Origin of the sequence: Antarcticirhabdus aurantiaca (genome assembly GCF_009765365.1) — a bacterium.
GTDB lineage: Bacteria > Pseudomonadota > Alphaproteobacteria > Rhizobiales > Rhizobiaceae > Antarcticirhabdus > Antarcticirhabdus aurantiaca.
Genome location: NZ_VTOM01000015.1, coordinates 109384 through 158051, shown reverse-complemented (window position 1 = coordinate 158051; position 48668 = coordinate 109384). Strand labels below are relative to the sequence as shown.

The window sequence follows — 48668 nt, the reverse complement described above, 5'->3', positions numbered from 1 at the left end:
CCCGCAGGGCCATCATCGGGTCGGTCATCGGTGGTCTCTCGGTTCGGGGTTGGCTGTCGCAACCCGATCCTAACCGGCAACCGCCGATGACCGCCTCTCAGCTACACCACCACCTGGGACACGACCCGTCCCTGTTGAAACGAGCCCTCCGCGCGGCCGGGCTTCATCACGTCGTGGCAGGCGCTCCATGCACCTTCGTGGTCGGCGGCATCCCCGACGGTGCCCTCAGCGTCTTCACGGACGCCATCGAGAACCTGTTCCGCAGGTCTGGGATCGACCCGAACTGCATCAGGAGCAAGGTCCTGCCGACGCGTGATCCGGACCGACGAACGGCAGGACGCCGATCCCAGACGATGCCGGCGGCGCCTTGCCGTTCGGTTGCGCCCTCCGGAACAATCCCGGCCATCCCCGGAAAGCGGGGCGAACGTCGGGCCGGTACAGTCTCGGATCCCCGCCCGACGGCTGCCGGATCCTTCCAGGCGCCGACCGAAAGGCGCCGCATCCCGTCCGGCCGCCGCCACGCCCGCCGGAGATGCGCGCGGCCCGCGGGGACCAGCCTGCGCCCGCCACCGGGACGGCCGGGACCCGTGGCGCCCCGACGCCGGGCCGACCGCGCATTCGCCGCGCCCGTCACGCGCCTCGCCGACGGGAGGGGCAGGTGCGTTCGTTCCCGGCCGTCCCGTCCCCCGATCCACCCGGAAGCCTCCGGGTGCTCGTCGATGCCGGTCACGCCCGGCTGGCGGGCGAGGGGGCGCATGGAAGCCGTCGCCTCGACCGCGAGCCGGACGGGCGGGGCGAGCCGAGGGGGCGGCGCGCGAGGGACGGCGTCTTCCGGAACGCCTGCGGGCCGGGGATCGGCGGGGATGCCGGGCATCCCATGCTCCCCTGCGTCGCGTGGCGGGACGAGCGGATGCGACGTCGGCGGGGCCGCAGGGTGCGCAGGAAAGGATTGGTGGGGGAGGGCCGAAGGATTGGCGCGGGATGGCCCGGGCGCGAGCGCCGGGTCGACGCCCCGTCGGCCCTGATGCACTATGGCGCCGCCCGATGCGGCGCGGGCGGTGCGCGTGCCGGCAGGCTTGGGCCGCGGCGCCGCGGGCAAACGGGACGCACGGATCGATGAATCCTGAGACGCACGACCGTTCGTCGCGCGCCGGGAGGGGGCGGGGGGCCGCCACCCGGCGTCGTTCCTGCGGGCATCGGGAGCGGTCGGATGAGGGAATCCAGGATCTTGCCGTCGCTTGAGCCGGGCAGCATCCCCCCGGACATCTTGCCTCGGGAGGAGAACTCGCGGGACGGCCGTCCGCTGCGCCCCGCAGGACGCATCGACGGCGCCGCCTGCCGCGGCGCCCGAGCGATGCTCGGCATCTCGCAGACCGATCTGTGCCGCCTCGCCAGGTGCGGCAGGAACCTCCTGAACGATTTCGAGCGCGGCGGCCACGTCCCGCGGGCGTCGAGCGTCGCGCGCATCCGGGCTGCCCTCGAGGGCGCGGGGGCGGTCTTCGTCGACGCCGGCGACGGGACCGTCCTCGTCGGCGTTTCGGGACGGTCGCGACCGGGCACGACGGCAGGGCCATCGGAGGGACGCTGACGGGGTCGACCGGGATCGGGCCGGGCCGCCTGCGGCCCGGCGTCGTGCGCTCAGCCGGGAAGGGGGTCGACGGCGCCGTCATCCAGCGCGTAGATGGTCGCGAGCCGCTTCGTGCAGCCGCGGCACTGCCCGCAGGCGTACGGCCCCGAGTGGCAGGAGAACGTCAGGCAGAGCAGTTCGCGCGGCAGGGACGACCGGCGCAGGAGCTCGACCGGATCCGCGTCGCGCGCGGGCGCCGACACGCGGACGCAGCCCTCCTGAACGGCGAGGGCGCGGTCGATCGCCTCGAGGAACGGCGCCTTCCCGTCGGCGTGGGTGTCGGTCCCGACGGCGCCGATGACGATCTCCGACAGGCCGGAGGTCACGTACCGCATGGCGGCCAGCGTGATCAGCATCTGGTTCCGGTAAGGCCACCACTCCGGGCCGCTGGCGAGTCCCGAGGCGTCGCTCCCGGCCATGTCGCCGGATCCGAGCGCCGACAGGTCGACGCGCAGGGTCTCGTGCCGCAGGTCCAGCGCAGCGGCGATGGCTGCCGACGACCGGATCTCTCCCGCCGCCGGGCGCTGGCCGTAGTCGACCGTCAGGCAGAGGTCGGGACGCAGATCGGCGGCGAGGGCGGAGGAGTCGAGGCCGCCCGAGAACAGGAGTAGGCGCATCGGGTCATCTCCGGCAGGGCTCAGGCGGCGCAGGACTCGACGCCTCGACAACCGGCAGCGCTGGCTTGCGGTGGCGAGCTGCCGAGCGCCGACCGAAAACCCTTTGTGGAAGGCGAATGCGGGTCGCTCACTTTCCATAAAGAGGAAGTGGACAGGCCTGAGGTGCCCACGATGCGTTACGCGGATCCATGTCTCTACGTGGTTGGCGATATCGACGACTTCGAGCCGTTGATGGTCTTGGACCGTGCGATGTCCCCCGCCGATACGAAGCGTCATCTGGAGAGTTTCGTCGAACACGAGCGCGAGGCGAGGTTGCGGTTCGACCGATGCATGGCCTCCGGTTCCCGGCAGCAGTTCTCGACGGCAGCCGTTCCCGGCATCTCCATTTTCCTTGGGTGTCCTTTCAAGGGCACCGGCAGCCTCGTGTATCGCTCGGAACTAGGGGGAGAACTCGACGGGGTAGCCGAGACCGTATCCGCCCTGATCATTGAAACCCTAGCTCGTCGCGAACCCTCGTCACCATGAAGTCGACGGTGATCGGCGCTGGCCGCTCGAGGAAGTGGGCGTCGAAGACGAACGTATCGACATCGTAGTCGTCCACCGGGGGAAGAGCCGTTGGATCGTTGGGTAGGCGGAACCCGCCCCTCACTATGTAATCGATGGGAGGAACTCTGATCCAAAGGTCCGAAAGGGTCTGGCGCCGTTCGGGTACCCAGAACCGTTCCCAACGCGTGAGCGGCCTGAACCGTCCGTATATGCGGTTCGGCCGATAGGCTGTGTCGGGGGTGAAGTCCGCAAGCAGGACGAGAACGTAAGGCAGGAGCTTCTCCGGCAGGTCGACGTATTCCCATACGCGCCTCTCGTCGGCGCGCTTAACCAAGGCGATGAACTCCTCGATCGAGAAGGCGGTCACGAGGTCTTTCATAATCCCCAAGTGCGAACGCCAGTTGAGGGCGAACGCCACACGCAGGAGTCTGCCCGCCTGCGGGTCGCAGCGACCCGGCTCCAGTTCATCGAAGGGGATGCGAGCGAAATCGATCGTGTCGCAAGCCGCCCCCCTTGGATGGGTGAAGTGAGGCGCGCGCAGAATGGATTGCACGGCAACCGCGTCCAGACGAGCGAAGCAACGTGGGCAACGTGCCTTCGGTCTTGAGGGGGCGGTAGACGTCAACGGGCGCTCCCCGAAGTCGCGCCGCCACGCCTCGACGGTGATCGGCCCTCTGCGCAGGGGATGAAGGGCGACCCTCATCGTGCGACCCCATCGACGCAACGGTGCCGCGAGCCAGAAATCGTGGCCCAAACCGCCCTGTACGCAGCCGTCGCCACATCCCCGACGACCTCGCAACCCGTCCCCGCGAACATCGTGAGGTCGCCCTCCATCACGTTCTCCGCCAGCATGACGACGGGGATGCCGTTCGCCCGCGCATGCCCGACCTCGAAGAGCGTCCCCGGGTCCCGGCCGTCCATGACCGCAAGCACCGCGTCACATGACTCGAGTCCAGCCAAGTCCTCGGTGGCGATGCCGGTCGACATGCCGCCCATGCCGACCTCGTGGAACGGCGAGAACGGCGTCGCCCCGAGGGCGGCGACGGACTGGACGAGCTGCTCGACCAGCCAGAGCTGGGCGGTCGTGAAGAACGGTGCCGCGATGTAGACGCGGCCCGGCCTCCTGTCCGTCGGCAGGGCGGCCCGGTGCGCGAGATCGCTCCGCGACCCCGGCGGGATGCCGCGAGTCTCGACGTAGACCGACACGGCGCGCGAGGCGAGGTCGGCCGCCTCGACCGGATCGGCGCCCTCGCGCATCCACAGGTGCGAGAAGACCCCGGTGAACACGTCGCCGGACCCGATCTTCATCACCCGCTCGGATCGGTAGGGCGGGACGCGCACGGACGCGCCCCCGCGGCGGGCGACCAGCGCGCCGGCGGTCCCGCCCTTCACCACGACCGCCTCGGCGACCGCCAACAGCTCCGCGGCCGCCTCCTCGGCCGAATCCTTGCCGGACAGGCTGCGGGCCTCGGCCTCGTTGAGCACGAACGCGAGGCTGTCGGCGGAGGATCCGTTCGCCCCGAACGGCACCGTCGCGCCGGCGCCCTGCGGGTCGTGGACGGCCCGGCGCGCCCGCACCAGTGCCTCGCACTCGAGCATGCCGAACCGCACGACGGCGTCCCCGTCGACGACGAGCTCCGGCCGTGCCGCCGGCATGCCGTTCAGGAGGACCGGCGTCGCCATCGGGTGGGCGTAGACAAACGCGATCTCGTCGGGGATCGGCGCGATCTCGCAGTCCACGCCCATCGAGGAGAAGGTGGCGCGCGCGTCCTCGATCCACCCCTCGTGGGCATGGCAGACGAGCCGGACGCCGTCTCCCCACCGGGCGGCCGCGCAGGCCGCACGGCCGCCGGAGCCGTACACCCGGTCCCAGCGCGCGGAGTCGCAGATCTCGCGGTAGGCGCCGCCTGCTACGATCATGGTGCCGCCGCCCGGGTGACGAGGACGTGGCATGTGTTGGCCGTCCTCGCCGTCACGGCCGCGACGTAGACGTTTCCGTCGCGGATGCACCGCAACAGGGTCGCGAGGCCGCGGAAGCCCGAGAGCGAGCCGACGATCCCACCCGCTGGCGCGACCACCACGGCCACGTCGTAGCCGCCCTGGCGGTGCAGCGTCACGGCGCAGTCCGTCCCGACCGGAACGACCGCCAGGACCGCGGGGTCGACGCTCTCGAGGTCGACGTCGAAGCGCAGGGCGCAGTCGTCCGCGCCGGACCCGCCGCCCGTCCCGCCGGGCCGGGGCAGCCCGCCCGACCGCGATCCCAGTCCCCCGCCGCCGCTTCCGCCCATGCCGCCCTCCAGCGATTCGTGCCTTCTCTCGTGAAGGCCTAGCACGCGTTTGGACCGCCGGGCCATGCGGCCGCCCGCCGGGCGGTCGTGCCCTCCGCCTAGCGGCGCATCTCCCGCCAGATGACGGCGTCGAGGAGGGAGGGGCGCACGCCGATCGCGGCGGCGAACGCGAGGAAGCGGTCCTCGAGCGCCGGGTAGTCGCCGGGCAGCCTGGATCCGGCCGGAAAGAGGTTCATCGCGACGCCCGCCCGCAGCACGTGGACGTCGAGGATCGCGACGTCGTCCGCGCCCAGCCAGTTGCGCGCGATCCAGGAGGCGGTCTTCGGCCCGATCCCGGGGATGGCGAGCAGCGCGGCGCGGAAGCCGCGGGCCGTCGCCGTCGGGGGCGGCGAGTCCTCGATCGCGCGGAGCGCGTCGGACAGCCGGCGCGACCTCTGCCGCGGGAAGCGATACCTGACCGGGCGCCCCCCGACGTCGAGCGGCATCGAGAGTGCGTCCTCGATCTCCCCCGCGGAAGGACGGCGGCCGGGATCGAGGATGCCCCGTCCGAGGCATGCAGCGTAGGCGGCTTCGTTGACCTCCATGCGAATGCCGAAGCCGCCGAGCAGGCAGAAGGCCACCTCGTGGTGGAGCGGGCAGCCGTCCCTGCGGACGTAGTCGTCACGCGGGTCCTCCGTCGCCGCCAGCATCGCCCAATAGGCCGGGCTCCCGACCCAGCCGCTGCGCCCCCAGGCGACGCCGGGAACGACCTCCTCGTCCGGCGCGCGGTCGACCGGCGCGATCGGCGACCGCGCGTGCGTTCCCGCCGGGCCGCAGCCGGCACCTACCAATTCCTCGAGCATCGACGTCCCCTCCGGCCCGGCCCAGGAAGCCAGCATCTACCGGGAGTGGGCCTTGCGTCCGGGCGATGGCCGCGCGCCGACGTGCCACGTGGCGATACCCGATGCGCGACGGGCGCACGGTCGGACTTACGTTCCGGCGGCGGGATCGTAAGCTCCCGTGTCGAAACGGCGCGAATCGGTGGCATGACCAGGATCCGGAAATCGGAGATCGAGAACTTCCGTGGGATCCGTTCCCTTGAATGGCACCCGTCGGGAGGATTCAACTGCCCGGTCGGACCCGGGGACGGCGGGAGGTCGACCAGCCTCGAGGCGATCGACCTCGGCGCGGGCGCCCGGCGGAGACCGCAGTTCGCGGGCGCCGACTTCCACCGGCTGGACTGCGACCGGCACGTCGCGATCCGCGTGACGATGGGAGACCGCCCGTCCGAGTTCCTTTCGCTCGAGGCGCACGGTCACCGTCTCAGGGGGGGCGGCCCGTGCCCGGAAACCGTCGAGGACGAGCCCGGCCACGGTCTCGAGACCGTGCTGACGGTCGAACTCCGCGTCGACGACGATCTCGAGCCGCGCCGGTCCCTCGTCTCCGGTCGTGCCGCGCGCGCGGCCCTGGAGCGGTCGCTGGCGTGGCGGGACAGGGGCAGGCTCTCCCATATCCGGCTCTCGGGCACCGGGGGACACCGTCTCGGCTGGTCGCGGGCGTCGATCCTGAACAGGCTGTCCGACGGGCGGGCGGACGTGTCATGGGCGATGTCGCGCGCCGCGCGCCAGGCGAGGTCCCCGGTGAAAACCGCTGCGGTAGACGAGCTCGCCGATGCGCTGGCTTCGGTCAACGCCCTGTCGGTGTTGCTGAAGGGGCTCGAGGCCGACGTGACGGTGGTCCCCGACGCCGACGACCTGTCGGCCGGGAACCCCCACGTCGCGTTGTCCCGGAGGGCCCGACGTCCCGTCGCATGTTCCCGGCGTCCGGACCCCTATGCGCGCCCGGTGGCCCCATGACGCGCAACAAGCGGACGCTCCGGACCGCGGTGGACCTGCGCGACATGCGCCCGGTGACGAGCGACGACCTCCTAGCGATGCCGGAGCCGGAGTACTACGCGCTGCGCCACGAGGTTACCCGAGCCCACTTGAGGGGCGAGGTCACCTTCGCCTGCGCGCATTGCGGCCATTCGGTCTACGCCCCGCTGGTGCCCGCGACGCGGAAACCCTGTTGGCGGCATCGCGCAGGTGCCCCGGCCGATTGCCCCTGGTGGACCGGGAACCCGTTGAGCGTCAACCGCGTCAGCGCGCTCCAGTTCCGCGGCGCGCAGGAGAGCCCCCTGCATGCCCGGGTGAAGGAGGCCGTCGCGGAGATGCTCGAGCGGGATCCGGCGACCGAACGCGGCTCAGTCGTCGTCGACCGCTACCTCGCGGGCGCGGACGGAAGGCGGCGTCCAGATGTCCGAGCGATGGTCTCGGGGCGTCCGCTGGCGTTCGAGATACAGCTCGCAACGACCCAGGTCCCCATCATCGTGGCGAGGGAGGAGTTCTACGCCCGAGAGGGCCGATCGCTTCTCTGGCTGACCTGGTCGTTCAATCCCGCCCGCTTCATCCCGGCCTCGTTCAAGGACATCATCCACTCCCACGATGGAACCCTGTTCTCGTTGGACGAGGAGGTCCTCTCGGCGGCGGAGCGCAGCGGCCGCTTCACCGTCAGGGCGTTCCGCCGCTCCGCGGATGGGGCGTGGACGTCGGAACTCTGCGGCCTCGATGACCTCGACTGGCCCGCGAGGGGCCTCGCCCACTTGCCGGACCGGGCGGCGGCCTGGCACCTCGGCTTCCGGAGACGCTGGGCGGAGAGCCGGAGGGAAGACCGGTCCGAACCTCCGGAGGAGGCCGAGATGGTCGCCGAACTCCTGGCGCGTGCCCCGTCCCCGGCAGGCTCGCCGCCGTCGCGACGCGACCTGGCGAGCGTCCTGGATTTCCTCGCGTCGGTTCACGAGGGAAGACCGATCGCCAGCGCGCAAGACAACCTGCGGGCGCTGCTGCACACCTTCCTCGAACCGGGCCGCCGGCACCGCTACGCTCGGTTGGCGCGGTTCGCCCTCGCATCCTGTGGCAGGACCGACGTGCTGGAGGATCCCAAGGTCGCCAGGAAGCTGAAGGCGAGGTCGCGCGGTGAGGGGCAGGAGACCCGTGACGGCCCCGTGGGAGGGGTCGCGGCGCTGCTCTATCCCGAATGGTTCCAAGAATCCCCGCCCAGCCGATGATGCCAGCGTCCCCGGGCGTCGAGTTCGCCAGCGTCGGACGACGGGGCCGCCGGATGGACGCGCGACCTGTCGCGGGGACGGTCCTCGCTGCCATGGACGCGCTCGTGCTCTTCGCCGTCGTGGTGCAGGGGCTGGTGACAGGGGCCGTCGCCCGGCGCTCCGGAAACCGTCGGATCAGCGGGGGGCGTGCGCCGTCGCGAACGTGACGAGGTTCACCAACGTCACGTCGAAGTCGAAGTCCTCGCCCAGGAAGGCCTCGAGCTCGAACGGGCATCCATCGGGCAGTCCCTGCGGCAGTTCCCGGCCATGTTCGCGAAGCGCGCTGGCGGCGTTGCGCTTCGCGAGTCTCCAGGTCCGGTCCATCTCGACCTTGCGCGCCATCGAGGGCGAGTACTTCACCAGCAGCTCCGACTGGAAACCGTCCGTTTCCGTCCTCCAGTGGTCGAGGGAACGAGAGCCCGGATCCGCCGCGGCCTTCAGCAAATGGACAAGGATGTTCCTCAGTTGGCTGTGCACCGCATCGAGATGGGATTTGCCCAAGTCCGCAATCTCCTCCGCGATGTTGTCGAGGTCGATGTCCGTCGGAAGCCGCGGGCAGAACAGGCGGATCTTGCGGATCAAGCTCGCCTGCTGCTGTGTCCAGGCGAAGAAGTCCGCCTCGTAAGCTGCGCTCATGTCGTCCCTCTCCGTCCCGGCAGCCGGGGTGCCGAAGCATCATAGGAGACGCCGGCGCCGGAGCAAAGGGAGGGCCGCATATCGCACTCGTCGCCCCGGGTTCCGCCACATTGGGCGTCTTGGGGATCGGCGCTCCTCGGTCGGCTCGTCGCACCTCGGCGCGGCGTCGAGAGGGGAGGGGCTCACCGGACATGCCGGTGCCATCCCGTCGAGCCTTCCGCCGACAGATCGATCACGTCGGGCCGCTGCCTCCTCCGTCGGGCGAAAGGGTGCGGAGCCACGATCGCCGCCGCCTTGGATTCCCTTGTGGTGACCGGCGATGCGCGGCGACCGATCCGAGGCAAATCCGCCCGACAGGTCACCGCGCCAATCGGCATCGAAGCTGCGCACCGATGCACGGCCGAGGAAGCTCTTCGTAGACTCCGCTGAGCGCGATCGGACCTCATACCGTCGTCCGCAAGACGACGTTGATTGTGCCGTCGCTCTCCAGGACCATGGCCTCGACTTGCGACGGGTCCTGCCCGCCGCTCGAACGCAAGGCACTCATTGCCTCGTCCCGGGTCACTCGTTCGGAGCGCATGGTGCCCCCGCAGAATTCACCGTGCCGCATCAGGAGGGCGGGCTCTGACCGTACAACATGGGCGAACGCCTTCCAGCGGACGGACGTGAACGCCACCAGGAACTGCATGCCGATGAGAAGCGCGAGAGCGACGGTGCCCTCTGCGAGCGCGATCGACTCCTGAAGGAGGATGGCGGAAAGCGTAGATCCCAGCGCCACCGTCACCACGAGGTCGAAAGCGTTCAGCTACGCGAGGGTCCGCTTGCCCGAAATCCGGAGGAACAGGACGAGCGTGACATAGGCGAGGACACCGACGATAAGCGTCCTCACGATGCCCTGCCAGTCCTGGAACACCATGCTTTTCCAATCCACGATCGCGCTCCTTTGCTGGGTCGCGCCTGCGCCCATGCCTCAGGATGGTGCCGGCGGACGAAGCGTCAGGGGGCTTGGACCTGGAATGTTCGAGCAACGGCTGACGATCGGTACGCTCGCGGACCAAGTTCGGCCGACGGATACAGGAACGGTGGGACGCCGATGGGATTGGCCTTGCATACCTTCCGATCGAAAGGAGCAACCATGATCAGGACCTTTGCCGCCGCGCTGCTCGGTTCCACCCTTGCCATGAGCGCGGGCGCGTTCGCCCAAGAAGCGAACACCCAGCCCATGCAGCCCTCGAACACTGGGGACGCCGCTGCGACGCAGGGCAGCTTCCTCACGATTCAACAGGCCGACCAGATGCTCGGCTCCAACCTCATGGATGCCAACGTCGTCGGTGCCGCAAACGAGGACATCGGCGAGGTCGAGGACCTGCTTCTCGATCAGCAGGGCCGGGTCATCGGCGTCGTGGTCGAAGTCGGCGGCTTCCTCGGCATCGGCGACAAGGAAGTCGCCATTCCTTCCGATGCCATGCGCTTCGTCCTCGCACAGGATGCCCAGGCGACGGCCTCCAACACCGGTGGGACCACCGTCGACCCTGCCAGCACGGCGTCAGTCACGCCTGGCACCACGACGGAGCCGGCGGCAGGCACCGCGGGGACGGCGACGATGGGCGTGCAGCCCGGCACGATGGGCATGAGCCCGGGGGCGACCAGCCCCGATGGGATGAACACCACGACAGCTTCCGCCAACACGACGTCCCCGCGTGTCACGAACTGGGGCTGGACCGGCGGGCGGATCGACCATATCCAGATCGACTACACGCGCGAGCAGCTCGAGGCCGCGCCGCCCTTCGAGTCTGTCGACAACTGAGAGCGGTCGGCACCGTCAGTTGATCTCGCATGGTGACGCGGCCAAGGGGTCGCGTCACCATGGGCCGTCACCCGCATCAATTCCGCAATGCGCTCGCGGCGGTTCAGCTCCGGGAGGGGGACCCGTGGGTCCAGGATGCCGGTTGACCCTATCGAACCATCACCCGGCGTGGACCACCCGACGGAACCTCGATCGAAGTCCTCATGTCCCTTCCGCCCGAAAGCCGAAACTCGCTCCTGCGCTTCCTGTCGGATCCGGTCGCGCAGGCCGTATTGTCGGAAGCAGAACCGTTCAAGCTGTCCAAGCGGCAGATCCTGCACATGCGCGGTCTGCCGTTCGAGCACGTCTACTTCATCGAGCGGGGCGTCGTGTCCGTCATTGCGGACGTCGATACGACCCGGGACATCGAGATCTGGCTGGTTGGCCATGAGGGCTTCGTCGGCCTGCCGCTCGTTCTCGGCAGCGCCAGCTCGCCCTTCAAGCGCGTAGTCAGCATCGGCGGCGAGGCGCTCCGGCTCTCGGCAGACACCTTTCAGGACCTCCTCGCGCACCATCCCGAGCTCCAACGGCTGATGCTGCGCTACGCCCATTCGATCGCCATCCAGACGGGGCAGGCGCTCGCCTGTGCGACCCGGCACTCGGTGGAGCAGCGTTTGGCGCGCTGGCTCCTATCGGCACAGGATCGGCTCGACGAGGACGCTCTGCCGCTGACCCACTCGACGCTCGCGCGCCTGATCGGGACCCGGCGCGCGAGCATCACGGTCGCGCTCAACAGGATGGCGGAGAGCGGCTTGGTGGACCTGGGCCGCAGCAGCATCGGCATCAAGAACAGGGACGCGCTCGTCGAGCTGAGCTGCAAGTGCTACGGCATCATGCGGGCGGCCAACCAGGCGATCTATGACTGACCCCGTCCTTGCCGTCGGCGCGGGCGACTGCCAATCGCATCCGCAGCGTTGCGCTGGAAGGTCTGCGTCATCTTCTGCACCAACACCCAATCGGGGATTTGTTCGACCAAAGGGCGGCTGACCACCGGCAGTACCCGCTCGTGCCAAAGGTCCATCTGGTCGGGCGACAAGCCCTTGAGGCCGTTCCGAATGACCAATCCGACGATCTCCGCCTCAGCGGAGGAGGGTGGGAAGACGTTGAAGCGCAGAAAGTCCTTCAGCAGGGATGCGCGTTCCCGATCCACGACGTGCATCCTGGGGTGCCTCCACGCTTCTGGCTCCGTGGCTTCGATGAAAGCCGCCTCGCCGAGCAATCGGAGAGGCGGTGTGGCGGCAGTGCCTCCCATGCCGCCACACCAATCATCCAGTGCATGCGTTCACCAGATGAGGACATGGGAAAGGCTACGCGGCAGTGGATCGCCGATCAACCGGACGTCGCCTGTCTTGGGTACGCGAACGAACCAACATGGTACGCGAACGAACCAACATCGGCTCGAAATCCAAGTCCAGGTCTTGGGTCGGCTGCCACGCGGCTGCATGAGAGACGTCCTGCCAATTACGATCCGGGGCTCTGGCCGCAGGATCGGCAGATGATCGCCAGCCGGCGGCTCGAAAGGTCAGGCTTATGGCGAGGATGGTCGCTCCTGTCCTTGCGCCGTCGCGAGGGCGGCGCTGGACATGACGCGGCACGACTTATCTACATGGGTCGAGCGGCTCCTTGGAGCCCGCTCGCCGAGAACGGAAGCATGAGGGTGGACACACAGCCTCCACACGAAGCGGCCGTCGAGCAGCCGCACGGCGACGGTCCTACGGTCTCGGCACTCCTCGCCGCGCGCCACGCCGATCCAACGCACGAGGAGCATTTCCGCTCGCCCTGGCGCGAGCGCCTGCGCCAGCTCTATGATCGACGAGGTGCTGAACTCGGTCCTGTTCCTTTTGATCGGGCTTGAGGTCGTCATCCTGCGCTTCGCGGCCGACACGAGCGTTCTCGCGATCGTGGCCGTACCGATCGTCCTCCTCGCACGACTGGTCGCAGTTTCTACCCCAGTTCTCCTGTTCCGCTGGACTGGATCCCTTTCGGCCCGCAACATCCCGTTCCTGACTTGGGGGCGTACGGGGCGGCATCTCGGTCGCGCTCGCCCTATCGCTGCCGGACGACCCGGCCAAGTCGCCGATCCTTGCGGCGACCTACGCCGTCGTCCTGTTCACGATCGTGGCGCAGGGGTTGACGCTCGGCGCTGTGGCCCGGCGGACGTGGCCGGGAACAGCACGGGACTGATCTTCGGGCGCGTTCGCCTCATTCCGCGTCGAACGGGGCAGAACGCGCCATGACGCTTCGCTCTCCGTCGGTGATCGTGAGGACCACACGCTTCCCATCCGGGAGCCAGTCCGGCAACGGTACGCTCTGACGCAACGTACCATCGGCTCCCGTGCGTGCCTCAGCAACCTCCTGCGAAGCCGCGCCGGCGGGCCCGACATTGATGCGAACCGTTGACTGCGTGGGTAAGCCCGTAACCATGACGTCCACTGCCGCTTGTTGGGGCTGCGGCGTCACCTCGACCGTCGGCGCGCCGGACGCTCCGTTCCCGGTCACGCCAAGGCTCGATCCCAAGCTCTCGACCCTCGAGCGAAGGTCGGGGTTCTTGTCGAGGATGTCCTGCGCCGTCGCGTTCAAGCCACTTGCGACGCCCTCAAGCGCTTCGCTCGTCTGGCCGACCGCACCCTTGACATCGCTCCAGAGACGTTCGCCCACCTGCCGGGCGGCGGACCGCGTGGAGATGCTCTGGCCAATGATCAGATCGCCGGAGCCGTCGAGCATGGGGTTGGCGGCGAGGAGCCTGCCCTCCGAGACATTGCACCGCTCGGCGATGGCGCTGAGCGTGTCGCCACGCCGAACCTCGACGCTGTCCCCGCATGGCGAGGCAACGCCTTGTGCATAGGCCATAGACACGCCGGACATGAGCATTGCGACGGCAAGGATGACTGGCTTGGGCATGGGTCAACCTCCGTTTTCGCGCTTCGCCCGCGTCTCGGGATCCATGTTCTCGAAGCTCTCCACAACGCCCTCCGTTTCCGTCTTCACGTCGGGAACGGCTTGGCGCTGGTTGTGGACGTTTTCCTGGTCATTGCCCTGAATCTGGTTGTTGCCCATGCGCTCCTGCGCGAGATCGGTCTCGGTGATGCCGGCGTCGGAGTTCGAGGCGTTCGTCGGCTTGTTCCGGTCGTCCATGGTTTGGTCCTTTCATTTGAACGGGTCGAATGGGTAAGCCTTCGATCGATGAAATGGTTCATCACCGCTGGCCGATGCCCCATCCCTTAGCTGAGCGCGAAGAGGGGCGGCTCGGTCGTCGCAAACATGCGTCGTCCCGGATCATCAGGTGCTCGCGACCTCGTCTGCCAGGGCTCTGAGCCGCTGCTTGTCCGTCTCAATGGCGAGCGCCACCTCGGCACGCTCGAGTGCCTCGCGGGAGTGGCGCTGTGCGTTTTCGGCAAAGCCGTCCCGGCCGTATCGTACCAACGTGCGGAACGCCTTCTGGAGACGCACGCCGATCTCGACGGTTGAGGCGCCGTCGCGCGCGATGGGAGTGAACAAGTCGTCGAAGAGGTCGCCGATCGCGATCGACGGCACGAAGACGTTCGGGTGCGCAACCTCGCCGGCACCCTCGAGCGGTTCGCTCCAGACCGTCAGGAGACGCACCGCCCGTCCGATGACGTCGATGGCGGTACCCGGATCGTTGATGCCCGGCGACAGGGCGCGGCTGGCGATCTCGGTCAAGACCGACGCGCCGAAGCGCGGATCCTGGTCGTAGGAGCGTACGTCATCGATCGAGAAGCAATCCCGGATACGCTGCTCCTGGTTCTCCACGTCGAGGCCGTCGGCCATTGCGATCGGCGCAGTTGGGTCAACAAGGTCGCCGGGAATGCAGCGAAGATAGATCCGCCCTGATCCGTCATCGACGAGTCCTGCCAGAGCCCTGACATCGACGTGCTGCACGTAGCCGACGACATTCACGAAGATCGGCCGGGCCGAGCGCGGGATCGTTGAAGGGTCATCGAGCGGCGAGCCGCCGAGGTGAGGGTTCGCCTGGCGCTCGCGCATCGCCTTCAAGGCCACGGCCTCGACCCGCTCGGTGGTTTGCGTCACGCGCCCGAGGCTGGACAGGTGGTCGATCCAGCGCAGCAACGTGACAACGATGGCGACGACCACGAGGATCGTCACCGCGAAGAGGATGACTCGGCCCTGGTCGCCGTAGAGGCCCGTTGAGAGCGCGATGATGCCAACGAGGCTGAACAGGAACGAGCCGATGAAGGTCGACAGAACGTTGTGAGTGGTGGTGTCCTCGATCACGAGTTTTGTCGCGCGCGGCGTCACGTTGTTGGTGGCTGCCGAATAGGACGACACCATCGTCGACAGCGAGAAGGTCGTCACCGTCAGCATCGAGGAGGCGATGATGCCGAGGATGTTGTCGACCGCGTCCGAGCCGATCTTGGTCGGCAGGTCGTAGGGGATGTAAGGGCTGAGCCAGGTGGCGGCGAGCGCGGTGACGACCCCACCGAGCGAGAACAGGGTGGCGCGCACCCAGATGCGGCGCGACAAGCGCCGCAGGAGCCAGTACCAGCGCGAGGTCACGGGCGGCTCCCGTTTCCACCGCGGCTGCCGGGCACGGCTTCACCGTCAGATCGATCCGTCCTACGTCCTGCGGCGAGCTGCCGGACAGACCGGGGCGCCTCGCGCCCCGGTCGCTTCGGCCAGCCCTCCCGCTGCTCGCCGCGGATGCCGTCGGTCTCCTCGGTTTGGTCGTGGAAGAGGACGACCTGCGTCGGATAGGGCATGTCGATGCCGACGCTGTCGAGAGCGCCCTTGATCGCCTCCAGAACGGCGGCCTGGACGTGGACGACGCTCGTGCGCTTGGAGTTGGTCCACCAGCGGACGCGAAGGTTCACGCTGGATCCCGCGAGGTCCCAGACCAGCACCTCCGGCTTGGGATCGGCTTCGATACCGTGGACGCTCCTCATCGCATCGAGGATCGCGGCCCGCGCCGCCTCGACGTCGTCGCCGTAGCCAATGCCGACATCGTACTGCGAGCGGCGCGTCGGGCGGGCCGTGTTGACGGTGACGGCGTTGGAGTAGACGTCGGCGTTCGGAATGATGACGCGCCGGCCGTCGTACATGGCGATGATGGTCGCGCGCGTCTCGATCCACTCCACCGTGCCCTCGTAGCCGTTGACCACGATCTGGTCGCCGACCCCGAACGGGCGCTGGATCAGGATCAGGAGGCCGGCCAGCCAGTTCTGGAGGATGTCCTTGAAGGCGAAGCCGATCGCCACCGACCCGATGCCGAGGCCCGCGATGAGGTCGCCCGGGTTGAGCGAGGGGATGACGATCGTCAGCGCTAGGAGGCCGCCGACGAGAAGGATCACCCATTTGACGAAGGACCCGAGCACCGCCCCGAGGTTCGAGCGGTCGTGCTTGTCCGCCCAGCGCCGGAACGAGCGCTCCACCACCCAGGCGATGCCGAAGACGACCGCGAACAAGACGAGCGCGACGAGGATGTTGGGCAGCAGGCGCTGAAAGCCGACGATCCAAGTCTCGACCTTCGACAGGACGAAGGCAGGGTCGACGCGCACGGCCTCCTCTACCGTATCCGGCGCCGTCGCGGCCAGCGCATCGACCGTCGCGGGCTCGCTCGGGACAGACGGTGTCTGCGCATGGGCTTCGAACATGAGGGGCCTACCTTCGTGCCGTGACATCGCAATCGGCCATCGAAGCCGACGCTCTTAGATGGAGCAAGGTCTGTCCGAGGCGACGGAACGGCGTCCTCCGCCGATCCTTGACCTTCCCACGTGGCAAGCTCCAGCTTTTCGCGGGCAGGCCCGAAACAGGAAGGAATGCCCATGACCTACAAGCGCTTCGCCGCGATGATCGCGACCTCGACGGTCGTGATGTTCGCGCTCATGTACCTGAACACCTTCGCGCTCGATCACGTCTTCTACAGCCAGACGCGGACCTGGATGGCGCTCCTCATGGGCGCGACCATGGCCCTCATCATGATCGGCTTCATGTGGGGCATGTATCCGAAGAGGCGCGCGAACGCGGCGATCGTCGCGGCCGGCATTATCGTCTTCGGCGGGTCGCTCTTTCTGGTGCGAAGCCAGGAGACGGTTTCGGACGTGTCCTACATGAAGGCGATGATCCCGCACCACTCGATCGCGATCCTGACGAGCGAGCGGGCGCACATCCGCGATCCGCGCGTGCGCGAGTTGGCGGACGGCATCATCGAGGCCCAGGTGCGCGAGATCGCCGAGATGAAGCGGCTGATCGCGGACCTTGAGACAAGTCCGCCCGCCGCAGACGCGCCCGACATCGCTCCGCGCATGTCCGAAGCCGCAGCCGCAGGCGGGAACTGAGATCGGGAGAACCGTCATGAGCACGACGACATTCGATCGTTCCACGACCGGGCAGACTCGTGTCGGTGACCGCAAGGCGGTGGTCCACCGGATGGTGATGCCCAAGCACCTTTGTCCCTTCGGCTTGAAGTCGGTCGACCTCCTGAAGCGCGCGGGTTTCGAGATCGAAGACCATTGGCTGACGACGCGCGAGGAGACCGACGCCTTCAAGGCCGAGCACGGCGTGAAGACGACGCCGCAGACCTTCATCGACGGCCGGCGCGTCGGCGGCTACGACGACCTGCGCCGGCACTTGGGCAGGGCGGTCGCCGACCCGAAGGCAGTGACCTACAAGCCGGTGTTCGCGATCTTCGCGATGGCCGCCCTCATGGCGCTGGCGGCAAGCTGGGCCGCCTTCGGCACGCTCGCCACGGGGCGGGCGGCCGAGTGGTTCGTCGCCATTGCCATGTGCCTCCTTGCCGTCCAGAAGCTGCGCGACGTCGAGGGCTTCTCCAACATGTTCCTCGGCTACGACCTCCTGGCACAGCGCTGGGTGCGGTACGCCTACCTCTACCCCTTCGGCGAGGCGCTAGCGGGCGTCCTGATGATCGCGGGGGCGTTGACTTGGATCTCGATTCCCGTTGCCTTCTTCCTCGGCACGGTGGGCGCCTTCTCTGTGTTCAAGGCGGTCTACATCGACAAGCGGGAGCTGAGATGCGCCTGCGTCGGGGGCGATTCCAACGTGCCGCTCGGCTTCGTCTCCCTGACCGAGAACCTGATGATGGTCGGCATGGCCTTGTGGATGGCGCTGCGCATGGTTTGAGGAGCGCTCATCCTGAGATGAGCGAGAGCAGCGTTGAGGCGGATGGTTCGTATGGCCACATTCCGAGCATGCGGATCGCTCCCTACCTTCTCGCGGGCATCCAAGCCGGATGCTCCGCCTTGCCGATCCGACCGCGCGCGAATTCGACGTCTACCTCGTCCCGATCTCGGAAGGCGCAGAGGCGCAGGGCGCCTGCGGGCGAGGCCGAAATCCGCAGGACCTTGTCGGCCGCAGGTTTCCAAGCCTCGCCCCACGATTCGTCTTGAGCCGCGCTAGGCGCGATGGCGCGTTCCCTTCATCTTGAGTCCGAAGCGGTCTTGCGATCACGTCGTGGCCAGCGATTACCTGCATCGTCATCCGGGAACGAGGCGAGGAAGCCGCGGCTTCCTACGCGACACTCAGGAGGCCACCATGTCCAACACCTTCGGCACGCCCGGTCAGGATCTACCCGACCCGATCCTGCCCGGCCAACGAGGCGACGACGCTGTCGGTCGCCCCGACAACGAGCCGGCGCCCAACCACGACCTTCCCGCAGTTCCGGAGGGGCGCCCCGGGGAGACGAGCGAGCCGGACGAGAGCCGCGCTGGCGGTGCAACGGGAGCGCAGGGGAGCGATCTTGCCTGACGCGAGCGAGAATCGACGCGACGAGGGTGCGGCCGCGTTCAAGGCAGGACGGGAACGGACCTCCAATCCGCACGACGCGGACTCGGAAGCCTGGATGAGCTGGATGGACGGCTATGACCAGGCGCAGGGTCGGGCTGAGACCGGGCGAGACGGCGACCAGGAAGGGGGCAAGCCTTACAAGGAGTAGCCGCCTTCACGCATCCCCGTTGCATGCTTGTTTCGATCCACCACAAACCCCGGCACCCCAAAACGACGAACTTCGCCCCGCCCGGCATCGGCCGAGCGGGGCTTTCGCATTGTGGTTCCAGCATGCGGGCCACCATCGAGGGAACGGCGCGCCCTTGGTTGCTGGGGCCGTCGATGCGGCTCGGCTGGATGGGATCGGAGGTCGGGAAGCTGTCCTCCAATGACTTTTTCAGCCTTTCGTCCTCGCTCGGCGGCCGCTCCTGGTGGCCGGGCGTGCCGTGATCCTCACCGAGCGGCTGCATCCTCGGCGTCTTCTCCGTGTCGTCCATATCCGCGATCCCGTGTCGATCCTGCCGCTGCATGAAGGCAGTTGCCGCGGGTCGGTCTCCGCCCGACCTGCGGGACCTCAACCGACCGGTCGGCGGCGAGGGCGTAGGAGCCGAGGCCGCCTTAGAACAGGAGGAGGCGCACTGCGATCGCCTCACGACGGCGGCGCAGGAGGAGCCAGCTTGGCATTCCCGCTGAACGACGTCACCGTTGAGGAAAATTCACGCGCGGATAGTGCTTGGATGATCGATGCCGGAGGCTGGCACTCCGAGGAGCGGGATGGCGCGCCGATCGGGACGTCGCCAGGACGCCTCGCCGAGCAGCAGGTTGCGCTCCCGTTATGTTTCGGGCGGTTCGAGCGAGGGGCCGTCGCGTCGATCGGTGTGTAGCTGCACGCCGACATTCACCCCGTGGACTTTGTTCCGGATATGTTCCAGGTTGACGCGTGGGTGAGTGCGGACGGTCCGGCTTAGGAATGAGGGCATCGGACAGGATGGCTGGTAAATGCGCCTTCCGTGTCCGTTTAACCCGGCATTAACCATGTCCAGGGTGCTGATCGGCGTCACGAGATGACACACATGTATTGTCTCATCCAACAGCTTAACATGCCGATCGGCATCGAACCCTGGACCTAAACCACACCAGGTACGACAATGGGCGCGCCTGCCGGTTCCCTGTCGCGGCGCGCGGTGCACTCGATGCCGCGCGTCCGCGGGCGGTCGGCCGTTCAATCCTGCCCGCGGTCCGGTTCTGCGGTACTGCCGCATCTTCGGGCTCCCGCGCTGTTTCAACGCGGTACCGCGCGTCCGGCCAGCCTTGGAACCCAGGTCATGCTTCCGAGATCCGGAAGGTCATGGCGGCGGTAGAAGACCGCAAGCGCGGCCTCAACGTCCAAACCCGGCTCGATGTCGGCTTCCTTGAGGCGGTTCTTTACCAGCCTGGGCGAGACACCCGCTCCCGTGGCGAGTTCGGAGAGCGGCGCGTACTCCTTCAGGAACCGGTCGAGTTCGTCGCGCGCGACGTACGTCTGCAAGTGCCCGTTCTTCGCATTCCGCTCCTGTCGGCAGTCGATCGCTCCCAAGCGCGTCAGGGCAAGCAGGACGTGGCGCGGGATGCCCAATACGGCATGGGCCTCGGCCATGGTGATGCCGTTCGACTTCCTTCAGTTTGTTCCATGGCTGTGAGCCCGCCACCATCGATCATCGATGGTCTCGGCATCCTGCCGAACGTTCGGAAGTGCACAAGCGGAGAGGTGTGATGCCTGGTGAAGTCTCGGATGGGTCCGCCGCCGTCAAGGTTCGGACCCGACTTGCGGCGATGTTGAACGCTGAGCGTCGCCGCGATTTCGTCTCGCTTGGTAATCAGATCAGGGATTTCGGCTCGTCCGTGGAGAACTGCGGGATCGGCAGAGTGTCGTCATCGTACCGCGCTCTCGTCCAGCGGTCGCAGGCGGCATTTGAATTCGAGCGATCGAATGGGCCGCGAAGTCTCCTCGACATGACCAACCCTGCCAATCGCCGCTGGATCGAATGGGGGATCATTCGATTGCCGGAGCCTGGGTGATCACCTGCGGTAACCACCGGAGCTTAGGGATGACACCCCGTCAAGCGCCTGTCTCATGCTCGCGAACTTACCCTCGATTGTCGAGCCGTCCGGATTGAACAGGTAAATCGAACGGTGGGGTCCGGCGGTCGGTCGCACAATGATGAGGCCGTCATATGCGGTGGGTCTCGAGAGATCATCCAGCTCCGCAGTCAGCGCCAAGCAATCGAAATGGGTGGGTGCCTCGGTTTGGAGTTCCACCAACTCGTCGTTGGGGAGCTCGCAAAGGGCGTCGTTCTCGGCGTCGGGGCCGCTAAAAGCTCGCAGGGCGACACCCCCACGAGTCACGGCGAAGCACCAATCCTTTCCATCGAAACGATACCAACCCAACGACGCCACCCGTGCCCTCCGACCAACTGGCCGGACGGCGTGGAGCTGACCGGCCGACGACATTGTAGTTTTCGGAGAGGCGGCCGTTTCCAAAGGTCCTGTTGTGATGGGAGCCGTGCCATACCGTGATCTCGTCATACGTCGTAGATCCTAACAACCCAGTTCCATCCCATTCGGACACGAGGATCCGACAAGGAGCCGATCGCATCCGGGAGGTCGGGCGGAACGGAGGACGGGACGGTGTCGACCTGGCTGCGGTGTAGGACGGAACTCCTGTAATCGGATGCAGGTGAATGAGGTCGCTCCGCCATCCGACGCGCCGGCGGATCATGCATGTCTGACAGCGTTGCTCCCGACGAACTCGCTGAGGGATCCAAGCCGCACCGATGCTGGACAAACCCAGCCTGCACGTATCGACACCGATTTCCCGCGTGTTGGTCAGACAGCGCGTCGGAATTACTCGAGTCCCGCCTCCTTCACCCGACATGCATGTTGTGCATTCTCTCGTGCAGTTCCCGCACCTTCTCGAACAGCGTCTCGTCGGATCCGTCGACCGAAATGCCCGGCACGACCTCGTTGATGGCGAGCAAGCGCACCGGACCGGGCTTGGCGCGGGCCGCCTTGAGCCATCCGGCAAGCTGCGCCGCCGCCGAGGACGCTTAGTCGATGCGCCCGAGCCCGACCCAGCCGTGGGCGGCCGAGCACATCGGGCAGTGCTCGCCCGAGGTGTAGACGGTGGCGGCGGCGCGCTCGGCAGGCTGCATGTGCTCGGCCGCCCAGCGCGCGATGGCGAACTCCGGATGCTGCGTGGCATCCTCACCGCCGACCTCGTTGATGGCTTCGAACAGCGTTTCGCCGTCGGCGGAGACGAGAATCGAGCCGAACGGCTCGTCGCCGGCTTCGAGGGCGTCGGTGGCAAGCTGGACGCAGCGCTCGAGATGCCGCTGGTCGCTTTCGTCGATCATGGACCTTCCTCCGCCACTCGACGGCCCCGAAGCCGTCCGCAAACGTCACCTTTATAGCGATAACTGGACCGATATAGCGATAACTGGACCGAGCGGCGGCGAAGTGAACGACTGCGGTTGAGCGCTGTATTCGGTCGTCGCAGGGATCGGACGCTCGGTTCGTTCGATCGGCATGTTCCGACGCGGACTTGGATGTCCATGGCCGCACGAGATGCCCTTTCTCAGCGGCAAGCCGGAACGTCTCGAACTCGCATGGAGCCTTCAAGAAGTCCGAGGCGGGCACCTCTTTGATCGGCGGGCTCCGGGCGTCGGCGACTTCCGCACCTCAGTCTGGCTCAACGCGTTTGTAGGGGTGAGTCAGCTATTCACGTCGATCGAGTCTGTTTTATGGGTTCCAGAGTCATTTCCACTGACGCCTCAAGGCACCTAAGCGCGGTTGGCGGAGAACCAGAGGCAGAGGTCGGTGAGGAAGCAGGATTCGCAGCGGGGGCGGCGGCCGAGGCAGACGGCCTTGCCGAACTGGATCAGCCAGAAGTGGCCGTCGGTCTGCGCCCAGACGGGCGCGCGGGCGGCGAGGCCGTCGGCCGTGCCGTCGGCGCTCGCCGAGCGGGTGAGGCCGATGCGGTTGGAGACGCGGTGGACGTGGGTGTCGACGGCGATCACGTCGGCGTCGAAGGTGAAGCTCATGACGATGTCGGCGCATTTGCGCCCCACGCCCGGCAGGCTCATCAGCCCCTCGCGCGTCTGGGGCACCACGCCGCCGTGCTCGTCGAGCAGCGCCTGCGCCATGCGCTTCAGGTTGCGCGCCTTGGTGTTGTAGAGGCCGCAAGGCTTGATCGCCCGCGCGATCTCGTCCTCGGGCAAGGCGAGAAGAGCCTGCGGGGTCTTGGCGAGGGCGAAGAGCGCGTCCGCCGCCTTGGCCGTGTTGCGGTCGAGGCTCTGGGCCGACAGGATGCAGGAGACGACGGAGCGGAACGGGTCGCGGTGGTCCTTGGGCCCCTTGGCACCGGGGGCGCGTCCCGGCATATGCGCCTTCAAGCGGCGGAACGCTTCCTCCACCTCGTCCGGGGGAAGAAGGCCCTCGGCTTCTGCGCCCACGCGCGCCCCCGGCTTGCGGGTCCTGGCGGAAGCGGCGGGGCGGGGGGTGGACATGGACGCTGACCTTCGAACGGTGATCCGCGTCGAGATAGGGCGGGTGCCTGCCGCCGCGATGCGGCAGGGCGTCCCGGTGCCCGCTTCGGCCGTGTTCTCAGTCCCGGGCGAGGAGGCCGGCTTCCCAGCCGAGCATGGCGCGCTTGCGCGTCACGCCCCAGTGGTAGCCGGTGAGCGCGCCGCCGCTTCCGAGCACGCGGTGGCAGGGCACGACGAAGGAGATCGGGTTCCGGCCGATCGCCGCGCCCACCGCCCGCGCCGCCTTGGGACAGCCGATCTTCTCGGCGAGCGTCCCGTAGGTCGATGCGGTGCCGAGCGGGATCTTCAGAAGCGCTTCCCAGACGCGGATCTCGAAGTCGGTTCCGATGAGGACGATGCGCAGCCGGTCGGCCCCGTTCCAGGCCTCCGGCGAGAAGACGCGGGCTGCGAGGCGCGCGGTGCGTTCGGCCGATTGCGGCACGAAGGCCGCCTGCGGCCAGCGCCGGCGCATGTCGGCCATGGCCGCCTCGTCGCCGCCTTCGCCCGCGTCGCAGAAGCCGACGCCGGCGAGGCCCTTGTCGGCCGAAACGAGGACCGCCCGGCCGAAGGGCGTGTCGGCGAAGCCGTAGGCGAGGATCGCTCCCTCGCCCTTGGCCTTGAAGATGCCGGGGGAGAGCGCCTCGTGCTTGACGAACAGGTCGTGAAGGCGGGAGGGACCGGAGAAGCCGACCTCGAAGGCGGCGTCGAGGAGCGAGGCGCCCTCGCCGAGGATGCGCCGCGCATGGTCGAGGGTGATCGCCTGGAGGAAGGCCTTCGGCGTCAGGCCCGACCAGCGGCGGAACACCCGCTCAAGCGCCGGCCCTTCGAGGCCGATCGCGCCCGCCACGTCCTCGAGCGAGGGCTGGTCGCGATAGTTGACGGAGATCATCTCGATCGCGCGGCGCACGATCTCGTAGTCGCCGACCGGTGCGGCGAGGGGAACGGGAGCGTTGGTCATGGCTGGGGAGAGAGGGGCCGGCGCCGGGGCGCTGCGGTCGAAGTCCAACAGGTCGAGCATGGTCGCGGTTCTCCTTCGCCGCAGACGATGCGCCCGTCGGGGGCACTCTCGCCACCCGTTTTTCGCGAAAACGCGCGCTCAGCGGCCGCGGGCGGTGGAGAGCGCCTTCGACAGGGCGCTGGCGAAGCTTTCCCGATCGTCCGGATTGAGAAAGCCGCCGACCTCCGTCGCCTGGCCGCGCGCGGTGACGGCCATGCGGGTGATGCCGATCTCCTCGTGGCGCGACACGGCCAGCCGCGCGTAGAAGGGATTGTAGTTCGCCTCGCGCACCCGGCCCTCGGGCGAGATCTTGCGGATCGAGACGTCGGTGCGCGACACCTCGACCTCCTCGCGCGCCCGGCCCGAGCGATAGCTCGCGCGAAAGGCGAGCCAGACGAGAAGAACGTCGAGCCCGAAGAAGCCGAAGACCGGCCATGCGCCCTTGGCCAGGAAGGCGACGCCCGAAACGAGGCTGACGATGCCCAGAAGCACCATCATGATCGTGAAGCCGCGCCGCCCGAGCGATCGATAGGGCACGAGCAGCGCGCGAAAGATCGGCGCCTCCGCGCGGGACGCGTCGTCGTCTTCGCCGCGGCCGGCGGGCGGGGGAACTGGCTGCTCCATATCCGTTATTCCTCGACGCCGGACCGGTGCGGCTCCAGAAGGGTTTGGAACGGTTCACATAGCGCGGCAGAAGCGGGGCATAAGCATGACGGAGACGGCGAAGGGCACAAGGCCGCGCGGCGCGGCAAAGCGTAGCGGCGGCGCTGCGGAAGCGGGGAAGCCGAAGGCGGGCGCGGCGGCCCCGAAGCCCGCGAAGGGTGTAAAAGGCGCGAAGGCGGCCGGCGTGAAGCGCGCGGTCGAGACCAAGGCGGCGAGCGGGGCGGCACCGATTCCGTATTCGCCGGAGGAGGTGGCGGAGATCTTCCGGCGCTTCGCCGTGCAGCGCCCGTCGCCGACGACGGAGCTGGAGCACACCAACCTCTACACCCTCCTCGTCGCGGTGGTGATGTCGGCCCAGATGACCGACACCGGCGTCAACCGCGCGACGCGGGGCCTGTTTCCCCGCGCCAGCGACCCGGCCGCGATGGTGGCGCTCGGCGAGGACGCGATCCGCGAGGCGATCCGCACCATCACCTTCGCCAACGCCAAGTCGAAGAACGTCTTCCGCCTGTCGCAGATCCTCGTCGAGCGCTACGGCGGCAAGGTTCCGGACACGCGCGAAGCGCTGGAAGCGCTGCCGGGCGTCGGGCGCAAGACCGCCAACGTCATCCTCAACACCGGCTTCGGCAAGGACACCCTGGCCGTCGACACCCACATCTTCCGGCTCGGCAACCGCTTGAAGCTCGCGCCGGGCAAGACGCCGGAGGAGGTGGAAGAGGGCTTCCTGAAGATCATCCCGGAGGGGTTCCTGAAGAACGCCCACCACTGGATCCTTCTTCACGGCCGCTACGTCTGCAAGGCGCGGAAGCCCGATTGCGGGATCTGCGTCATCGCGGACCTGTGCCGGGCCGACGAGAAGTGGAACGACGTGCCGGCGCCGCTGAAGGAGCTGCCCGTCAGCGGCCCGGGTCTCCAAGGCGTGCCGCAGGACCGGGTGGCGGGCTGAGCCGTGTCAGGCCGCCTTCCCGAGCCGAGACGCGCTGGTGGAGATGCACCATGAAGCTCGCGGCGAAGAGCGGCGTCAGGAGGTTGAGGATCGGAACGGCCAGAAAGCACGCCACCACGAGGCCGGCGAAGAACACGGTGCCCCGGTAGCGTCGCCGCAGCACTTGCGCTTCCGGCTCCGGCCGATAGCGATAGGCGGCGAACTCGAAATATTCGCGCCCGAGAAGATAGCCGTTGACGGCGAAGAATGCGACGAAGTTGACGCCCGGCACCAGAAGCAGCGCGAAGGCGAAGAGGTTGCCGAGAACCACGATGCCGAGGAACTTCACCGACAGGAGAAGGCTCTTGAGGAAGGGCAGGGGAACGCCCGTCGGCTGGCCGGGATAGCGCTCGCGCTCGACGACCTCCGCGACGTCGTCGAGGAAGAGGCCGGCGATCAGCGCCGAGATCGGCGCGATCAGGAAAGCGAGAAGAAAGGCGAGAAGAATGCCGGCCGCGACGGAGGCGAAGGGGCCGGCATTGTCGACCCAGGCCGGCATGTCCGGCACGAAGCCGGCGAAGAACGGGATCGCGACGCGCTCGAACAGCGCCGAGATCGCGAACCAGAGGCCGACGAGAACGAGGGCGGTCAGCCCCAGCACCTTCCACAGCGCCGAGCGGAAGGGCGGGGAGACGACGTCGAGAAGGGCGAGCCGGGCGGAGCTGAGGATCATGGAACCCGAGGTAGGGCGCGCGGTCGCTTGCCGCAATGCGGTATTGGCACTAGGGCTGGCGAGTCCGGCCCCGACACAAGGCGCATGATGGCCCAGAGCTTCGACCTCCTGACGATCGGCAACGCCATCGTCGACATCCTGTCCCGCACCGACGACCGCTTCCTGAGCGATCACGGCATTGACAAGAGCGCGATGACGCTGATCGATGCCGAGCGGGCTGAAGCGCTCTACGCCGCCATGGGGCCGGCGATCGAGGCCTCCGGCGGCAGCGCGGGCAACACGGTGGCCGGCGTTGTGAGCCTCGGGGGAACGGGCGCCTATATCGGCAAGGTCGCGGACGATGCTCTCGGCGCGATCTTCACCCACGACATCCGGGCGCTCGGAGTGCATTTCGAGACGGTGCCGCTGCCGGCCGGCGGCCCGCCGACCGCGCGCTCGATGATCCTCGTCACGCCCGACGGCGAGCGCTCGATGAACACGCATCTGGGCGCCTGCGTCGAGCTCGGCCCCGAGGACATCGACGCCGAGACCGTCTCGGCCGCCCGCGTCACCTATTTCGAGGGCTATCTCTGGGATCCGCCCCGCGCCAAGGAGGCGATCCGCCTCGCCGCCAGGATCGCCCACGAGGCGGGGCGCGAGGTCGCGATGACGCTGTCGGACGCCTTCTGCGTCCTGCGCTGGCGGGACGAGTTCCTGGAGCTCATCCGCTCCGGCACGGTGGACATCGTCTTCGCCAACGAGGCCGAGCTCCTGGCGCTCTACGAGAAGAACGACTTCGACGCCGCCGCATCGCGGCTCGCTGCCGACGTGAAGCGCTTCGCCTGCATCACCCGCTCGGAAAAGGGCTGCGTCATCGCGGACGGCGACGAGCGCGTCGTCGTGCCCGCCACGCTCGTTCCCGAGGTGGTCGACACGACGGGCGCGGGCGACCTCTTCGCCAGCGGCTTCCTGCGCGGCTACACCGCCGGGCTCGACCATCGCCAGAGCGCGCAGCTCGGCGTCATCGCCGCCGGGCGCGTCATCGCCCAGCTCGGGCCCCGGCCCCTCGAGCGCCTCGCCGACCGGCCCGAGGTGCGCGCCATCCTGAACCGTTGAGGAAAGGTCGCATGCGCGAGCTCTTCATCGCCAACAAGAACTATTCCTCCTGGTCGCTGCGGCCCTGGGTGCTGATGCGGATGCTGGACATCCCCTTCACCGAGCGGCTGTTCTCCTTCGGGACCGACAATCACGAGCGCTTCCGCGCCTTCTCGCCTTCGGCCAAGATGCCGACGCTGAAGGACGGAGAGACCACGGTCTGGGACTCGCTCGCCATCGCCGAATACCTCGCCGAGGAGGTTCCCGCCGCCTGGCCGGCCGATCGCGAAGCGCGCGCCTTCGCGCGCTCGGCCGCGGCCGAGATGCATTCCGGCTTCGCCGTGCTGCGCGACGTCTGCACGATGAACTGCGGCGTTCGCGTCTCGCTGACGAACGTGCCGGACAGCCTCGGGCGCGACGTGGCGCGCGTGGCCGAGATCTGGAGCGACGGCCTGTCGCGCTTCGGCGGACCGTTCATCGCCGGCCGGACCTTCACGGCCGTCGACGCGATGTTCGCGCCCGTCGCCTTCCGGGTCCAGACCTACGGCCTCGCTCTGCCGGAACGGCCGGCGATGTACGTCGCCCGCATCCTCGATCTCGGCCCCATGCGCGAATGGTACGCCGATGCCCTCGCCGAACCCTTCCGGGACCAGCCGCACGAGGCGGAGCTGACGCGCTTCGGCCGGGTGACGGCCGATCTGCGGACGGCCTGACGGACGCCGTCGACGCCTGCACCCTTTCGGCGAAAAACTGCCCGTTCCCGGTGTTGGGGGCGAGCTTAATCATTCGCAGCTAGAGGCAAAGCATGGAAGCCATGCCTCCGACCTCGTCCGATTCCGGTCGCCGGACCCGAGCGCTCGACGCCCTCGGGCTCCTCGACGCGGACGCCGAGCGCGAGTTCGTCGTCCTGACCGAACTCGCCAAGCGCAGCTTCGGCGTCGGGATCGCCATGTACTCGCTGATGGACGCCCATCGCCAGTGGGTGAAGGCGAGCTGCGGCCTGGCGATCACGGACCTGCCGCTCGAACAGTCCTTCTGCGCCCATGTCCTGGCGGCCGACGACCTCCTCGTCGTGGAGGACCTTGCCGCCCATCCGGTCTTCGCCTCAAGCGTTTTCGTCACGGGCGCGCCGCATGTCCGCTTCTATGCCGGCGTTCCGCTCCACGCGCGGGCGCTGTTTGTCGGCCCGTCACCGGTCGCCATCGGCACGCTCTGCCTCCTCGACCACAGGCCGCACCGCTTCGGCGACGAGGACCGGGCCGCGCTCAAGGACATCGCCCGCATCGCCGAGGCGCTGATCGACGCGCGCGCCAGCGCCATGCAGGCCGAGCTCCTCGCCGAGGAGCGGCGGCACGCGCTGCGTCAGCTGCAGCGCGAGCAGCGCCAGTTCCGGCAGGCGGAGCGCATGGGCAACATGGGCTCCTGGCGCGTTTCGGCGCAGGAGGGGATCACCCACTGGTCGGAAGGGGTCTACGCCATCCACGAACTGCCCGCGGGCGAGCTGCCGGACATCGACGCGGCGCTGGGTCACTACCCGCCGGAGGACCGCGTCCTCGTCGAGGCGGCGGTGGCACGGGCCCTCGACGCGGGCGAGCCCTTCGACATCGAGATCGACTTCGTCACCGCCAAGGGCAACCGGCGGCGCGTGCGCAGCCTCGGCGAGCCGGAAGGCAACCCGGAAGCCGGCGACCACTCGATCATCGGCGTGTTCCAGGACGTCACGGCGCGCCACGGGCTGGAACAATCGCTGCGCCGCGTGGCGAGCACCGACGACCTGACGCAGATCCCGAACCGCGCCGCCTGCAACCGCGCCCTCGACGAGGCGATGCGCCGGGCGCGCGCGGCGGGCTCGCCGCTGGCGCTTCTCCTGATCGACCTCGACGGCTTCAAGTCGGTCAACGACCGCTGCGGCCATCTGGTCGGCGACGATCTCCTGCGCAGCGTCGGGGCGCGGCTCAAGGCGCCCTACCTGTCCGGCTGCTTCGTCGCGCGGCTCGGCGGCGACGAGTTCGTCGTCGTCGCCTCGACGCCGGAGGACTGCGGAAATCTCGACGCGCTGGTCGAGCAGCTCCTGGCGGACCTGCGCCACACCGTCACCCACGGCGAGCAGACGATCGCCGTGTCCGGCACCGTCGGCATCGCCTGGCTCGACGAGTCGGTGACGGACCGCAGCGAGCTGATGCGCCGGGCCGACACGGCGCTCTACGCGGCCAAGGCCGGCGGTCGCGGCGCGGCGCGGACCTACGGCGCCGACAGCTCGGCTCAGGCCGGCTGACCGAGCCGCCCCTCGGCCGACGCGCGCAACGCGATGGCTTCCGCGAGGTGGGCGGCGCGCACGGCGCCTCCGCCCTCGAGGTCGGCGAGCGTTCGCGCGACCTTCAGGATGCGATGATAGGCGCGGGCCGAGAAGCGCGCCTTTTCCGCGGCCTCGGCCAGGAGGCGCTGGCCCGCGGCGTCGGGACGGGCGAGGCTTTCGACCTGGGTGGGCGAGAGGTGGGCGTTGGCCGTATCCGGCGGCAGGCCCAGCGCCGCGTGCCGTTCGGCCTGAAGCGCGCGGGCGGCTACGACGCGCGCCCGGACGCTCGCCGAATCCTCCGCCGCGCCGGGCCGGATGAGGTCGGCCGCGGTCACGGCCGGCACGTCGACGCGCAGGTCGATCCGGTCGAGAAAGGGACCCGACACGCGCGCCTGGTAGTCGCTCGCGCAGCGGGGCCCGCGCGCGCAGGCCTGACCCGGCTCGCCCGCCATGCCGCAGCGACAGGGGTTCATCGCCGCGACGAGCTGGAAGCGGGCGGGGTAGGTGACGCGATGGTTGGCGCGGGCGATGACGCTCGTTCCCGCCTCCAGCGGCTGGCGCAGCGAATCGAGGACGGCCGGCGCGAACTCCGGCAGTTCGTCGAGGAACAGGACGCCGCGATGGCTGAGCGAGACCTCGCCCGGCCGCGCCCGCGCGCCCCGCCCACCATCGCCGCCATGGAGGCGGAATGGTGCGGCGCCCGAAACGGGCGCCGATCGGTGAGCTTGCCGCCGGCGAGCGTGCCCGCGATCGAGGCGATGATCGAGACGTCCAGGAGCTCGCGCGGCGAGAGCGCGGGCAGGATCGAGGGCAGGCGGCTCGCCAGCATCGACTTGCCCGATCCCGGCGGGCCGACCATCAGGAGGTTGTGCGATCCCGCCGCGGCGATCTCCAGCGCCCGGCGTGCCGAGGCCTGCCCGCGGATCTCCGCCATGTCGGGCAGCGTGCCGTCCGCTTCGCGGATCGCCGGCTCGGGGCGCGACAGGACCTGCGTGCCGCGGAAGTGGTTGGCGATCTGGATCAGCGAGCGCGGCGCGAGGATGTCCAGATCCTTGCCCGCCCAGGCCGCCTCCGGGCCACAGGCGGCGGGGCAGATCAGGCCGAGCCCGTCGGAGCCCGCCGCCATCGCCGCGGGCAGGACGCCCGCGACGGGCGCGATGGTCCCGTCGAGCGACAATTCGCCGAGGACGCAGAAGCCGGCGAGCGCGTCCGGCGGCACGGCGCCGAGCGCCGCCATCAGCCCGAGCGCGATCGGCAGGTCGTAGTGCGACCCTTCCTTGGGGAGATCCGCGGGGGCGAGGTTCACCGTCACGCGCTTGGGGGGCATCGACAGGCCCGAGGCGTGGAGCGCGGCCTGGACGCGCTCGCGGCTTTCCGTCACCGCCTTGTCGGCGAGCCCGACGATGTTGATGCCCATCTTGCCCGGCGCGATCATCACCTGGACGTCGACCGGCACGGCCTCGACGCCCTGGAATGCCACCGTTCTGACCCGTGCGACCATACGCGACCCGCCGCCCCTCGCGCGGCGACCACTCGTGCCATGCACGTTCCGCGCGTGAAAACGCTATCTCAAGGCGAGCCGCCGAACAAGAACGAGGCGCGAACGAAAAAGGGGCGGAACGCTCCGCCCCTTCCTTCGCCTTTTCCCGTGTCCGCTCAGTAGCGGTCGTAGCCTCCGCCGCCGCGGCGCGGGCGGTAGTCGTCGTCGTAGCCCTCGTCGATGTCGCGCAGGCGGGCGTCGAGGTCGCGGTTGAACTCCTGCCGGGCGCGGCGATGGACGTCTTCGCGCGCCCAGTCGCCGCGGCGCGGGCGGTCCCAGTCGTCGCGGTCGCGGCGGCGCGGCGGACCGTCGAAATCGCGGTCGAACCGGTCGCGGTCGCGATAGAACGGCCGGTCGCGGTAGTTGCGGTCCCAATAGCTGCCGATCGAGAAGGAGATCGTCGGCGCGCGCACGATCTCCACGACGCGCGGGCCCGTGTAGCGGCGGCTGTCGCGGACATAGGCGAGGTAGTTCGACGACATCCAGCCGCGATAGCCGCGATAGCCGACGTCGCACCAGGCGCGGTTGGACAGGCAGCCGAAGATCCGCACGTCGTCTCCGGCGGGCACCACGTCCACCGCGGGATAGGCGGTGGAGGGGCCGGCGCGAAGGTTGACGTTGGTGGTGGCGATGGCCGTCGCGGCGTTCGCCGCGGCGGGCAGGGCGAGTGTCGCCGCGGCGGCGGCGAGGATGGAAAGCAGCGTCTTGCGCATGGGCCACGTCCTCTTGGAAGCCGATATGTCCCGGCTCCGGTGACGCGCAGTAGAGCCGATGGTTCCCGAACGGATTCGGAATGCCGCGTTCATCCGCCGTTCAGCTGGATCAGCCCCGCCGCGTCTCGATCGCATCCCAGACGAGCGCCGCGATGTCGGCGCCGCCGAAGCGCTTGACCTCGCGAATGCCCGTCGGCGAGGTCACGTTGATCTCGGTGAGATAGTCGCCGATCACGTCGATGCCGACGAAGATCAGGCCGCGTTCCTTGAGATACGGCCCGATGCGCTCGCAGATCTCGCGCTCGCGGGCCGTCAGCTCGGTCGCCTCGGCCCGCCCGCCGACATGCATGTTGGAGCGGGCATCCGTGTCGGACGGCACGCGGTTGATCGCGCCGGCATATTCGCCGTCGACGAGGATGATGCGCTTGTCGCCCTTGCGCACGTCCTTGAGGTAGCGCTGCACCACGAAGGGCTCGCGGAACAGGAGCGCGAAGGTTTCCAGGAAGGCCGACATGTTGCGGTCCTCCTTGGTGATGTGGAAGACGCCGGCTCCGCCGTTGCCGTAGAGCGGCTTCATGACGATCTCGCCGAACTCGGCGCGGAACGCCGCCACCTCGCGCGGGTCCTTGGTGATCAGCGTGTCCGGCATGAGGTCCGGGAACTCGGTGACGAAGATCTTCTCGGGGGCGTTCCGCACCGCCGCCGGGTCGTTGACGACGAGGGTCTTGGGGTGGATGCGCTCCAGGAGGTGCGTCGAGGTGATGTAGTTCATGTCGAAGGGCGGGTCCTGGCGCAGCAGCACCACGTCCATGGTCGACAGGTCGACCCGCTCCTGGGGCCCGAGCGTGAAGTGCCGGCCCTGCTCCTCGGTCAGCTCCATCGTCTCGACCCAGGCGGTCACGCGGTTGTCGCGCAGCGACAGGCGCTCGGGCGTGTAGTGGAACAGCGTGTGACCGCGCGCCTGCGCTTCCAGGCAGAGCGCGAAGGTCGAGTCGCCCTTGATGGTGATGGTCGAGACATGGTCCATCTGGACCGCGACGTTGAGGCTCATGGGAAGCGCTCCGGGAGGGAAATCTCGCCCCGCCGTGCCATGCCGGGGCGTCCCTGTCCACTCACCGCCCGCGCCAGGCATCCACCACGTGGATCGGCCAGCGCCGGGGAAGAACGGCGACGATGTCGAAGCGGAGCGACAGGCGGGCGTGATCGGGCCGGCGGCGGAGCCAAGCGTCGGCGGCGGATTCGATGCGCGCCTGCGCGGCCGGGCCGACGGCCTCCATGGCCTGTTCGAGGGTCGGGCGCGCCTTGACCTCGACGATGGCGATCGTGTCGCCGCGGCGTGCGACGATGTCGATCTCGCCGCCCTTGGTGCGGAAGCGCCGGGCGAGGATGCGGTAGCCCTTGAGGCGCAAGGACAGCGCCGCCCACCATTCGCCTCGTTCGCCGCGGTCCAGATGCCGGCGCCTGGCCGCCGGGTCGGTCGCGGCGGGGCGCCTCATCTCACGCTTCGCCCTTCAGGCTCAGCGCGCGGGCGTAAAGGTCGCGGCGGGGCAGGCCGGTGAGGCGGGCGGCTTCCTGCGCGGCCTTGGCGGGCTTCATCTCGGCGAGCAGCCCCTTCAGGATCGCGTCGGCATCGGCCTCGGAGGCCGCCTCCTCCTGCGGGGGCGGGCCGACGCAGACGACGATTTCGCCGCGCACGTTCTCCTCGGCCGCGAAGCGCGCGGCGAGCTCGGGAAGCGTGCCCCGATAGATCGTCTCATAGGCCTTGGTCAGCTCGCGGCAGACGGCGGCCGGCCGGTTCCCGAAGACGGCCGCCATGTCCGACAGGCTCTCGGCGATGCGGTGCGGCGCCTCGAAGAAGAGGAGCGTGCCGGGCACGCGGAGAAGCGCCTGAAGCCGCGTGCGGCGGGCGGCCTCCTTCTGCGGCGGAAAGCCGGCGAAGAAGAAGCTGTCGGAGGGCAGCCCCGAGGCGAGGAGCGCGGCGAGCGGGGCCGAGGCGCCGGGGACGGGCACGACGGCGATGCCGCGCGCGGCCGCTTCCCGCCCGAGCCGGAAGCCGGGATCGGAGACGAGCGGGGTGCCGGCGTCGGAGACGAGCGCGACGGAGCGGCCGGCCTCCAGCTCGGCGAGGAGCGCCTCGGTCGCGGCCTCGCCGGAATGCTCGTGATAGGCCCCGTAGCGGCGCCGGATGCCGTATCTGGCGAGGAGCTTGGCGGTCACCCGCGTGTCCTCGCAATAAAGCCGGTCGGCGGCGGCGATGACTTCGAGGGCGCGCAGCGTGACGTCGGACAGGTTCCCGATCGGGGTCGCGACGAGGTAGAGGCCGGGCGCGGGCTTCACGGCCGAGAAGGTCGCGGTGCGGATGGTGAAGCGGGCGCCTGCCTCCTCGCCCGGTGTGTCGTCGGCCTCCTCCATCGCCGGGTCCTCAGGCGAGGTCGGCGACGACGGCGTCGAGGACGAGCATTCCGGCCGGCGTCGCGCGGATGCGCCCCGGCCCGACGCGCTCGACCATGCCGTGGGCGGTGAGGTCCGCCTCGACGTCCGCGTCGATGCTCCGGCCCGACAGGCGGCTCCAGCGGGCGACGTCGATGCCTTCGGTCAGCCGCAGGCCCATCAGCATCAGCTCGTCGGCCTCTTCCTCGCGCGACAGCAACTCGTCCTCGACCGAGCCGCGGTCCCAGGACTCGACCATCTTCAGCCAGGTCTCGGGCAGCTTCTCGTTGGCCACCGCCCGCCGGCCGCCGTCGCGCGAGGGCAGGCGGCCGTGCGCGCCGGGGCCGATGCCGGCATAGTAGCCGTAGCGCCAATAGGTGAGGTTGTGGCGCGACTCGGCACCGGGCACCGCGTGGTTCGAGACCTCGTAGGCCGGCAGGCCGCGGGCCCGCGTCAGCTGCTGCGTCGCCTCGTAGAGGTCGGCGGAGAGCTCGCCGTCCGGCACCTTCAGCTTGCCGGCCTTGCGCAGGGCGAAGAAGGGCGTGCCCTCCTCGATGGTCAGCTGGTAGAGCGAGAGGTGGTCGGCGGCCAGATCGATGGCGCGCGACAGCTCCGCCTCCCAGGCTTCGACGCTCTGGTTCGGCCGGGCATAGATCAGGTCGAAGGACAGGCGCGGGAAGATCTCGCGGGCGAGGCCGATCGCGTGAAGCGCGGTATCGACGTCGTGGAGGCGGCCGAGAAGGCGCAGGTCCGGGTCGTTCAGCGCCTGGACGCCGAGCGAGACGCGGTTGACGCCGGCCGCGCGGTAGCCGCGGAAGCGATCCGCCTCGACGCTGGAGGGGTTCGCCTCCAGCGTCACTTCCGCGTTCTCCGTCACCGTCCAGTTGGCGGACACCGCGTCGAGGAGGCGGGCGACGGTAGCCGGCTCCATCAGCGAGGGCGTGCCGCCGCCGAGAAAGATCGAGGTGACGGTGAAGCCCGCCGTGTCCCGCGCGCTCTCGGCGATCTCGCGCTCGAAGGCGGCGGCGAAGCGGGCCTGGTCGACCGGCGCGCGCCGGACATGGCTGTTGAAGTCGCAATAAGGGCATTTGGCCGCGCAGAACGGCCAGTGGAGGTAGACGCCGAAGCCGGGGTCGCTCGGCACGGGCGGGAAGGACAGGACCGAACCGGCGGCGCCGCGCTCCGGCGCGAGAAGGCTCATGAAGCGCCGAGAACGTCGTTGGCGAAGATCTGGAAGGCTCGGGCGCGGTGCGAGCGCGCATCCGACTGGCCGGGCTTCCAGGCGTGCTTCTCGGCCGACATCATCTCGCCGAAGGTGCGGGTCGATCCCTGGGGGAGGAAGATCGGGTCGTAGCCGAAGCCGAGCGTTCCGACCGGCGGCCAGACGACGGTGCCCTCGACCTCGCCGCGATAGAAGCGGGTTTCGCCGCCCGGAAGGGCGAGGCAGAGGACGGCGACGAAGCGCGCGGTGCGCTGGTCCGGCGCGGTGGCGCCGGCCGCCTGCAGCTCGTCCTCGACGCGCTTCATGGCGCGGGCGAAGTCGCGCGGCTCGCCGGCCCAGCGAGCGGTGTAGATGCCGGGATCGCCGTTCAGCGCGTCGACCACCAGTCCGGAATCGTCCGACAGCGAGGGCAGGCCCGAAGCTTCCATGGCGGCGAGCGCCTTGATCGCGGCGTTTTCCTCGAAGGTCGTGCCGGTCTCCTCGGGGTCGATCAGGCCCTTGGCCTTGGCCGAGGTGACGTTGAAGCCGAAGGGCGCGAGGAGCTCCTCGATCTCCCAGATCTTGCCCTCGTTGTGGCTGGCGACGAGGAGCGGGACCGACTTGTCGAGGCGGAGCGTCACGCGGCGGCCTCGCTCAGCACCCGCTTCTGATGCTCGACCAGCTCGCCGATGCCCTTCTTGGCCAGCGCCATCAGCGCCAGGAGCTCGTCCTGGCTGAAGGGCGCGCCTTCCGCCGTGCCCTGGATCTCGACGATCCCGCCAGAGCCCGTCATCACGAAGTTCGCGTCGGTCTCCGCGGCGGAGTCCTCGACATAGTCGAGATCGAGAACGGGCGTGCCGTTATGGATGCCGCAGGAGATCGCCGCGACGTGGTCGCGGATCACCTTGCGGCGGTCGATCATGCCGCGCCCTTCCATCCAGGCGAGGCAGTCGGCGAGCGCCACGAAGCCGCCGGTGATCGCCGCCGTGCGGGTGCCGCCGTCGGCCTGGACGACGTCGCAGTCGACGGTGATCTGCCGCTCGCCGAGCGCCTGGAGGTCGATGACGGCGCGCAGGGAACGCCCGACGAGGCGCTGGATCTCCTGGGTGCGGCCGGACTGCTTGCCGCTCGCCGCCTCGCGGCGCATGCGCTCGTGCGTGGCGCGCGGCAGCATGCCGTATTCGGCCGTGACCCAGCCCTTGCCCGAGCCCTTCAGCCAGCCGGGCACGCGCTCTTCGAGCGAGGCCGTGCACAGGACATGGGTATCGCCGAACTTGACGAGGCACGAGCCCTCCGCATGGCGGGATACGCCGCGGGTGAGGGACACCTCGCGCATGGCGTCGCTCGGGCGCTTGGATGGGCGCATGAAGGATCGGGCTCCGGATCGATGGCTTGAACCGGCTTCTAGCCGCGGCACCGCGCACGCGCAAAGGAATTGTGCCGGCGGCGATCGGACGCTTGGCGCAAATGCTTGCGCTTCCTATAGTTTGCGTCAGAATCGTCCGGCAACGGAATGTGCGACAAACGGCCGTGAACGACCTTCGACCCTTCAGACGAGACCCGCCGGCCCTTCTCGACGAGCGATCGCGCGAGATCTTCCGGCTCGTCGTCGAAAGCTACCTCGATTCCGGCGAGCCGGTGGGATCGCGCATGCTGTCGCGCCTCCTGTCCACCCAGCTCTCGCCGGCCTCGGTCCGCAACGTCATGTCGGACCTCGAAACGCTCGGCCTCATCTATTCGCCGCACGTCAGCGCCGGGCGCGTGCCGACGGAGCTGGGGCTGCGCTTCTTCGTCGACGCCTTCCTGGAGGTCGGCGACCTCGGCCATTCGGAGCGCGAGGCGATCGAGGAGAAGGTGCGGGTCGCCGGCGACGACCGGCCCTTCGAGAACCTTCTCACCGAGGCCTCGCAGCTCCTGTCCGGACTGTCGCGCGGGGCGGGGATCGTCGTCACCTCCAAATCCGACCTTCGGCTCAAGCACATCGAGTTCATCCGCCTGGAATCGACCAAGGCGCTCGCCGTCCTCGTCGGGGCGAACGACGAGGTCGAGAACCGCGTCATCGACCTGCCCGCCGGCGTCACCGCCTCGCAGCTCACGCAGGCCGCGAACTTCCTCAACGCCCACGGCACCGGCGCGACGCTGAGCGAGGCCAAGGCCAAGGTGCGCGCCCTCCACCAGGAAACCGCCGACGCGCTCGACGCGCTCTCGCGCGAGCTGGTGACGCAGGGGCTCGCGGTCTGGTCGGGCGCGGCCGCCGGCCAGCCGCCGCGGCTCATCGTGCGGGGACGCGCCAACCTCCTCGAAAACGTCACCGCCGCCGAGGACCTTGAGCGCCTGCGCCTCCTGTTCGACGACCTCGAGACCAAGAACGGCATCGTCGAGCTCCTCGACCTCGCCGAAACGGGCAACGGGGTGCGGATCTTCATCGGCTCGGAGAACAAGCTCTTCTCGCTGTCCGGCTCCTCGCTGGTCGTCGCTCCCTACGCCGCCGGCGGGTCGAGCGTCATCGGCGCCCTGGGCGTCATCGGTCCCACGCGGCTGAACTATCGGCGCATCGTGCCCATGGTGGATTATACGGCGCGCATCGTTTCTCGCATCCTGTCCAAGGGCGCCGCGGCCAGAAAGGCTTGATTTCGAGGGCGTCCCCCTCGATATCCGGCGCGATGCGAGACATCGAGGCGGGCCGCGGCGCGGGCCGGCCCGGCCGCGACGATGCGGTGGGGCTCGGGAGCGCAGGGCGACCGCCGTTCTGAAGGATCGAAGGGTTTCATGACGAGCGACACGAACGGGCGCGACGAGGATCTGGACACGGCGGCGGGCGCGGCCGCGAAGGATGCCGGCGCGGACACGGGCGCGGCGCCCTCGGGCTTCGCGGCGAACGCGCCGGACGAGGCCGCGGCGAGTGCGGGAGGCGATGCCGAGCGCATCGCGGCCCTGGAAGCCGAGAACGCCGACGTCAAGGACAGGCTGCTGCGGCTCGCCGCGGACATGGAGAACCTGCGCCGGCGCACCGAGCGCGAGATCAAGGACGCGCGCACCTACGCCGTGACCGGCTTCGCGCGCGAGATGCTGGCCGTCGCCGACAACCTGCGCCGCGCCATCGAGGCGGTGCCGGCCGAGGCCAAGGAGCACGGCGAGGGCGGGCTCAACGCCCTTCTCGACGGCGTCGAGATGACCGAGCGCAGCCTTCTCGCCTCCATGGAGAAGCACGGCGTGAAGAAGCTCGAGCCGGAAGGCCAGCGCTTCGACCCGAACTTCCACCAGGCCATGTTCGAGGTGCCGAACCCGAACGTGCCCAACAACACCGTGGTGCAGGTCGTCCAGGCCGGCTACGCGATCGGCGACCGCGTGCTGCGGCCCGCCATGGTCGGCGTCGCCAAGGGCGGTCCCAAGGCCACCGCGCCGACGGGCGAGCAGGGCGCCGGTGAGGCCGGCTGACGCGAGGCCGATCCTGCGGCATCGAAGCTGCTCCCTTCTCCCGCAGGCGGGAGAAGGTGCCGGCAGGCGGATGAGGGTGCTGCCGAAGGCACGCGACGCTGAGCGACGTTTTTTGCTGGCCGCTTGCGCGGCCGACACCCTCACCCGACGCTTCGCGCCACCCTCTCCCGCAAGCGGGCGAAGCGAGGTGCCTCTTCCTGTATGCTCGCGGATAGGATAGGGGGGTATCCTATGACGCACACCCACCAGGATCGCGACAAGCTTCTCGCCCGCGTTCGGCGCATCGCCGGGCAGGTGGCCGCCGTCGAGCGGAGCCTGGAGGCCGAGGCGCCCTGCGCCGAGACGCTGCACCTCGTGGCCGCGGTCCGCGGGGCGGTGGCCGGGCTCATGGAAGAGATCCTCGAGGAGCATCTCATCGAGCACGTCGCGCGCCCCGGCCTCACCGACGCCGAGCGCCGCGCTGGCGCGGACGAGATCGCCACCCTCATCAAACGCTACGGACGCTGACGCCCATGACCGACCACGCCTCGCTCCCGTCGCCCGAGCGCTTCGCCCACAGCCACGACTTCCTCGGCCGCGGGCACGACCGGAACGCGCGCCGCACGCTGCTCGTCGTCGCGCTCACCGCGGTGATGATGGTGGCCGAGATCGTGGCGGGCTACGCCACGGGATCGATGGCGCTCCTCGCCGACGGCTTCCACATGGGCACCCATGCCGGAGCGCTCGGCATCGCGGCCTTCGCCTACGCCTATGCGCGCCGCCATGCGGGCGACCCGCGCTATTCCTTCGGGACCGGCAAGGTCGGCGACCTCGCCGGCTTCGCGTCCGCCGTGATCCTCGGCCTCGTCGCGCTCGGCATCGGCATCGAGTCGGTGCAGCGCCTTCTCGATCCCGTCGGCGTCGCCTTCGACGAGGCGATCGTGGTCGCGGTGATCGGCCTCGCCGTGAACCTCGCGAGCGCCGTCCTGCTCGGCCACGGCCACGATCATGGCCGCGGGCATGGGCACGGCCACGCCCATCACCACCATGATCATGGACACGACCATGATCACCACCATCACGACCACGCTCGCGGCGGCGGCGACAACAACCTGCGGGCCGCCTACATGCATGTCCTTGCCGACGCGCTGACCTCCGTCTTCGCGATCGCCGCGCTTCTTGCCGGACGGTTCGCGGGATGGGTCTGGCTCGATCCGGTGATGGGTATCGTCGGCGCCCTGGTGATCATGCGCTGGTCGGTCGTGCTCCTGAAGGACACGGCGGGCGTCCTCCTCGACCGGACCGATCCCGCCCTCGTCGGCGAGATCCGCGAGAGCGTCGAGGCGCCGGGCGATGCGAGGGTGTGCGACCTCCACGTCTGGCGCGTCGGTCCGGAAGCGCACGCGGCGATCGTCAGCGTCGTCGCCGGACCCGGCCTCGATTGCGAGGCGGTGCGGGCGCGTCTGGCGCCCGTCCACGAGCTCGCCCACGTCACCGTGGAGTGCCGCGCCGCCGCCTGACGGCGCAGGGGCGGCCGCGCCTCAGAAGGCCGGCGGCTCGCGGCCGGCGGCGCGCGCGGCCGAGCGCAGCGTGTTCGCCATCAGGAGCGCCACCGTCATCAGCCCGACGCCGCCCGGCACCGGCGTGACGGCCCGCGCCACCGCCATCGCCTCGTCGAAGGCGACGTCGCCGACGAGCCGGCCCTTGCCTTTCTCGCTGCCGGGTTCCGGCGGCAGGCGGTTGATGCCGACGTCGATCACGACGGCACCCGGCTTGATCCAGTCGCCGCGGATCATCTCCGGTCGCCCGACCGCCGCGACGAGCACGTCGGCGCGCCGGCACACGGCGGGAAGGTCCTTCGTGCGCGAATGGGCGATCGTGACCGTCGCGTTGGCCGCGAGCAGGAGCTGCGCCATCGGCTTGCCGACGATGTTGGAGCGCCCGACCACCACCGCTTCCAGGCCCGACAGGTCGGACCCGAGGACGTCGCGCACCATGATCATCGCGCCGGCCGGCGTGCAGGGTACGAAGGCCTCGGCCGTCTGGCCGGCGGCGAGGCGCCCGACATTCACCGGATGGAAGCCGTCGACGTCCTTGTCCGGATCGATGGCGCGGATCACGGCCGCGTCGGAGATGTGGCGGGGCAGCGGCAGTTGGACGAGGATGCCGTGAACGGCCGGGTCGGCGTTGAGGCGCGCCACCAGCGCCAGGAGGTCGGCTTCGCTCGTCTCGGCGGAAAGAGCGTGGCGGAAGGAGCGGAAGCCGCATTCCTCGGCGCGCTTGGCCTTGGAGGCGACGTAGACCTGGCTCGCCGGATCCTCGCCGACGATCACCACCGCCAGGCCCGGCACGACGCCCGTCTCGGCCACGAGCCGCGCGGTTTCTTCGGCGACCCGCCCGAGAACCGCGGCCGCCGCCGCCTTGCCGTCGATCCTCACTGCCCCGGTCATGGGGTCTCCTTCGCGCTCGTCGCCGTCCTGGCGCCGTGAATTACAGGAAGACGGCGCGGGGAGCAGCAAAGATTTCGGCGGCTCCCGAACCCGTCTCGCTTGGCGCGCGGCCGTGCTGCCGTAGATGGCTGCGCAACCAGGCGATGGCAGCGCGCGGCCCGCGTCGCCGGACCGCGAGAGCGCCCGAGCCGCGAGAAACAAGGGATCCGTTCGTGGACGTCATCGTCATCCAGCCCATCGTCGCCCTGATCGCCGGCATCCTGATCCTGGTGATGCCGCGGCTCCTGAACATCGTCGTCGCCCTCTACCTCATCTTCGTCGGGCTGGTCGGGCTGTTTCCGAACCTCCTCCAGGCCTTGAACTGAGGGGCGGGCCATGGCGGACAGCGGGCGCAAGCGCATCCTCGTCCTGGGCGGCGGCTCGGGCGGCCTCGAACTCGTCTCGGCGCTGGCGCCCGGTGGCCGCTTCGACGTGACGCTGGTCGACCAGGTCAGCTCGCACCTGTGGAAGCCGCGCCTCCACGAATTCGCCGCCGGCACGGTGAATTCGAGCCTCGCCGAGATCAGCTTCTACGTCCTCGGCGACTTCCGTGGCTTCCGCTTCGAGCAAGGGCGGGTCGAATCGATCGACCGCGGCGCGCGGCGCGTGCGCGTCGCCCCGCCGGCGCCGCGTCCGGCCGGCCGTCAGGCGACACCGCGCGACCTCGACTTCGACGCCTGCGTGGTCGCCCTCGGCGGCGTGACCACCGATTTCGGCATTCCGGGCGTCGCCGAGCATGCCGTGCGGCTCGATTCGCGCCAGGATGCCGAGGCGTTTCGCGGGCGCTTCATCGCCGCCATGATCGGGGCGCGCACGACCGAGGTTCCCGCCGACATCGTCATCGTCGGCTCGGGCGCCACGGGCACCGAACTCGCCGCGCACCTGCGCCTCGCCGAGCGCGCCTTCTACGAGCCGCACGAGCGCCACAGGGCCGGCCGCCACCTGCGGATCACCATCCTTGAGGGTGCGGACGAGCTGATGCCGGGCTCGGCGCCCGAGCTCCGCCAGGCCGTCGCCGAGCGTCTGGCGAGCCTCGACATCGCCGTGCGGACGGGAGCGAGCGTGGCCGGCGTCGGCGAGCGCGACGTCACGACGAAGGACGGCACGGTTCACGCCGCCGACATCGTGGTCTGGGCCGGCGGGCTCGTCGGCCATCCCGTGCTCGAACACCTCGCCGACTTCGAGCTCGACAAGCGCGGGCGCATCCTCGTGGACGAGCGCCTGCGCTCCAGCGTCGATCCGCGCGTCTTCGTTCTCGGCGATGCGGCGAGCCTGACGCCCGAGGGCGCGAAGGCGCCGCTGCCGCCGACGGCCCAGTGCGCCAGCCAGCAGGCCGCCTATCTCGCGCAGAACCTGCCGGCGATGCTGGAGGCGCGCGAGGCGCCGCCCTTCCGCTTCAGCAACAAGGGCAGCCTCGTTTCGCTCGGCCGGGCCGGCTCGGTCGGGCTGATCGGCCGCCGCCGGCGCGACGACATCCTGGTCGACGGCCACTTCGCCGCCGCCGCCTACGATGCGCTCCAGCGCCAGCACCAGTGGGCGGTGCTCGGGCCGGTGCGCGGCTCCGTCGCCATCCTCGCCGACTGGCTGTCGCCGACAAAGGGACCCGCGCTGAAGCTGCACGGCTAAGAGCCTCGAACGGAACCTCGGGGCGCAGGGCTGGCGAGGTTTTTGCGTCGTGGCGAGGAGCCGAGCGGAGCCTGTGCAGGGCGTAGGCGAGCATCGGCGACGAAGCCGCGGCCGAAAGGACCCGTCGGGCCGACCCGAGGTTCCGTTCGAGACCCTAAGCTTGCCGCCGGGATTTGACCGCAAACGGGGGGCAGCGTATCCCGACCAAACGGGCGCGCAACGCCGCGACCGGCCCTTCCCACCGTTCCGGCCGCGCGCCGGAGCTGGCGCCCTGACGAGGACGGTAATGACGGCATCCTTCGATCGCTACGCGATCGTGGACTGGTCGTCGGCGGCGACGCCGACGACGGGCAAGGACTCGATCTGGATCTCCTTCGCCGCGCGCGACGACGGCGAGGCGCGGATCGTCGAGACGATCAATCCGCCGACGCGCTCGGCCGCCATGGCGGAGCTGCGCCGGTTCCTGCGCGAGGCGGTCGCCGAGAACAAGCGCGTCTTCTGCGGCTTCGACTTCCCCTTCGGCTATCCCGCCGGCACGGCCCAGCGCATCGCCGGAACGCCCGACTGGAGCGCGCTCTGGGGCGTGATCCACGAGCGGATCATCGATCGCGACGACAACTTCAACAACCGCTTCGAGGTCGCCGGACGGATGAACCGCGAGGAACTGGCCGACGCGCCGATGTTCTGGGCGCGTCCGACCTCGCAGGTCATTCCCGGCCTTCAGCCGACGAAGCCGGTGCCTTATCCCACGCTGCTCGACGAGTTCCGGGTCTGCGAGAAGCGCGCCCAGCCGGCCCAGCCGGTCTGGAAGCTGACCTATGCCGGCAGCGTCGGCGGCCAGACGCTGACCGGAATGGCGCGCCTCGAAGGCCTGCGGCGCGACGAGGAGTTCGCCGAGCACCTCGCCGTCTGGCCCTTCGAGACGGACTTCTCGGAAAAGCTCGAGGACAAGCCGATCGTCCTCGCCGAAATCTATCCCTCGATGTTCCGCATCGAGCGGGGCGAGAAGTCCTGCCTCGACGAGGCGCAGGTCGAGACGCTGGCGCTCCACTTCGCCCGGCTCGACGCCAAGGGCGGCTTCTCGACGCTGCTCTCGGTGCCCAACGACCGGATGAGCGAGCGCGAGGCACACGCGGTCATGCGCGAGGAGGGCTGGATCGTCGGGCTCGGCCATCCGCTCGGCCTCGGCCAGCCGGCCCAGATGGGCGGCGGGGCGGAGGCGGGGGCGTCCGGCCTGTCCATCGGCCCGGCCATGCCGTCCTATCTCAAGGACATGGCGGCGATCGAGGCCGAAACCCGGCGCCTCGCGCTCGCCGAGGCCGACCTGTCGCAACTGCCCGAATCGGCGCGCGACTTCGCGCTGCGGCTCGTCGAGGCGGGCGCGGCGCCCGAGATCCTCGCCGACCTCGTTTTGTCCGACGGGGCGCTCGCGGCCGGCCGCGCGGCGCTCGACCGGGGCGCCTCGATCCTCTGCGACACCGAGATGGTGGCGCACGGCATCGCCTCGCGCGACCTGCCGCACGCCAACCGCATCGTGTGCCGCCTCGCCGATCCGCGCGTCGCCCGCATCGCCGAGCGCGAGGCGACGACGCGCTTCGCCGCGCAGGTCGACCTGTGGAACGACCAGCTGGAGGGCGCGATCGTCGCGATCGGCGAGGCTCCGACCGCGCTGTTCCGTCTCCTGGAGCGCCTCGACGGCGGGGCGCCGCGTCCTGCGCTCATCCTCGCCTTCCCCTTCGGCTTCGTGGGAGCGGCGGAGGCCAAGGCGGAGCTCGCGCGCGACAGCCGCGGCGTGCCCTTCGCGGCCCTTCGGGGCCGGCGCGGCGGGCCGAGCTTCGCCGCGGCCGCGGTGAACGCCCTGGCCCGCGACGAGGACGGCGCCGCGCCGGACGTGTCCGCGGCGACGGACGAAGGCTGAAGGCCGAGGAGCGGTGCACCCCATGTCCAATGCAGCCTCGCCGTTCGACGATTTCCGCGCGCTCCTCGCCCGCATGCCGGGACCCGATGCCGGCGCGATCCGCGCCCGCCACGTCCGGATGCACGCGGCGCCCGCCGACGCGACCGCCGGCCTCGGGCGCCTCGGCGACCTCGCCGGCTGGGTCGCGGCCTGGCAGGGGCGGCCAGCGGCCGTGCGCCGGCCGCTTCTGGCCGTCTTCGCCGGCACGCACGGCGCGGCGGATGGGAAGGCTCAGGCGCGCACCGCCGCCCGCGTCGAGGCCATCGCCAGCGGCGCTGCGGCGCTGAGCGGCATCTGCGCGAGCGTCGATCTCGGCCTCAAGGTCTTCGATCTCGCCCTCGACGTGCCCACGGGCAACATCGCGCGGGAGGCTGCGCTCGACGCGAGGGGCTGCGCGGCGACCATGGCCTTCGGCATGGAAGCGCTGATCGGCGAGCCGGATCTCCTGTGCCTGGGCGCGCTCGGCATCGGCGGCGAAGCGTCCGCGGCGGCGATCGCGGCGGCCCTGTTCGGCCGCCCGCCGCGCGACTGGGTGGGAGATGCCGCCGTCGCGGGGATCGTGGAAGCGGCGCTCGCATGCCACGCCGGCGCGCTGGCCGACCCGTTCGAGCTCCTGTCGCGGCTCGGCGGGCGCGAAACCGCGGCGATCGCCGGGGCGATCCTCGCCGCGCGCGCCGCGCGCGTGCCGGTGATCATCGACGGCATGGCCGCGACGGCCGCCGCAGCGATTCTCCAGGCGGCCGATCCGGCCGCGCTCGACCACTGCCTCTTCGCCCACGTCTCTGCCGAGCCGGGCCATCGCCGGCTCCTGGAGGCGATGAACAAGGTGCCGCTTCTCGCGCTCGGCCTCGGCTCCGGCGAAGGGGAGGGGGCGGCACTCGCCGCCGGCGTCGTGAAGTCGGCCATCGCGGCCGAGGACGCGGCGACCACCACGGTCGCCTGATCCCGATCCGATTCGGAGCGCGCGTCGCGTGAACCCGGCTTCACGCGACGCACTCGAGCCAGTTGATTCTGCCGCAGGGGCCGACGGCGAAGCGGATCCGCTTCGCCGGGACATGCTTCAGCTGCTCGCCGCGTCCGTGCGGGCCGAGCGGGCCACCGCCGGCACGGGCTTGGCACGCGTCGCCTCCCCGGCCGTCGCGGCGGCTCGGCGGGAGCGCAGGGTGTCCTTCGAGGCGACGCGCCACCAGTCGAGATAGACCGCGACGCCCCACATGATGCCGACGCCGACCGCGAGGATCAGCGTATCGAAGACGAACGAGTCCGGCCGCCCGTGGCGCAGAACCTGCCCGCACAGGGACAGCATGGTCCCGATGGCGAAGATCGGCAGGCTGTGACGGCCGAGCACGGCCATCGGGTTGCTCTGCGCCGGGCTGAGTGCCGGCACGCGGCTCATTACGCTGGCCGCCACGTAGATCAGCGCCAGGACGTGAAGAAGGCGCGGCAGCGTGACGGCGCTCTTGTCGAAGTTGTTGAAGAGGTAGGGCAGCGGCGTCGTGTGCCAGACGTCCCAGGCCTCCATCTTCACCGTCACGAAGGCGGCGAGAAGATACAGGCAGGCGGCCGAGAAGAGCAGCGGCGAAACCGCCACGGCGCGACCCTTCTCCAGCACGCGGAAGCCGCAGAACAGGCCGATCGCGAAGACGAACTGCCAGGCGAAGGGATTGAAGAACCAGCCGCCCTCGAAGGGATAGGCGGGCAGGTTGATGCCGAAGGTGCGCGAGGCCATCCAGAGGAGCGCCGCGCAGGCGAGCATGACGCGCCGGCCGAAAAGCGCCGTCAGCGCCAGGTGCGCCGGCATCAGCGCCAGGAGCACGGCGTACATCGGCAGGATGTTGACGTAGCCGAACTGGTGGCCGAGCGTCGCCACGCCCACCAGCGTTTCCATCGGCTTGCTCAGGAAGATCCAGAAGGCATTGCCCTGAAGGAAGGCGCCCTGCCCGAAAGCCATGGCCGCCCAGCAGAAGAGCCCGAGCGCCAGGATCGACAGGGTGTAGTGGACGAGAAGAAGGACCCCGGAGCGGCGCAGGGCGCGGATCGCGGTGGCGAGCCTGAGGCCGCCGAGAAAGGGCCGGCCGTAGGCGAAGGCGGAGGCGAAGCCGGCCAGGAAGACGAAGATCTCGGCCGCGTCCGAGAAGCCGAAGCGTGCGCTGGTGACGCTTTCCCAGGCGATTCCCGGGATGTGGTTGACGAAGATCATCACCAGCGCGACGCCGCGCCAGAAGTCGACGCGGTGGTCGCGACCGGGCGAGGCGGCGGCGATGATCGCGCTGTCGCGCCGGATCGGCGCCGAAGGAAAGGGCATCATGGGCATGCAACCGGCTTGTCGGGCCCGCAGGCGGGCAGTCGAAGACCGAAGGCCCCGACGATGTGCCGGATATCTACGTTTGCCCGCCTGAACCGCCCATGAATGCGGGGAGCGGGGGCCGCGCCCTTACTCCGCAGCGATCGGCCGGGCATCGTCGGGCAGCGGATCTTCGGCCCGCGGAGCCGGCTCCAGCCGCTGGCGCCAGGCGGCGGCGTCGCGGATGACCGGCTCGGGATCGAGCTCGAAGGGCGTGGCGAAGAGGCCGGTGCGCTCCACACTCTCGCCGAGCGCCCGGTCGCCCGTCCAGGAGATGAGCACCGGCGCGAGCAGGAGCGGCAGGGCGATCGGCAGAACCCAGAGAACGAGGTCGGGCGCGTAGGTCCAGGCTGCCCAGAGCAGGAATCCGCCGGCGATCACCATCCACCAGCTGGCGGCGAAGGCGGCGCGCACGGGCAGGCGTCCGTCCTCGCGGTCCGTCGAGGGCCAGCCGGAATCGGCGCCGACGAGGATCTCGGCGACGGCCTTGGACTGGAACATCATCATGACCGGCGCGAGGACGCTGGTCAGAACGAGCTCGGCCGTCGCGCCCGCCAGAACCGCGAACCAGCCGCCGAAAGCCCGCCCCTTGGCCGAGAAGGCACGGGAAAAGGCGATCAGGGTCTTGGGCAGGAGAAGGAGGACGAAGATGCCGACGAGGAGAAGGAGCGCCTTGCCGGTTTCGGGATGGGGGAAGACGGGAAAGAGCGAATCGGCCGGGAAGTAGTTCGGCGCCGGCGCCAGCACGGGATCGAGGAGGCTGACGACGAGGAAGAGCAGCCAGATCGGCGAGGCGACATAGGCCATGATGCCGGTGAAGAGCGAGATCCGGCTCCAGGTGCGAAGGCCCGGCGCGGCCAGCAGTCCGCCGTGCTGGAGGTTGCCCTGGCACCAGCGCCGGTCGCGCTTGGCATATTCGATGAGGGTCGAGGGCGCTTCCTCGTAGGAGCCTTCGAGGTCGGGATCGACGCGCACCGTGTAGCCGGCGCGGGCGAGAAGCGCCGCCTCGATCGAATCGTGGCTGAGGATCTCGCCGCCGAAGGGCGCCTTGCCCGGCAGCTTGGGCAGGCCGCAGGCCGCGGCGAAGGCGCGGGTGCGGATGATGGCGTTGTGGCCCCAGAACGGCCCCTCGCGCCCCTGAAGGGCGGCGATGCCGCGCGAGAAGACCGGCGAGAACAGGGCGGCCGAGAACTGCAGCGCGCGGCCGAAGATCGTGTGGCGGCCGATGATGAGGGGCTGGGTCTGGAGGAGGCCGAGCT

52 protein-coding genes and 2 pseudogenes (1 of these 54 running past the window's edge) are annotated in these 48668 nt (G+C 69.6%); 23 read left to right on the top strand and 31 right to left on the bottom strand.

Annotation, left to right across the window (positions count from 1 at the left end):
* Window positions 1-1228 precede the first annotated feature (1228 nt).
* Window positions 1229-1588 carry a helix-turn-helix domain-containing protein gene (locus FZN60_RS28665; protein ID WP_199266592.1) on the top strand — a complete coding sequence of 120 codons (360 nt, stop codon included), beginning with the start codon at window positions 1229-1231 and terminating at the stop codon, window positions 1586-1588.
* Between the two features lie 50 nt (window positions 1589-1638).
* Here FZN60_RS28665 and FZN60_RS18215 read toward each other — a convergent pair whose 3' ends face one another.
* The gene (locus FZN60_RS18215; protein ID WP_158874915.1) at window positions 1639-2244 is read right to left on the bottom strand and encodes a 7-cyano-7-deazaguanine synthase; all 606 of its coding nucleotides are present in this window, start codon (window positions 2242-2244) and stop codon (window positions 1639-1641) included.
* A 171-nt stretch (window positions 2245-2415) separates the two neighbouring features.
* Here FZN60_RS18215 and FZN60_RS18210 point away from each other — a divergent pair, with 171 nt between their 5' ends.
* Window positions 2416-2769 carry a hypothetical protein gene (locus tag FZN60_RS18210; protein WP_158874914.1) on the top strand — a complete coding sequence of 118 codons (354 nt, stop codon included), beginning with the start codon at window positions 2416-2418 and terminating at the stop codon, window positions 2767-2769.
* Here FZN60_RS18210 and FZN60_RS18205 read toward each other — a convergent pair.
* From FZN60_RS18205 to FZN60_RS18190, 4 genes are all read right to left on the bottom strand, one after another.
* Window positions 2729-3343 carry a hypothetical protein gene (locus tag FZN60_RS18205; protein WP_158874913.1) on the bottom strand — a complete coding sequence of 205 codons (615 nt, stop codon included), beginning with the start codon at window positions 3341-3343 and terminating at the stop codon, window positions 2729-2731. The two genes, FZN60_RS18210 and FZN60_RS18205, sit on opposite strands and share 41 nt — an antisense overlap.
* A gap of 146 nt (window positions 3344-3489) precedes the next feature.
* Window positions 3490-4710: a PfkB family carbohydrate kinase gene (locus FZN60_RS18200; RefSeq protein ID WP_158874912.1), complete on the bottom strand. Its 1221-nt coding sequence runs from the start codon at window positions 4708-4710 to the stop codon at window positions 3490-3492.
* Window positions 4707-5078, bottom strand: a complete 372-nt coding sequence (locus tag FZN60_RS18195; RefSeq protein WP_158874911.1) for a hypothetical protein — start codon at window positions 5076-5078, stop codon at window positions 4707-4709. Before FZN60_RS18195 ends, FZN60_RS18200 begins: the two co-directional genes overlap by 4 nt.
* A gap of 98 nt (window positions 5079-5176) precedes the next feature.
* Window positions 5177-5920: an 8-oxoguanine DNA glycosylase gene (locus FZN60_RS18190; RefSeq protein WP_246726940.1), complete on the bottom strand. Its 744-nt coding sequence runs from the start codon at window positions 5918-5920 to the stop codon at window positions 5177-5179.
* 183 nt (window positions 5921-6103) lie between these two features.
* Between FZN60_RS18190 and FZN60_RS18185 the strand changes: the two genes are divergently transcribed.
* Together FZN60_RS18185 and FZN60_RS18180 are read left to right on the top strand one after the other, a co-directional pair.
* Window positions 6104-6913: an OLD family protein gene (locus FZN60_RS18185; RefSeq protein WP_158874910.1), complete on the top strand. Its 810-nt coding sequence runs from the start codon at window positions 6104-6106 to the stop codon at window positions 6911-6913.
* Complete coding sequence (locus FZN60_RS18180) at window positions 6910-8163, top strand: DUF6035 family protein (protein WP_158874909.1); 1254 nt, start codon at window positions 6910-6912, stop codon at window positions 8161-8163. The genes FZN60_RS18185 and FZN60_RS18180 overlap by 4 nt, the downstream gene beginning before the upstream one ends.
* Before the next feature lie 174 nt (window positions 8164-8337).
* On the opposite strand, the gene FZN60_RS18175 is transcribed toward FZN60_RS18180, so the two are convergent.
* The 3 genes from FZN60_RS18175 to FZN60_RS29180 all read right to left on the bottom strand — a co-directional run bounded on the left by FZN60_RS18175 (window position 8338) and on the right by FZN60_RS29180 (window position 9769).
* Window positions 8338-8838 (bottom strand): DUF29 domain-containing protein, encoded by a 501-nt coding sequence (locus FZN60_RS18175; protein ID WP_158874908.1) that lies wholly within the window; start codon window positions 8836-8838, stop codon window positions 8338-8340.
* Between the two features lie 442 nt (window positions 8839-9280).
* A complete protein-coding gene (locus FZN60_RS18170; protein ID WP_246726936.1) occupies window positions 9281-9625 on the bottom strand; it encodes a DUF421 domain-containing protein in 345 nt (114 codons plus the stop codon).
* 18 nt (window positions 9626-9643) lie between these two features.
* Entirely contained in the window at window positions 9644-9769 is a 126-nt protein-coding gene (locus FZN60_RS29180) for a hypothetical protein (RefSeq protein ID WP_255476055.1), read from the bottom strand.
* 204 nt (window positions 9770-9973) lie between these two features.
* On the opposite strand from FZN60_RS29180, the gene FZN60_RS18165 reads away from it, so the two are divergent.
* Window positions 9974-10645: a PRC-barrel domain-containing protein gene (locus FZN60_RS18165; protein ID WP_158874907.1), complete on the top strand. Its 672-nt coding sequence runs from the start codon at window positions 9974-9976 to the stop codon at window positions 10643-10645.
* Between the two features lie 203 nt (window positions 10646-10848).
* Complete coding sequence (locus FZN60_RS18160) at window positions 10849-11550, top strand: Crp/Fnr family transcriptional regulator (protein ID WP_158874906.1); 702 nt, start codon at window positions 10849-10851, stop codon at window positions 11548-11550.
* Here the strand turns inward: FZN60_RS18160 and FZN60_RS18155 are convergent.
* A complete protein-coding gene (locus FZN60_RS18155; RefSeq protein WP_158874905.1) occupies window positions 11541-11843 on the bottom strand; it encodes a hypothetical protein in 303 nt (100 codons plus the stop codon). The two genes, FZN60_RS18160 and FZN60_RS18155, sit on opposite strands and share 10 nt — an antisense overlap.
* A gap of 643 nt (window positions 11844-12486) precedes the next feature.
* Here FZN60_RS18155 and FZN60_RS28975 point away from each other — a divergent pair.
* Window positions 12487-12868 (top strand): annotated as a pseudogene (locus FZN60_RS28975) (cation:proton antiporter domain-containing protein); the annotation flags it as partial.
* Between the two features lie 18 nt (window positions 12869-12886).
* On the opposite strand, the gene FZN60_RS18150 reads toward FZN60_RS28975, so the two are convergent.
* From FZN60_RS18150 to FZN60_RS18135, 4 genes are all read right to left on the bottom strand, one after another.
* Window positions 12887-13585: a LysM peptidoglycan-binding domain-containing protein gene (locus tag FZN60_RS18150; RefSeq protein WP_158874904.1), complete on the bottom strand. Its 699-nt coding sequence runs from the start codon at window positions 13583-13585 to the stop codon at window positions 12887-12889.
* 3 nt (window positions 13586-13588) lie between these two features.
* Entirely contained in the window at window positions 13589-13819 is a 231-nt protein-coding gene (locus FZN60_RS18145) for a hypothetical protein (protein ID WP_158874903.1), read from the bottom strand.
* A 144-nt stretch (window positions 13820-13963) separates the two neighbouring features.
* Window positions 13964-15220 (bottom strand): DUF2254 domain-containing protein, encoded by a 1257-nt coding sequence (locus FZN60_RS18140; protein ID WP_158874902.1) that lies wholly within the window; start codon window positions 15218-15220, stop codon window positions 13964-13966.
* Entirely contained in the window at window positions 15217-16314 is a 1098-nt protein-coding gene (locus FZN60_RS18135) for a mechanosensitive ion channel family protein (protein ID WP_246726934.1), read from the bottom strand. The genes FZN60_RS18140 and FZN60_RS18135 overlap by 4 nt, the downstream gene beginning before the upstream one ends.
* A 171-nt stretch (window positions 16315-16485) precedes the next feature.
* On the opposite strand from FZN60_RS18135, the gene FZN60_RS18130 reads away from it, so the two are divergent.
* From FZN60_RS18130 to FZN60_RS18110, 4 genes are all read left to right on the top strand, one after another.
* On the top strand, window positions 16486-16998 hold the full coding sequence (locus tag FZN60_RS18130; RefSeq protein WP_158874900.1) for a DUF305 domain-containing protein: 513 nt from the start codon (window positions 16486-16488) through the stop codon (window positions 16996-16998).
* A 16-nt stretch (window positions 16999-17014) separates the two neighbouring features.
* Complete coding sequence (locus FZN60_RS18125) at window positions 17015-17800, top strand: glutaredoxin family protein (protein WP_158874899.1); 786 nt, start codon at window positions 17015-17017, stop codon at window positions 17798-17800.
* 411 nt (window positions 17801-18211) lie between these two features.
* On the top strand, window positions 18212-18424 hold the full coding sequence (locus tag FZN60_RS18120; protein ID WP_158874898.1) for a hypothetical protein: 213 nt from the start codon (window positions 18212-18214) through the stop codon (window positions 18422-18424).
* A 695-nt stretch (window positions 18425-19119) separates the two neighbouring features.
* Window positions 19120-19326: a hypothetical protein gene (locus FZN60_RS18110; RefSeq protein ID WP_158874896.1), complete on the top strand. Its 207-nt coding sequence runs from the start codon at window positions 19120-19122 to the stop codon at window positions 19324-19326.
* Between the two features lie 398 nt (window positions 19327-19724).
* On the opposite strand, the gene FZN60_RS18105 is transcribed toward FZN60_RS18110, so the two are convergent.
* The 5 genes from FZN60_RS18105 to FZN60_RS18085 form a co-directional block, all read right to left on the bottom strand.
* Entirely contained in the window at window positions 19725-20078 is a 354-nt protein-coding gene (locus FZN60_RS18105; protein WP_158874895.1) for a hypothetical protein, read from the bottom strand.
* A gap of 1450 nt (window positions 20079-21528) precedes the next feature.
* Window positions 21529-21834 (bottom strand): nucleoside deaminase, encoded by a 306-nt coding sequence (locus tag FZN60_RS28970; protein ID WP_246726933.1) that lies wholly within the window; start codon window positions 21832-21834, stop codon window positions 21529-21531.
* Window positions 21835-22260: 426 nt separating this feature from the next.
* The gene (locus FZN60_RS18095; RefSeq protein WP_158874894.1) at window positions 22261-22986 is read right to left on the bottom strand and encodes an endonuclease III domain-containing protein; all 726 of its coding nucleotides are present in this window, start codon (window positions 22984-22986) and stop codon (window positions 22261-22263) included.
* 97 nt (window positions 22987-23083) lie between these two features.
* Window positions 23084-23962, bottom strand: coding sequence for a methylated-DNA--[protein]-cysteine S-methyltransferase (locus FZN60_RS18090; protein WP_158874935.1), 879 nt, complete (start codon window positions 23960-23962; stop codon window positions 23084-23086).
* Between the two features lie 138 nt (window positions 23963-24100).
* Complete coding sequence (locus FZN60_RS18085) at window positions 24101-24625, bottom strand: DUF2244 domain-containing protein (protein ID WP_158874893.1); 525 nt, start codon at window positions 24623-24625, stop codon at window positions 24101-24103.
* Between the two features lie 223 nt (window positions 24626-24848).
* Between FZN60_RS18085 and nth the strand changes: the two genes are divergently transcribed.
* On the top strand, window positions 24849-25610 hold the full coding sequence (gene nth / locus FZN60_RS18080; RefSeq protein WP_246726931.1) for an endonuclease III: 762 nt from the start codon (window positions 24849-24851) through the stop codon (window positions 25608-25610).
* Here nth and FZN60_RS18075 read toward each other — a convergent pair.
* Entirely contained in the window at window positions 25561-26322 is a 762-nt protein-coding gene (locus FZN60_RS18075; protein WP_158874891.1) for a sulfate transporter family protein, read from the bottom strand. The genes nth and FZN60_RS18075 overlap by 50 nt on opposite strands.
* An 87-nt stretch (window positions 26323-26409) precedes the next feature.
* On the opposite strand from FZN60_RS18075, the gene FZN60_RS18070 reads away from it, so the two are divergent.
* The 3 genes from FZN60_RS18070 to FZN60_RS18060 all read left to right on the top strand — a co-directional run bounded on the left by FZN60_RS18070 (window position 26410) and on the right by FZN60_RS18060 (window position 29671).
* Window positions 26410-27417 carry an adenosine kinase gene (locus tag FZN60_RS18070; protein ID WP_158874934.1) on the top strand — a complete coding sequence of 336 codons (1008 nt, stop codon included), beginning with the start codon at window positions 26410-26412 and terminating at the stop codon, window positions 27415-27417.
* An 11-nt stretch (window positions 27418-27428) separates the two neighbouring features.
* Window positions 27429-28109, top strand: a complete 681-nt coding sequence (locus tag FZN60_RS18065; protein WP_158874890.1) for a glutathione S-transferase — start codon at window positions 27429-27431, stop codon at window positions 28107-28109.
* Window positions 28110-28201: 92 nt separating this feature from the next.
* A complete protein-coding gene (locus FZN60_RS18060) occupies window positions 28202-29671 on the top strand; it encodes a diguanylate cyclase domain-containing protein (protein WP_158874889.1) in 1470 nt (489 codons plus the stop codon).
* Here the strand turns inward: FZN60_RS18060 and FZN60_RS28965 are convergent.
* The 9 genes and pseudogenes from FZN60_RS28965 to rph all read right to left on the bottom strand — a co-directional run bounded on the left by FZN60_RS28965 (window position 29659) and on the right by rph (window position 36942).
* Window positions 29659-30027 (bottom strand): magnesium chelatase subunit ChlI family protein, encoded by a 369-nt coding sequence (locus tag FZN60_RS28965; RefSeq protein WP_246726948.1) that lies wholly within the window; start codon window positions 30025-30027, stop codon window positions 29659-29661. The genes FZN60_RS18060 and FZN60_RS28965 overlap by 13 nt on opposite strands.
* A 45-nt stretch (window positions 30028-30072) precedes the next feature.
* Window positions 30073-31109: pseudogene (locus FZN60_RS18055) on the bottom strand (YifB family Mg chelatase-like AAA ATPase); the annotation flags it as partial.
* A gap of 239 nt (window positions 31110-31348) precedes the next feature.
* Window positions 31349-31945, bottom strand: a complete 597-nt coding sequence (locus tag FZN60_RS18050) for an SH3 domain-containing protein (protein ID WP_158874888.1) — start codon at window positions 31943-31945, stop codon at window positions 31349-31351.
* A gap of 109 nt (window positions 31946-32054) precedes the next feature.
* On the bottom strand, window positions 32055-32996 hold the full coding sequence (gshB, locus tag FZN60_RS18045) for a glutathione synthase (protein WP_158874887.1): 942 nt from the start codon (window positions 32994-32996) through the stop codon (window positions 32055-32057).
* Between the two features lie 61 nt (window positions 32997-33057).
* The gene (locus tag FZN60_RS18040) at window positions 33058-33441 is read right to left on the bottom strand and encodes a YraN family protein (protein ID WP_158874886.1); all 384 of its coding nucleotides are present in this window, start codon (window positions 33439-33441) and stop codon (window positions 33058-33060) included.
* 1 nt (window position 33442) lies between these two features.
* Window positions 33443-34357: a 16S rRNA (cytidine(1402)-2'-O)-methyltransferase gene (rsmI, locus tag FZN60_RS18035; protein WP_158874885.1), complete on the bottom strand. Its 915-nt coding sequence runs from the start codon at window positions 34355-34357 to the stop codon at window positions 33443-33445.
* A 10-nt stretch (window positions 34358-34367) separates the two neighbouring features.
* Window positions 34368-35576: a radical SAM family heme chaperone HemW gene (gene hemW / locus FZN60_RS18030; RefSeq protein ID WP_158874884.1), complete on the bottom strand. Its 1209-nt coding sequence runs from the start codon at window positions 35574-35576 to the stop codon at window positions 34368-34370.
* Window positions 35573-36217 carry an RdgB/HAM1 family non-canonical purine NTP pyrophosphatase gene (gene rdgB / locus FZN60_RS18025; protein ID WP_158874883.1) on the bottom strand — a complete coding sequence of 215 codons (645 nt, stop codon included), beginning with the start codon at window positions 36215-36217 and terminating at the stop codon, window positions 35573-35575. The genes hemW and rdgB overlap by 4 nt, the downstream gene beginning before the upstream one ends.
* Window positions 36214-36942, bottom strand: coding sequence for a ribonuclease PH (rph, locus tag FZN60_RS18020; protein ID WP_158874882.1), 729 nt, complete (start codon window positions 36940-36942; stop codon window positions 36214-36216). Before rph ends, rdgB begins: the two co-directional genes overlap by 4 nt.
* Before the next feature lie 164 nt (window positions 36943-37106).
* Between rph and hrcA the strand changes: the two genes are divergently transcribed.
* The 4 genes from hrcA to dmeF all read left to right on the top strand — a co-directional run bounded on the left by hrcA (window position 37107) and on the right by dmeF (window position 40513).
* A complete protein-coding gene (gene hrcA, locus FZN60_RS18015) occupies window positions 37107-38207 on the top strand; it encodes a heat-inducible transcriptional repressor HrcA (RefSeq protein ID WP_246726930.1) in 1101 nt (366 codons plus the stop codon).
* Between the two features lie 138 nt (window positions 38208-38345).
* The gene (gene grpE / locus FZN60_RS18010) at window positions 38346-39014 is read left to right on the top strand and encodes a nucleotide exchange factor GrpE (RefSeq protein WP_158874880.1); all 669 of its coding nucleotides are present in this window, start codon (window positions 38346-38348) and stop codon (window positions 39012-39014) included.
* Between the two features lie 231 nt (window positions 39015-39245).
* Window positions 39246-39521 carry a metal/formaldehyde-sensitive transcriptional repressor gene (locus tag FZN60_RS18005; RefSeq protein WP_158874879.1) on the top strand — a complete coding sequence of 92 codons (276 nt, stop codon included), beginning with the start codon at window positions 39246-39248 and terminating at the stop codon, window positions 39519-39521.
* Window positions 39522-39526: 5 nt separating this feature from the next.
* Window positions 39527-40513 carry a CDF family Co(II)/Ni(II) efflux transporter DmeF gene (gene dmeF, locus FZN60_RS18000; protein WP_158874878.1) on the top strand — a complete coding sequence of 329 codons (987 nt, stop codon included), beginning with the start codon at window positions 39527-39529 and terminating at the stop codon, window positions 40511-40513.
* Between the two features lie 21 nt (window positions 40514-40534).
* On the opposite strand, the gene folD is transcribed toward dmeF, so the two are convergent.
* Entirely contained in the window at window positions 40535-41443 is a 909-nt protein-coding gene (folD, locus tag FZN60_RS17995; protein ID WP_158874877.1) for a bifunctional methylenetetrahydrofolate dehydrogenase/methenyltetrahydrofolate cyclohydrolase FolD, read from the bottom strand.
* 212 nt (window positions 41444-41655) lie between these two features.
* Here folD and FZN60_RS17990 point away from each other — a divergent pair, with 212 nt between their 5' ends.
* The 4 genes from FZN60_RS17990 (at window position 41656) to FZN60_RS17975 (ending at window position 46008) form a co-directional block, all read left to right on the top strand.
* Entirely contained in the window at window positions 41656-41808 is a 153-nt protein-coding gene (locus tag FZN60_RS17990; protein ID WP_246726929.1) for a DUF3096 domain-containing protein, read from the top strand.
* 10 nt (window positions 41809-41818) lie between these two features.
* On the top strand, window positions 41819-43108 hold the full coding sequence (locus FZN60_RS17985; RefSeq protein WP_158874875.1) for an NAD(P)/FAD-dependent oxidoreductase: 1290 nt from the start codon (window positions 41819-41821) through the stop codon (window positions 43106-43108).
* Between the two features lie 1252 nt (window positions 43109-44360).
* Entirely contained in the window at window positions 44361-45026 is a 666-nt protein-coding gene (locus FZN60_RS17980) for a precorrin-8X methylmutase (protein WP_199266594.1), read from the top strand.
* Window positions 45027-45048: 22 nt separating this feature from the next.
* Window positions 45049-46008: a nicotinate-nucleotide--dimethylbenzimidazole phosphoribosyltransferase gene (locus tag FZN60_RS17975; protein ID WP_158874874.1), complete on the top strand. Its 960-nt coding sequence runs from the start codon at window positions 45049-45051 to the stop codon at window positions 46006-46008.
* Between the two features lie 117 nt (window positions 46009-46125).
* On the opposite strand, the gene FZN60_RS17970 is transcribed toward FZN60_RS17975, so the two are convergent.
* Together FZN60_RS17970 and mdoH are read right to left on the bottom strand one after the other, a co-directional pair.
* On the bottom strand, window positions 46126-47379 hold the full coding sequence (locus tag FZN60_RS17970) for an OpgC family protein (RefSeq protein ID WP_246726928.1): 1254 nt from the start codon (window positions 47377-47379) through the stop codon (window positions 46126-46128).
* 120 nt (window positions 47380-47499) lie between these two features.
* Window positions 47500-48668, bottom strand: the 3' portion of a protein-coding gene (gene mdoH, locus FZN60_RS17965; RefSeq protein WP_246726927.1) for a glucans biosynthesis glucosyltransferase MdoH. 625 nt of this gene lie beyond the right edge of the window; the window shows 1169 of its 1794 coding nt (coding positions 626-1794); its start codon lies off the right edge, out of view; it ends in the stop codon at window positions 47500-47502.

Coding starts and splice junctions, on each gene's coding strand:
- FZN60_RS18125 (WP_158874899.1), top strand. CDS start 17,015: ATGAGCACGACGACATTCGATCGTTCCACGACCGGGCAGACTCGTGTC.
- FZN60_RS18195 (WP_158874911.1), bottom strand. CDS start 5,078: ATGGGCGGAAGCGGCGGCGGGGGACTGGGATCGCGGTCGGGCGGGCTG.
- FZN60_RS18145 (WP_158874903.1), bottom strand. CDS start 13,819: ATGGACGACCGGAACAAGCCGACGAACGCCTCGAACTCCGACGCCGGC.
- FZN60_RS18085 (WP_158874893.1), bottom strand. CDS start 24,625: ATGGAGCAGCCAGTTCCCCCGCCCGCCGGCCGCGGCGAAGACGACGAC.
- hemW (WP_158874884.1), bottom strand. CDS start 35,576: ATGAGCCTTCTCGCGCCGGAGCGCGGCGCCGCCGGTTCGGTCCTGTCC.
- FZN60_RS18185 (WP_158874910.1), top strand. CDS start 6,104: ATGACCAGGATCCGGAAATCGGAGATCGAGAACTTCCGTGGGATCCGT.
- FZN60_RS18180 (WP_158874909.1), top strand. CDS start 6,910: ATGACGCGCAACAAGCGGACGCTCCGGACCGCGGTGGACCTGCGCGAC.
- FZN60_RS18175 (WP_158874908.1), bottom strand. CDS start 8,838: ATGAGCGCAGCTTACGAGGCGGACTTCTTCGCCTGGACACAGCAGCAG.
- FZN60_RS18200 (WP_158874912.1), bottom strand. CDS start 4,710: ATGATCGTAGCAGGCGGCGCCTACCGCGAGATCTGCGACTCCGCGCGC.
- FZN60_RS18090 (WP_158874935.1), bottom strand. CDS start 23,962: ATGACCAACGCTCCCGTTCCCCTCGCCGCACCGGTCGGCGACTACGAG.
- FZN60_RS18210 (WP_158874914.1), top strand. CDS start 2,416: ATGCGTTACGCGGATCCATGTCTCTACGTGGTTGGCGATATCGACGAC.
- FZN60_RS18075 (WP_158874891.1), bottom strand. CDS start 26,322: ATGATCCTCAGCTCCGCCCGGCTCGCCCTTCTCGACGTCGTCTCCCCG.
- FZN60_RS18165 (WP_158874907.1), top strand. CDS start 9,974: ATGATCAGGACCTTTGCCGCCGCGCTGCTCGGTTCCACCCTTGCCATG.
- FZN60_RS17985 (WP_158874875.1), top strand. CDS start 41,819: ATGGCGGACAGCGGGCGCAAGCGCATCCTCGTCCTGGGCGGCGGCTCG.
- FZN60_RS18215 (WP_158874915.1), bottom strand. CDS start 2,244: ATGCGCCTACTCCTGTTCTCGGGCGGCCTCGACTCCTCCGCCCTCGCC.
- folD (WP_158874877.1), bottom strand. CDS start 41,443: ATGACCGGGGCAGTGAGGATCGACGGCAAGGCGGCGGCGGCCGCGGTT.
- FZN60_RS18070 (WP_158874934.1), top strand. CDS start 26,410: ATGGCCCAGAGCTTCGACCTCCTGACGATCGGCAACGCCATCGTCGAC.
- FZN60_RS18120 (WP_158874898.1), top strand. CDS start 18,212: ATGTCCAACACCTTCGGCACGCCCGGTCAGGATCTACCCGACCCGATC.
- FZN60_RS18105 (WP_158874895.1), bottom strand. CDS start 20,078: ATGGCCGAGGCCCATGCCGTATTGGGCATCCCGCGCCACGTCCTGCTT.
- rph (WP_158874882.1), bottom strand. CDS start 36,942: ATGCGCCCATCCAAGCGCCCGAGCGACGCCATGCGCGAGGTGTCCCTC.
- FZN60_RS18150 (WP_158874904.1), bottom strand. CDS start 13,585: ATGCCCAAGCCAGTCATCCTTGCCGTCGCAATGCTCATGTCCGGCGTG.
- FZN60_RS18095 (WP_158874894.1), bottom strand. CDS start 22,986: ATGTCCACCCCCCGCCCCGCCGCTTCCGCCAGGACCCGCAAGCCGGGG.
- FZN60_RS18060 (WP_158874889.1), top strand. CDS start 28,202: ATGGAAGCCATGCCTCCGACCTCGTCCGATTCCGGTCGCCGGACCCGA.
- FZN60_RS17980 (WP_199266594.1), top strand. CDS start 44,361: ATGCCGTCCTATCTCAAGGACATGGCGGCGATCGAGGCCGAAACCCGG.
- FZN60_RS18160 (WP_158874906.1), top strand. CDS start 10,849: ATGTCCCTTCCGCCCGAAAGCCGAAACTCGCTCCTGCGCTTCCTGTCG.
- FZN60_RS18050 (WP_158874888.1), bottom strand. CDS start 31,945: ATGCGCAAGACGCTGCTTTCCATCCTCGCCGCCGCCGCGGCGACACTC.
- FZN60_RS18005 (WP_158874879.1), top strand. CDS start 39,246: ATGACGCACACCCACCAGGATCGCGACAAGCTTCTCGCCCGCGTTCGG.
- dmeF (WP_158874878.1), top strand. CDS start 39,527: ATGACCGACCACGCCTCGCTCCCGTCGCCCGAGCGCTTCGCCCACAGC.
- FZN60_RS18040 (WP_158874886.1), bottom strand. CDS start 33,441: ATGAGGCGCCCCGCCGCGACCGACCCGGCGGCCAGGCGCCGGCATCTG.
- FZN60_RS18065 (WP_158874890.1), top strand. CDS start 27,429: ATGCGCGAGCTCTTCATCGCCAACAAGAACTATTCCTCCTGGTCGCTG.
- grpE (WP_158874880.1), top strand. CDS start 38,346: ATGACGAGCGACACGAACGGGCGCGACGAGGATCTGGACACGGCGGCG.
- FZN60_RS18190 (WP_246726940.1), bottom strand. CDS start 5,920: ATGCTCGAGGAATTGGTAGGTGCCGGCTGCGGCCCGGCGGGAACGCAC.
- FZN60_RS18155 (WP_158874905.1), bottom strand. CDS start 11,843: ATGCACGTCGTGGATCGGGAACGCGCATCCCTGCTGAAGGACTTTCTG.
- FZN60_RS17975 (WP_158874874.1), top strand. CDS start 45,049: ATGTCCAATGCAGCCTCGCCGTTCGACGATTTCCGCGCGCTCCTCGCC.
- FZN60_RS28970 (WP_246726933.1), bottom strand. CDS start 21,834: ATGATCGACGAAAGCGACCAGCGGCATCTCGAGCGCTGCGTCCAGCTT.
- FZN60_RS17970 (WP_246726928.1), bottom strand. CDS start 47,379: ATGCCCATGATGCCCTTTCCTTCGGCGCCGATCCGGCGCGACAGCGCG.
- gshB (WP_158874887.1), bottom strand. CDS start 32,996: ATGAGCCTCAACGTCGCGGTCCAGATGGACCATGTCTCGACCATCACC.
- FZN60_RS18130 (WP_158874900.1), top strand. CDS start 16,486: ATGACCTACAAGCGCTTCGCCGCGATGATCGCGACCTCGACGGTCGTG.
- rsmI (WP_158874885.1), bottom strand. CDS start 34,357: ATGGAGGAGGCCGACGACACACCGGGCGAGGAGGCAGGCGCCCGCTTC.
- FZN60_RS18135 (WP_246726934.1), bottom strand. CDS start 16,314: ATGTTCGAAGCCCATGCGCAGACACCGTCTGTCCCGAGCGAGCCCGCG.